Here is a 55,964-nt window from a genome sequence, read left to right as displayed (position 1 = left end):
GGCGGGAAGTTACGCTTCCAGGGGCGGAAACAAGAACCCCGCCGGGCGGCGGGGTTGTTTGCATCAATCTTCGGGATGGTCGCGCAGGAACACCAGGCTGTCCGGCTTGGAATGCTCCACGGAGTAGCGGTAGCCCTGGTAATTGAAGTCCTTCAGGCCTTCGGGGTCCCGCAGGCGCTCCTTGATCACGTAGCGGGCCATCAGGCCACGGGCCTTCTTGGCGTAGAAGCTGATGATCTTGTACTGGTCGTTCTTCAGGTCCTTGAACTCGGTGTCGATGATGCGGGCGTTCAGCGCCTTGCGCTTCACCGAGCTGAAGTATTCGTTAGAGGCCAGGTTGAGCAGGATGTCGTCGCCCTGGGCCGCCAGGGCTTCGCTGAGCCAGCCACTGATGCGCTCGCCCCAGAAGGCGTAGAGGTCCTTGCCGCGGGCATTGGCCAGCTTGGTGCCCATTTCCAGGCGGTAGGGCTGCATCAGGTCCAGCGGGCGCAGCAGGCCGTAAAGGCCGGAGAGCATGCGCAGGTGCTGCTGGGCGAAGTCGAAGTCGGCTTCGCTGAAATCTTCGGCGTTGAGTCCGGTGTAGACGTCGCCCTTGAAGGCCAACAGGGCCTGTTTGGCGTTGTCCGGGGTGAAGTCCGGGTGCCAGCTGCCATAGCGGGCGGCGTTGAGGCCGGCGAGTTTGTCGGACAGGTGCATCAGCTCGGCGATCTGCGCAGGGCTGAGCTCGCGCAGTTGCTGGATCAGCTCCTGGGCGTGGTCGAGGAACTCAGGCTGGGTATGGCGCGAGGTGACCGGCGGGGTCTGGTAGTCCAGGGTCTTGGCAGGGGAAATCACCAACAGCATCGAATCGTCTCCTTCGGGAACGCGACGATTCTAGGGATTTGCGTGTGTTGGCTCCACCTATACCGCCGATAGGCAGACGGGACGCCTCAGGCGGATCGACCGCCAGGGACGGAAAATTCGGGGGGATTCTTGGGGAGGGGACTTTCGACTTTAACGGGCACTTTCCTACGCGCCAAGGGGTTTTTGTCGTGGTGTGAAAAAAGACGCGTACAGGCAAAAAAGTTCTTTTTTCTGTCATCCCGAATGGAGTATTAACAAAGCAGACCGCCGAACCCTGCAGACAGGTGGCGGCCATCGGCCCTCACCCTGTTGGCAGCATCCCCCGAACGGCATGACCCGGAAGGGGGAAGTCGGCGGCGCTCCGCGGCGGAGCGCCAGCCTGGCATTCCGTCGCTTGGCCCTATAAGAAGGTGACCGAGTATGGATGACCACGGACGCTCCCGCCCTACCGCTCCAACCTTGTACGCGCTCGACACCAACGTCCTGATTCACGATCCCAACGCATTGTTCAATTTCCAGGAACACCACGTGGCCATTCCGATGACCGTGCTGGAGGAACTGGACAAGCTCAAGACCGGTAAACAGGGCGTTGCCGCTGAATGCAGGCAGGCCATCCGTAACATCGACAAGATCCTCAGTGGCGCCACCCCTGAGGAAGTGGAGCACGGAGTACCCATCCAGCGAGAGAAAAGCGGCCCTTGCGGCTTCCTCTCGATCCTCATGAGCAAGAGCGCAGCCCCCATCACCTGGCTGCCCGAAGACCTCAACGACAACAAGATCATCAACCAACTGGTGGAGCTGAAGAGCCGCAGGCCGGGCATGTCCGTGGTGTTGGTGACCAAGGACATCAACATGCGCCTGAAGGCGCGGGCGTGCGGGATCGACTCGGAGGACTACCACACCGACCAGTTGGTGGACGATGTGTCCCTGCTGTCCCGTGGCTATCACGACATGCCGGGCTCTTTCTGGGATCGCGTGAGCAAGGTCGAGACCCGTCAGGACCACGGACGCACCTGGCACCGGGTACAGCTCACCGACAACCTGCCGGCGGTACACGTCAACGAGTTCATCGTCGACGAGCAGGGTTTCGTTGGCTGGATCAAGGGCATCAAGGCCGATGAACTGCTGATCCTCGACCTGCACCAGGAGCCACTGCTGCATCAGGAAGCCTGGGGCCTGCGTCCGCGCGATGTGTATCAGGCGTTGGCGCTCTACGCGTTGTTGGACCCGGATATCCACCTGGTCAACCTCAGCGGCGCGGCGGGTTCCGGCAAGACCATCCTGGCGCTGGCCGCGGCTATCGAGCAGACCATGGTCAGCAAGCGTTACCGTCGCATCATCGCCACCCGCAGCGTGCAGGGCCTGGACCAGGAAATCGGCTTCCTGCCCGGCACCGAGGCGGAGAAGATGGAGCCTTGGCTGGGAGCGATCACCGACAACCTTGAAGCCTTGCACATGGATGACGAGAACACCCACGGCAGCGTGGATTACATCCTCAGCAAGGTGCCGCTGCAGTTCAAATCCCTGAACTACATCCGCGGCCGCAGCTTCCAGCAGAGCCTGATCATCATCGATGAGTGCCAGAACCTGACGCCGCACCAGATGAAAACCATCATCACCCGTGCCGGCACCGGGTCCAAGGTGATCTGCCTGGGCAACCTGGCGCAGATCGATACTCCTTACCTTTCTGCGCCCAGCTCGGGCCTGACCTACCTGACCGAACGCTTCAAGGACTTCCCCCACGGTGTGCACATCACCCTCCAGGGTGTGCCGCGTTCCGTGCTGGCCGAGTACGCCGAAGCTCACATGTGACCCTCACCTCCCGCCGGGCGGCACCTGCCGCCCGGTATGGGTTTCTGTATACAATCTGTCTCCTGTCCGAGGAGACTTGCAGTGCTTACCCATCTCGATTCCGAAGGTCGCGCCAACATGGTCGATGTCACCGACAAAGCGGTGACTTCTCGTGAGGCGACGGCTGAAGCCCGTGTGCGCATGCGCCCGGAAACCCTTGCCATGATCCAGGCCGGCGGCCATCCCAAGGGCGACGTGTTCGCCGTGGCGCGCATTGCCGGCATCCAGGCGGCAAAGAAGACTTCCGACCTCATCCCTTTGTGTCACCCGCTGATGCTCACCAGCGTCAAGGTAGAGCTGGAAGCGGAAGGGGAGGACTGCGTGCGCATCGTCGCCCGTTGCAAGCTCGCCGGGCAGACCGGTGTGGAAATGGAGGCACTGACCGCTGCCAGCGTTGCCGCCCTGACCATCTATGACATGTGCAAGGCCGTGGACCGCGGCATGACCATCGAAACCGTTCGCCTGCTGGAAAAGCTGGGCGGCAAGAGCGGCCACTACCAGGCCGGGGAGTAATGATGATTCGCGTGCAGTATTTCGCCCGTTACCGTGAAGCGCTCGGCATTGAAGGCGAGCAGCTCAACTGTGACCCGGCGTTCGCGAAGCTGGATGATCTGCGTCAGCACCTGTTGGCCCGTGGCGGCGTTTGGGAGGTGCTCGCCGAGCAGAACCTGATGTGCGCCCGTAACCAGGAACTGTGCAGCCTGGACGAGGCCCTCGCCGATGGCGACGAGGTTGCCTTCTTCCCCACGGTCACCGGAGGCTGAGATGGCCATTCGCGTGCAGGAAACCGCCTTCGATCCCGGTGTTGAGCTCAACGCACTGCACGCGGCCAATGTCGGCATTGGCGCGGTGGTCGGCTTCGTTGGCTACGTGCGCGATTTCAATGAGGGTCAGGACGTGGCGGGGATGTTCCTCGAACACTATCCGGGCATGACCGAGAAAGCCCTGGAGAAAATCGCTGTTGAGGCACGGGAGCGCTGGCCGCTGCTCAATGTGGATATCCTCCACCGCGTCGGCCGCCTGGAACCTGGCGAGCCCATCGTCTTCGTCGGCACCGCCAGCGCCCACCGGCAGGCCGCGTTCGACGCCTGCAACTTCATCATGGACTACCTCAAGACCCGCGCGCCCTTCTGGAAGAGGGAAGACACCGCCGAAGGCCCGCGCTGGGTAGAAGGGCGCTGCAGCGACAAGGCGGCGGCCGAGCGCTGGAAATGAGCCTGGTGCAAACTGCTTTTCTGTAGGTTCGAAAAAGCCCGGTCAGCCGGGCTTTTTCATGGGTGATTGACGATGTGTACATTTGAGTCCAGTATGGACTCATAAGTACAAGTTAGCGGCCTACACGATGATCCATCGCCAGCTACCCATAGCATTCCCATGCCGGCCAGCCCCGGCGGCGTCTTCTTCTGCCTCGCAAACCCATTTCGAACCTGCTCGCCAAGCCCTGTGGCGGGCATCCATCCGTACTGCGGGAGTCGCACCATGAAGAAACTCGTTCTGCTGGGCAGCCTTGCCCTGAGCCTGCTGGCCTCCAGCGTTTTCGCCGCCGACAAGCCCCTGCGCATCGGCATCGAAGCTGCTTATCCGCCTTTCGCCTTCAAGACACCAGAGGGGCAGATTTCCGGCTTTGACTACGACATCGGCAACGCCATGTGCGAGGAAATGAAGGTCAAGTGCCAATGGGTCGAACAAGAGTTCGATGGCCTGATTCCCTCTCTCAAGGTGAAGAAAGTGGACGCTGTGCTGTCGTCCATGACCATCACCGAAGAGCGGAAGAAGTCCGTGGACTTCACCGGTAAGTACTACTACAGCCCGGCGCGTCTGGCGATGAAGAAGGGCGTCGTGGTCGATTCCGAGTTCAAGAGCCTGGTGGGCAAGACCATCGGCACCCAGCGCTCCACCACCACCGACCGCTTCGCCACCGAGGTGCTGGAGCCCAAGGGCGTGAAGATCGTGCGCTACAGCACCCAGAACGAAATCTACCTGGATGTGCTTTCCGGTCGTCTGGATGGCGTGCTGGCTGACGTCTTCCCGCTCAACGAAGGCTTCCTCAAGACCGATAGCGGCAAGGGCTTCGAGTTCGTCGGCCCGGTGCTGAACGATCCGCAGTATTTCGGCGAGGGTGCCGGCATCGCGGTACGTAAGGGTGATAACGAGCTGCGGGAGAAATTCAACAGCGCCATCAAGACCCTGCGTGAGAACGGCAAGTACCAGGCGATCCAGGCCAAGTATTTCGACTTCGATATCTACGGCGATTGAAGGGCTGAACCCTGCCGAACGAGCCGCGCGATTGCGCGGCTTTTTCATTCTGGTAAGCGGCTGATGCTTTCGTCCCGACGATGCTGGGGGAACTGTTGGGCTTCGCTTCGCTCAGCGCCACCCTGCGAAATGAAAAAGGGAACCCGAAGGTTCCCTTTCTCGTTCAGCGTCCAATCCTCAATGCAGGATCTGCCCCAGGAACAGCTTGGTCCGCTCGTTCTGTGGGTTATCGAAGAAGGCGTGAGGCTCGTTCTGTTCGACGATCTCGCCCTTGTCCATGAAGATCACCCGGTCGGCCACGGTGCGAGCGAAGCCCATCTCGTGGGTCACGCAGAGCATGGTCATGCCGTCGTGGGCCAGGCCGATCATGGTGTCGAGCACTTCCTTCACCATCTCCGGGTCCAGCGCCGAGGTCGGTTCGTCGAACAGCATGATCTTCGGCTTCATGCACAGCGCGCGGGCGATGGCTACACGCTGCTGCTGCCCGCCGGAGAGTTGTCCCGGGTATTTCAGGGCCTGCTCGGGAATGCGCACACGCTCCAGGTAGTGCATGGCGATTTCCTCGGCCTGGCGCTTGGGCATCTTGCGCACCCACATCGGCGCCAGGGTGCAGTTCTGCAACACGGTGAGGTGCGGGAACAGGTTGAAGTGCTGGAACACCATGCCCACTTCGCTGCGGATCGCCTCGATGTGCTTGAGGTCGCCGGTCAGCTCGGTGCCGTCGACGATGATGCGGCCCTGCTGGTGCTCTTCGAGACGGTTGATGCAGCGGATGGTGGTGGACTTGCCGGAACCGGACGGACCGCAGAGGACGATGCGTTCGCCCTGCTGCACGTCGAGGTTGATGTCCTTCAGCACGTGGAACTGGCCGTACCACTTGTTCACGCCCTGCAGACGGATGATCGGCTCGCCGGCGGTTTTCTTGCTTGCTTCAGTCATGGAGTGACTCCTAACGCTTGTGGCCGGTGTCCAGCTTGCGCTCCAGGCTCATGGAGTAGCGGGACATGCCGAAACAGAAGATCCAGAACACCAGGGCGGCGAAGACGTAGCCTTCGGTGGCCATCCCCAGCCAGGCCGGGTCGGTGGTGGCTTGCTTGATGCTGTTGAGCAGGTCGAACAGGCCGATGATGATCACCAGGCTGGTGTCCTTGAACAGCGCAATGAAGGTGTTGACGATGCCGGGGATTACCAGCTTCAGGGCTTGCGGCAGGATCACCAGGCCCATCATCCGCCAGTAGCCCAGGCCCATGGCGGCTGCGGCTTCGTACTGGCCCTTGGGGATCGCCTGCAGGCCGCCACGCACCACCTCGGCGATGTAGGCCGACTGGAACATGATCACGCCAATCAGCGCCCGCAGCAGCTTGTCGAAGGACAGGCCTTCCGGCAGGAACAGCGGCAGCATCACCGAGGACATGAACAGCACGGTGATCAGCGGAACGCCGCGCCAGAACTCGATGAAGGTCACGCAGATGACCTTGATCGCCGGCAGGTTGGAACGCCGTCCCAGTGCCAGCAGGATGCCTAGTGGCAGCGCGCCGACGATACCCACCGCGGCGATCACCAGGGTCAGCATCAGGCCGCCCCACTGGCTGGTGGAGACGGTGCTCATGCCGAGGAAGCCGCCGTGCAGCAGCCAGTAGGCGACGAGGGGGTAGATCACCAGGAACGCCAGGCCGTACTTGGCCTTTTGCTGGAAGCGCGGAATGAACAGCGGCGCGGCGCCGATGATCGCGATCCACACCGCCAGGTCCACTCGCCAGCGCAGCGCTTCGGGATAGAAGCCATACATGAACTGGGCGAAGCGCATCTTGATGAAGACCCAGCAGGCGCCTTCGCTGGTGCAATCGGCGCGGGTGCTGCCATTCCAGTCGGCCTGGAAGAAGGCCCACTGGAGCAACGGCGGCACGATCAGCCACACCAGGTAGACGGCGAACAGGGTCAGCAGGGTGTTGAACCAGTTGGAGAACAGGTTGCCGCGCAGCCAGCCGACTACGCCCACGGTGCTGCGGGGTGGTGGCTGGTCGGGCTTGAATACGTGTGTCGTCATGACTCGGACCTCACCGCTCGATCAGCGCAATGCGCTTGTTGTACCAGTTCATCAGCAGCGAAATGCTGATGCTGATGGCCAGGTAGACACTCATGGTGATAGCGATCACCTCGATTGCCTGGCCGGTCTGGTTGAGTACCGTACCGGCGAACAGCGAGACCATATCCGGGTAGCCGATGCCGGCCGCCAGGGACGAGTTCTTGGCCAGGTTCAGGTACTGGCTGGTGAGCGGCGGAATGATCACGCGCAGGGCCTGCGGGATGATGACCAGGCGCAGGATCTTGGCGGCGGGAAGCCCCAGGGAGCGGGCCGCTTCGGTCTGTCCGTGGCTGACCGCCTGGATGCCGGAGCGCACGTTTTCTGCGATGAAGGCTGCGGTGTACACGGTCAGCGCCAGGGTCAGGGCGATCAGTTCCGGAATCACCACCCAGCCGCCGCGGAAGTTGAAGCCCTGCAGCGAAGGCAGGCTCCAGGCGAACGGCGGACCGAAGACCAGTGACACCAGGCCGGGAATCACCACCAGCAGCGCCAGTGAGGTAATCAGTACCGGGAAGCGCTGGCCGGTGGCCTCACGCCTGGCCTTGGCCCAGCGCGCCATGACGATGATCGCCAGGATGACCAGCACCACGCTGACCAGGAAAGGCCAGAAGCCGTCGGTAGCGATTGGCGCCGGCATGTACAGGCCACGATTGTTGAGGAAGAAGTGCTCGCCGATGGCCATGCTCTGGCGTGGCCCCGGCATGGGCAGCATCACCGCGAAGTACCAGAAGAAGATCTGCAGCAGCGGCGGGATGTTGCGGAAGGTCTCGATGTAGACGGTCGCCAGCTTGCGCACCAGCCAGTTCGGCGACAGCCGCGCTACGCCCAGGATGAACCCGAGGATGGTGGCGAAGAAGATACCGATACCCGAAACCAGCAGGGTATTGAGTAGACCGATGACGAAAACGCGGCCGTAGCTGTTGCTTTCGTTGTAGTCGATCAGGTGTTGGGATATCCCGAAACCGGCGCTCTGCTCGAGAAAGTCGAAGCCGGACAGAATGCCGCGTTGTTCAAGGTTGTGCTGGGTGTTCTGGAACAGATACCAGCCCAGCGCGGCGACACCGAATACGGCGATTATCTGAAATAGCCACGCGCGTGCCTTGGGATCGGTCCAGACCGAACCTTTCGGGGCACGCGGGGCGTTGGCAGTTTTTTGCATGACAGCCCTCTGGGAACCGCTGGCCGGCCGGATGGGGGACGGCGGCCAGGGTTCGCGTTTCTACGGAACTCGAACCCGGCAGCCACGTCATGTGGCCGCCGGGAGACGGTCAGCGCACCGGCGGTGCGTACTGCAGACCGCCCTTGTTCCACAGGGCGTTGAGACCACGTTCGATCTTCAGCTCGCTACCGGCACCGATATTGCGATCGAAGATTTCACCGTAGTTACCCACTTGCTTGACGATCTGCACCGCCCAGTCCTTCGGCAGTTTCAGGTCCTTGCCGAACTCGCCTTCAGTGCCCAGCAGACGGGCAATGTCGGGGTTCTTGGTGGACTTGGCCATTTCCTCGACGTTCTTCGAGTCGATGCCCAGTTCCTCGGCGTTCACCATGGCGAACAGGGACCAGCGCACGATGTCGAACCATTCCTCGTCACCCTGGCGCACGGCTGGGCCCAGAGGCTCCTTGGAGATGACTTCCGGCAGTACCACGTACTCATCCGGCGCGGCCAGCTTGATGCGTTGTGCATAGAGCTGGGACTGGTCGGAGGTCAGTACGTCGCAACGACCGGACTCAAGCGACTTGGCGCTCTCGTCGGAGGTGTCGTAGGTGATGGGGGTGTACTTCAGGTTGTTGGCGCGGAAGTAGTCGGACAGGTTCAGCTCGGTAGTGGTGCCGGCCTGGATGCAGACGGTGGCGCCATCGAGTTCCTTGGCGCTGGAAACGCCGAGCTTCTTGTTCACCAGGAAGCCCTGGCCGTCGTAGTAGGTCACGCCGGTGAAGTTCAGGCCCAGAGCCGCATCGCGGGAGCTGGTCCAGGTGCTGTTGCGGGAAAGTACGTCCACTTCGCCGGACTGCAGCGCGGTGAAACGCTCCTTGGCGGTGAGCGGGCTGTACTTGACCTTGTTGGCGTCGCCGAACACAGCGGCCGCAACGGCGCGGCAGACATCGACGTCAATGCCCTTGTAGGCGCCCTTGCTGTCGGCATAGGAGAAGCCCGGGAGGCCATCGCTGATGCCGCATTGCACGAAGCCTTTTTTCTTCACTGCGTCCAGGGTAGCGCCTGCCTGTGCGAATCCGCTGACACCGAGAACGGTTGCCGCGGTCAGCACGGCCAGGGTGGATTTCACCATCTTCATTAAAACCTCCAGTTGCTTTTATTGGTGTTGGAGTCTCGGTCCCACCGCCGTACCCTCGTGAGGCAGGTTCAACCTTTCATGCACTGGAAAAGGTCAACCGGGGTGTCGGACCTAAGGAAGGAGTCTAGTTGGCGCTGCTCCGCTCGCCACCAGACGCTTCCTCGCCCATTGGTCAAATGGGCTGGAGACGGATTGCGCCCACCCCGACGCCACGAATGTCGCCAGATGACCGCCTGCAAGGCTTCGGCCGGAGCCGCTGCCCAACCCGTTGCACGCCGGGCAAGTGTTACCTTGCCGCGGGCATGTTTCAGTCTGCAGCTAGATAGCAAAGGCCGTACCAGCAAGATGCCAGTAGGACTATTCCGATAGGTCAATAGGTAAAGTTTTAGCCTTGCGACATATATTTCAGTTATCAAACCACCCTGTCTGATGCATTCGCCCCACAACTGTGCAGATGCACCACAACGGAGCCACACATGAGCGACACATTGATCCTTGAGCCCACACATCGCGCCGATGCCTGCGTCATCTGGCTCCACGGATTGGGTGCGGATCGCTATGACTTCCTGCCGGTGGCCGAGGCCCTGCAGGAAGTCCTGGGCACCACCCGCTTCGTGATGCCCCAGGCGCCGACCCGCGCGGTGACCATCAATGGCGGCTGGGCCATGCCGTCCTGGTACGACATCCTGGCCATGCGCCCCGAACGCGCCATCAATGAGGCCCAGCTGGAAGAATCGGCGGAGCAGGTGATGGCCCTGGTACAGGCGCAGATCGACGGCGGCATCGAGCCTCGCCGCATCCTCCTCGCCGGGTTCTCCCAAGGCGGCGCTGTGGTGCTGCACACCGCCTTCCTGCGCTGGCCGGATGAGCTGGGTGGCGTGCTGGCGCTGTCCACTTACGCGCCGACCTTCACTGACGAAATGAAACTGTCGGATACAAAACGACAACTGCCGGTCCTTTGCTTGCATGGCACTTTCGACGACGTGGTGCTGCCCGCGATGGGCCGCGCTGCCCACGATCGCCTGGCGGCCGCCGGCGTTCCCGTGGAGTGGCGCGACTATCCGATGGCCCATGAAGTGTTGCCGCAGCAGATTCGTGACATCGGCATCTGGTTGGTGGAACGACTGCACAGCTGATCCCAATCCAACAGAACAAGAACCGACCATGGCCCAGACCTCCGCTCCGCCTATCGCCAACCTGCGCGATATTGAAGACATCGAACGCCTTTCGCTGGAAGAACGCGGCATGCCGGACAGCACCTACGAGCTGATCCGTCGCAGTGCCGAACGCCACCCGCACAAACGCGCCATGACCTTCCTGCTGCAGGGCGACGCCGAGGAAGCGCCCTTCGAGCTGACCTATGCGGAACTGCTGGCGCGGGTCACCCAGGCTGCTAACGCCTTCCACCATCTGGGCGTGCGGCCGGGCAAGGCGGTGTCGTTCCTGTTGCCGAACCTGCCGCACACCCACTTCACCATTTGGGGCGGTGAAGCGGCCGGTGTGGTCAACGCCATCAACCCGCTGCTGGAGCCCGAGCACATCGCCGAGCTGATCCATGCCGCCGACTCCAAGGTGCTGGTGACCCTGGCTCCGTTTCCGGGCACCGATCTCTGGGACAAGGTTGCAGGGCTGCGCGAGCGCCTGCCGGAACTGGAGGCGATTGTCACCGTCGATCTCTCCAACCTGCTGCCGGAACCTCAGCGCAGCGCAATCAAGGCTCAGCGCGGCCCGCTGCCGGACGGCGTGCTGGACTTCGACGAGTTGCTCGACCGCTTCCCGGCCGACCATTTGCAAAGCGGCCGGGTGATCGCGCCGGAAGATGTCGCCTCCTACTTCCATACCGGCGGCACCACCGGTACGCCCAAGCTGGCGCCCCACAGTCATCGCAATGAAGTGGCCATGGCGATGATCCTCGCCTACGCCATCAACCTGGGAGAGGGCGACAACACCCTCTGTGGTTTGCCGCTGTTCCACGTCAATGGCGTGATGGTCACTGGCCTCGCGCCGTTCTTCGCCGGCGCCGAGATCCTCATCGCCACGCCCCAGGGTTATCGCAACGCGCGGCTGATCCAGAACTTCTGGAAGGTCATCGAGCGCTACCGGGTGAGCTTCTTCAGCGGCGTACCGACTATCTATGCCGGTCTCTTGCAGGTGCCCAGCGAGGGGCATGACCTGTCCAGCCTGCGTTATGCGCTGTGCGGTGCGGCGCCGATGCCGGTGGAGCTGATCCGCCAGTTCGAGGCCAAGACCGGCCTCAAGCTGATCGAAGGCTACGGCCTGACCGAAGCCACCTGCGGCACCTGTGGCAACCCTGCCCATGGCGAACGCCGGCCAGGCTCCATCGGCATGCGCATGCCTTACTGCCAGGTGAAGGTGGTGGTGCTGGACGAGCAGGGCAGCTACCTGCGAGATGCCGCGACTGACGAGATCGGTAACCTCTGCGTGCGTGGCGTGACCGTGTTCAAGGGCTACCTGCAGGCGAGCAAGAACAAGGACATCTGGGTCGATGGGGACTGGTTCAACACCGGCGACCTCGGCCGCATGGACGCCGATGGCTATATCTGGCTCACCGGCCGCAGCAAGGATCTGATCATTCGCGGCGGTCACAACATCGATCCGCAGATGATCGAAGAAGCCTTGCATCGACATCCGGCGGTGGCCATGGCGGCCGCCGTCGGCAAGCCGGACGACAAGGTCGGTGAACTGCCGGTGGCCTATGTGCAGCTAAAGCCCGGCACCCGTGCCAGCGAAGCCGAGCTGTTGGCACATGCGGCGCAACATGTGCCCGAGCGTGCAGCAGTGCCCAAGGATGTCTGGATTATCGACGCCATTCCGGTCACCGCCGTGGGCAAGACCTTCAAGCCGACGCTGCGTTTCGACGCCACCCGTCGAGTGCTGGAAGAGGTGCTGGGCGAAATCGCCCCGGGCGTTCGGGTGGAGGTGGTGAACGATGATCGCCACGGGCAGATCGCCGAGATCCACGTGCCGAATCTGGATTCGCAACTCCAGGAGCGGCTGGAGGCCCGCATGGCTGGCTTTTCGGTGAAGTTCCGGCTGATGGCCTGAAGCCATCTATACTGGCTGGCAACAGGCCGCCTTCCAGGGCGGCCTGTTGCGCTCCAAGTACCTGAATCGAGCGGCTCGCGCCGGATGCGTTACGCCTCCGGGTTTTGTGTGCGTGCAGAAATATGTTGCGAAATTGTGGCGAATATCAGGAATTGTCGCGTTCCTTACCGATATGACGCCGTCTGTCGGCCCAACTTTTGGCGGGCATTGCCAGCTAAAAGGTGCGGGAATACTGTCACGTGGAGTTAACACCTAAGACAGGGATCGTTAGCGGTGCCGTCCGCTTCGACTGCCATCCGAGGCTGTTGCAGCTATGAAGCATGTTCACTGGCAAGAAGACTTACACCTGCTGAGCCGACTGCGCCTGTTCCAGAACGTCGCCGCGAAAAGTCTCGAGCAGCTACTGAAGGAATTCCGCGCCTGCGATCTGGAGGCGGGTGAAGTGGTGCTGTCTCCGTTCAATCGCAACCAGTACCTCTACCTGGTAGTGAGCGGCCGGCTGAAGGTTTACCTCGGGTCCCTGGACAACAACCCGGTGAGCAACATCGAACCGGGCGAATGCGCCGGTGAGATCAGCTTCATCGACAACGAGCATCCTTCGGCTTACGTGGTGGCTTGCGAGCCCACGACCGCGCTGCGCCTGCATCGGCAATCCCTGGTCAGTCTGTTCCAGCAATCGCCGCAGTTGATGCAGAACCTGCTGGAAGTGCTTTGCGACCGTGTGCGCCGGGGCAATCGGATCATTCTCGATACCGAGCAGAATGCCAAGATCGACACCCTCACCGGACTGTTCAATCGGCGCTGGCTGGAACAGATCTATCAGCGTGAAAGCACCCGTTGCGCTTTCAACGAGCAACCGCTGTCGATGCTCATGCTCGATGTCGACCACTTCAAGGCCTACAACGACCGCCATGGTCATCTGGCCGGCGACTACGCGCTCTGCCTGGTGTCCCACACCTTGCGTAGCCAACTGCGTCCCAAGGACAGCATGGCGCGTTACGGGGGGGAGGAGTTCGTCATCCTGTTGCCGGAAATGAGCTGCGAAGAGGCCCGCACCATCGGTGAGCGACTGCGTTCCAGCCTGGAGCAGATTCCTTCCTTCTATTCACCACTGGGGGTGCTGCCCGGCGTGACGGTCTCCATCGGCCTGGCCGAAATGCGCCAGCCGGACAGCCTGCAAGGCTTGATCGCCCGAGCCGACACGGCGCTCTATAAGGCCAAGCAGGATGGACGAAACCGCCTGAACGGTTAGTAACCCCGGCAGTTGCAGGGGCGAATTCATTCGCCAAGCAGGCCCCCCTGGGCAGCCGCGCTGCCCCAAGCGAATGAGTTCGCTGCCACAAAAGAGCATTTGCCTACATTTCCGCTTCGTTCAAACGTCTGTTTGCTAGAGTCCGTTCACTACAAAAGACAGCCGGGAAGCTGGACATGCGCAAACTCCTGATCGCTTTGCTACTGCTGGTGGCCGTTGGCCTGGGGATTTTCTTCTACCTGCCGGGGTTCCTCGACCGTGAGATGAACACGGTGGCTGCACCGCCGCCCTATCACGCCTCGGACGAGGCCGAGAGCCTGCACAAGACCCTGTTCGTCGCGGACCTGCACGACGACGCCCTGCTGTGGAACCGCAACCTGCTGGACCGTCATGACTTCGGCCACAGTGACCTGCCGCGCCTGCTCGAAGGCCATGTCGGCCTGCAGGTGTTCTCCACCGTCACCAAGACCCCGCGTGGCCTCAACTACGAGCGCAATGGTTCGGACACCGACGACATCACCCTGTTGGTCATGGCCCAGCGCTGGCCCCGTGCGACCTGGACCAGCCTGCTTGAGCGCGCCCTCTATCAAGGCAAGAAGCTCGAGGAAGCCGCCGCCGGCAGCCAGGGCAAGCTGACCCTGGTGCGCAGCCGCGACGATTTCGCCAAGTACCTCGCAGCCTGGGAGAAGGACCCGAACCAGGTTGCCGCCCTCCTCGCTACCGAGGGCCTGCACCCTCTGGAGGGCAAGCTGGAGAACGTTGACCGGATGTACGACGCGGGCTTCCGCATCATGGGGCTGACCCATTTCTTCGATAACGAAGTAGGCGGCTCCGCCCACGGCCTGGAGAAGGGCGGCCTGACGCCCTTCGGTCGTCGGGTGATTGCCCACCTGGAAGAGAAGAAGATGCTGGTGGACCTCGCCCACGCTTCACGCGCACTGATCGACGATGTGCTGAGCATGGCCGAGCGTCCGGTGCTGGTATCCCACACCGGCGTCGAAGGGACCTGCCCGGGCACCCGCAACCTGAGCGATACCCATGTCCAGCGGATTGCCGCCACCGGCGGGGTCATCGGCATCGGCTACTGGGACACCGCCGTCTGTGAAACCTCGGTCAAGGCCATCGTCAAAGCCATCCGCTACGTTGCCGACAAGGTGGGTGTGGCCCATGTGGCGCTGGGTTCTGACTTCGATGGCGCGGTCCATACGCCTTTCGACACCAGCGGCCTGGCGCAATTGACCCAGGGGCTCAAGGAAGCCGGTTTCAACGAGGCGGAGATCGCCGCCATCATGGGCGGAAACGTGCGCAGATTGCTTCTGGAGACCCTTCCTTAGTCCAAGTCAAGCCCTCGAATGCCCGCGGCTCTTCGCCCTGCGGGCATCTTGCTTTACACTGGCGGCCGTTCATTCCTTAATCAATCGACGAGACCACCGTGCTCAAAGCACTCAAGAAGATATTCAGCAAGGGCGAAGAGCCCCAATCCGGCCCCGCCCCCGTTGTACCCGCCCACGCCCATGCCGAGAAGGAAGAGCGTCCGGCCAAACCGAAGAAAGCGCCTCGCGAAGCAGGCGAAAAGGCCGAAGGCTCCAGCGAACGCCCGCCGCGTAGCGAGAAGAAACCCCGCAGCGACAAGCCCAAATCCGACAAGCCGCGCCGAGAGCGTCCGGCCAAGGCTGCCGCCCCGGCAGACAATTGGAAGCTCGAAGACTTCGCGGTGGAGCCCCTGGAAGGCAAGACCCGTTTCCACGACTTCAACCTCGATCCGCGGCTGATGCATGCCATCCATGATCTGGGCTTCCCCTACTGCACCCCGATCCAGGCCCAGGTACTGGGCTTCACCCTCAAGGGCCAGGACGCCATCGGCCGCGCCCAGACCGGCACCGGCAAGACCGCCGCCTTCCTCATTTCCATCATCACCCAGCTGCTGCAAACCCCGCCGCCGAAAGAGCGCTACATGGGCGAGCCGCGCGCACTGATCATCGCGCCGACCCGCGAGCTGGTGGTACAGATCGCCAAGGACGCCCAGGCCCTCACCAAGTACAGCGGCCTCAGTGTGATGAGCTTCGTCGGTGGCATGGACTTCGACAAACAGCTCAAACAACTGGAATCGCGCTTCTGCGACATCCTGGTTGCCACCCCCGGCCGTTTGCTGGACTTCAACCAGCGCGGCGAGGTGCACCTGGACATGGTCGAGGTGATGGTGCTGGACGAAGCCGACCGCATGCTGGACATGGGCTTTATCCCGCAGGTACGCCAGATCATCCGGCAGACCCCGTTCAAGGGGGAGCGTCAGACCCTGCTGTTCTCCGCCACCTTCACCGAAGACGTGATGAACCTGGCCAAGCAATGGACCGTCGATCCGGCCATCGTCGAGATCGAGCCGGAGAACGTTGCCAGCGAAACCGTTGAGCAGCATGTCTATGCCGTAGCCGGAAGCGACAAGTACAAGCTGCTCTACAACCTGATCGCCCAGAACGACTGGACCCGGGTAATGGTCTTCGCCAACCGCAAGGACGAAGTGCGCCGTATTGAGGAACGTCTGACCAAGGACGGCATCAGCGCCGCCCAGATGTCCGGCGACGTGCCCCAGCATAAGCGCATCAGGACCCTCGAAGGCTTCCGTGAAGGAAAGATCCGCGTGCTGGTGGCGACCGATGTCGCCGGTCGTGGGATTCACATCGATGGCATCAGCCACGTGATCAACTTCACCCTGCCGGAAGACCCGGACGACTACGTCCACCGCATCGGCCGTACCGGTCGCGCTGGCGCCAGCGGCACCTCCATCAGCTTCGCTGGTGAGGACGATGCTTTCGCCCTGCCGCCGATCGAGGAGCTGCTGGGTCGCAAGATCAATTGCGAAATGCCCCCGACCGAACTGCTCAAGTCGGTACCGCGCAAGCATCACTGAGGTTTGGCGGAATGAGAAAAGGCGAAGCGAAGGCTTCGCCTTTTTTGTTTGCACGGCGGGAAGGGGAGACCTGCGGTCTCCTTGGCGAATGAATTAATTCGCCCCTTCTACAGCGCTCCAGCCTTCTTCCACGCCAGGTAGCGGCTCACCAGTTGCGGCCCCAGCTCGCTGGGGCGGGCGTCCAGCACAGGTACGCCGTGGGCGGCCAGGCGTTCATGGAGGCTGTTTCGGGCATTGAGATAGTCCACCGTGCCGCAATAGGCGAGGGCGTCATCGAAGCCCTGCACCGGCGTGTGGCGCAAGCTGTCGAGGACCTCCTCGCGCAGGCTGACCACCAGTAGGCGGTGTTGTCGGCCAAGGCGTTTTACCGCGCTGAACAGCTCGGCATCGTCTTCATCGCGCAGGTTGCTCACCAGCACCACCAGGGCGCGCCGGCGTTGGCGCGCCAGAAGCGCTTCCGCAGCGGCGCTGTAGTCGGCCGGACGCAGGGTGCTGTCCAGGTCGTAGACGCCGTTGAGCAGCACATTCAGCTGTGCTGGGCCCTTCACCGGCGCCACGAAGCGGTCGTGCTCCGCAGCGAAGGTGCTCAGACCCACCGCATCCCCCTGGCGCAAGGCCACATAGCTGAGTAGCAGGCTGGCATTGAGCGCATGGTCGAAGTGGGACAGATCGCCGTCCTGGCTGCGCATGCGACGGCCACAGTCGAGGAGGAAGACGATCTGTTGGTCGCGCTCGTCCTGGTACTCGCGAGCGATGGGCGTGCGTTTGCGTGCGGTGGCTTTCCAGTCGATCTGGCGCAGGGTGTCGCCGTCACGGAACTCCCGCAGCTGATGGAATTCCAGGCCGAGCCCACGGCGTGGCCGCTGGCGCACGCCCAGTTGGCTGAGCCAGTCGTCCACCGCTTTCAGCTGGGCACCGTAGAGACGTGCGAAGTCCGGATAGACGCGCGCTTCGCCACGGAGGTCGAGCACCCGTTTGTGGCGCCACAGGCCCAGCGGGCTGGGTAGCTGGACTTCGCAAGCCGGGAAGTGGAAGTGGCCACGCTTGAGCGGACGTACTCGATAGCCGAACTCGGTGTGTTCGCCGGGGTGCAGGGCCACCTGCTGTGGCAAGGGTTCGAACTCCATGGTCGCCGGCACCTGGTCGAAAACTTCGACCATCAGGGGGCGGCCGTAGCCATGGTGCAGGGTCAGTCGGACTTCACTCCAGCGGCCCAGTGCCAGGTTCCCCGGCAGTGCCCGTTCCAGGTTTGGCGACGGCAGGCGGCGCAACCAGACGGCGTCGAGCGTGCCGAGCAGCGCCAGGGCACAGAGCAGGCCCCACCAGAGCGGCTGCAACTGCGCCGGCAGGCCTATTCCCAGGACTGGCAAGGCGCCGAGCAACAGGGCCAGACCGAAGAGTCCGGCTACCAGCGCGAGCAATGCGCGGGAAGGCTTCATAGACGCGGCGCCGGCACCTGATCGAGGAGTTGCTGGAGTACCTGGTCCACCGAGAGGCCTTCTATATCCAGTTCCGGCGAGAGACGCACGCGGTGACGCAGTACCGCCAGGGCGCAGCCCTTGACGTCATCCGGCAACACGAAATCGCCGCCACGCAGGAGGGCACGGGCGCGACCGCCACGGACCAGAGCGATGGACGCACGTGGTCCGGCCCCCATCGCCAGGCCCGGCCAGCTACGGGTAGCGCGGGCCAGGCGCACTGCGTAATCGAGGACCTGGTCGTCCACCGGCAGTTCGCTGGCGATTTTCTGCAGGGCCATCACATCGCGGGCCTGGAGGAGGGTGCGCAGCGGCGCCACTTCGAGCATGTCGGCGCGGGCAGAGCGGGTGACCTGGCGTACCAGGTTGAGTTCTTCGTCCGCAGCCGGGTAGTCCATGCGCAGCTTGAGCATGAATCGGTCGAGCTCGGCTTCCGGCAGGGGATAGGTGCCTTCCTGCTCGATGGGGTTCTGCGTCGCCAGCACCAGGAACGGCTGTGGCACCGGCAAGGCGCGCCCTTCAAGGGTCACCTGGCGCTCCTGCATCACTTCCAGCAGGGCGGCTTGGGTCTTGGCCGGGGCGCGGTTGATCTCGTCCGCCAGCAGCAGGTTGGTGAACACCGGGCCTTTGCGCAGCTTGAACTGCTCGCTCTGCATGTCGTACACGGCGTGGCCGGTAACGTCGCTGGGCATCAGGTCGGGGGTGAACTGGATGCGCGAGAATTCGCCGCCGAAGCAGCGGGCCAAGGCACGTACCAGCAGGGTCTTGCCGAGCCCGGGCACGCCTTCCACCAACACGTGACCGCCAGCCAGCAAGGCGGTGAGTACGTCTTCGATCACGGCGACCTGGCCAACCACGGCCTTCTGCAGTTCCAGGCGCAGGGCTTGGGCCAACTGGCTGGCCCGCTGGCGCTGGGTGGCGACCGAGGCCGCGTTGGCGCCGGCAGCTTCGGATTGCGACGGGTCGGAAATCTGTTCGCTCATAGGGCATTCCTGAGGGTTTGCAGGTGGGCGACCTGGCGGATGAAGTCGTTGGCGTTGAGCCGTTGCTTGGGCAGCGGCCGCATAGCCTGGCTGATGGCGCTGGGCGGCAGACGGGTCAGGCGGCCCAGCACCTGCCACTGCTCGGCCACGGGAAGTCGTTCGAAACCGGGGTGGCGATGCCGTGCGCGGCGCTGGATATCCCGTTGCAGGCCTTGTAGCAGGCTGGCTTGGCCACTGCGGCGGAGCAGGAAGTCGGCGCTGCCGCGCAGGTGTTCTTCGAGTTGCCGGCGTGCCCGGTTGGCTGGTGCCATCAGCGGACCCTGGCGCTGGCCGACATGCCAGAGCACGAGGACGATGAGCAGCACCAGGGCCACCAGGGCCTCGGGGAAGTTCTGCCCGAGCAGGGTGCCGAGGCTGTCGCGCTCGGCGCGGTACAGCAGGGTGACGGCGCTGTCCTGCGTGAGGTACCAGAGGAGCCAGGCGTTGTCGTATTCGATGATGTCGCGGTTCTGCCAGATCCAGCCGTCGGTGAGGACTGTGATCAGTCCGTCGCCGTGGTTCAGTTGCAGCATGTGCGTGGCCTTGGCGCTGTTGGCCCAGGCGTGGGCTCGGTTCTGGCTGTCGTAAAGGTGGAAGTCCGGATCGAAGTTGGCGTAGGCAGGGGCCTGTTCATTTTCAAGGTAGAGCTTGGTCAGCTCGGGGAAGGGGTCTTCCTCGGTCGGGGCCTGCTCGTCCTGCGTGGCCGCGGCGTCCATCGCCTGTGCTTCGGCCTCGCGCTCCTCCGGCTCACCTGGCTCGGTGCTTTTGTCTTCATCCAGGTCCTTGGTCTCGTACTGCTGGACGCCCAGGCGGTCGGCCAGCAGGTCGCCGCTCTTGCCATCCTCTTCTTCATAGAGGCGTTCGGCGATGAACAGCAGGTGGCCGCCTTTGTTCGCCCACTCCAGCAGGCGGTTGGCCTGACGAGGCGTCATGCGCGAACGACTGCCGAGCAAGAGCAGGCTGTGGCCCGCGCTGGGCAGGCCGTCGAGCACGTCGAGTCCGTCGGCACGGGTCACTTGCAGGCCCTGCTTGCGCAGGAAATGTTCGGCGGCGAGATAGGGATTGCCCAGCACTTCGGGCGCTGGGCCGTGTTCGACGGTGTCCTGGTAGGGCTGCAGGCGACCAGCGATGTAGATCGCCGCCAGCCCAAGCAGCAGGAACAGGCCGGCACCGATGAGGAAGCGCGGACGCAGGTTCACGACACGGCTCCCGTGACGAACAGACGCCGCCAACCATCGCAGAGGCCCTGGCGCTGCTCGGCGGCAGGTAGGCGGTGGCCGTAGGCGAGGTTCTGCCAGTGGCCGGTGAGGGTCTGGCTGTAGCCTTCCAGTTCGGTGTTATCCAGGCGATGCACCAGTTGCAGCACTTCACCTTCGGTGTGGGACTGCTTGAGCGGCAGGCGAAAGTCGTGCAACAGGCGGCTGAGCAGGGCCCGGTAGAGCAGGCCGAGGGCTTCGCGGGGCTGGCTGGCCCAGAGGCGTTCGACTTCTCCGGCGACATCGTCGGGCAGACTTTCCGGCGCCAGCTCCAGGCCGAACAGCACCGACGGCGCCTCGCGTCGACGGCGCTGCGGCAGACCCAGGCGGCTTGCGAAGGCGGCGAGCCAGTCGCGGTAACGCCAGAGCAGCAAGCCCAACAGACTGATCAGCAGGCCCCAGAGCAACACCTTGATCACCAGGGCCACGGTATCCAGGCTCTTGGCGTACTCGGCCAGCTTGAGCAGGTTGCGAATGAATTCAGCCCAGCCTTCCATGTCTTCAGGCTTCACATCCTGGTCGGGGTTTTCCTCGCCCAGGCGCCAGCGGGTAACGGTTTCGCGGTTCTGGAAGGGCGGGGCGTCGAGCAGGGCGGTGATGCTGTCCTTCGCCGCCTTGCCGGTCAGGGACTGGTGAGTGAGGCGTTCGGCATCGGGGCCGTCGAGGAATGCCTGGGGTGCGAGGCAAAGGGTCGGGGCATCGTCTGCCATGGCGGGTTGCGGCAATTGGGTCAACAGCAGGCCCACGCCCAGCAGCAAGGCATAGGCGGTGCCGGTCAGGCGCTGGCGTAGTCGGCGGAACTGCAGCTCGATGTCCCAGCCTTCCAGGGAGGTGCGGCGGTTCAGGTAAAGGGTAAAGCCACAGGCAACGTACACCGGCCCCCAGGCCATCAGCACCAGGACGTAGAGGCTATTGGATAGATGCTCCAGCCAGAGCCATTCGCCGGAGGCCATTTCCAAGAGCTTCTGCCAGTCCCAGTTGATTGCCACCTGCTGGGGCAGCATCAGGTAGAGCAGTGTGACCAAGCCGAACCAGAGCGCTGACTCCAGGTGCACGCCGATCACTGTCAGCCAGGTGGCGCCGCCCGCATCGCGCTGGCCCAGTACCACCAGGCGCTGGCTGCGGGCCTGCCCGGAAAGTCCTTCGAGTTGCAGTACCGGCAAGTCGAAACTGCGGGTGGTGCTGAGGCGGCGCCAGGTGAGGCTGGCGAGCAACTGGGGCTTGAGTAGGCGCGGATAGGCGCGCAGGGCTTCTTTGAGCGTGGGCGTATCGCCGAACAGGGCGCGGGAGAGGATGTACAGCGGCAGGCGTTCGTAGGCCGGCTTGAGCAGCCAGAACAGGAAGACGGACAGCCCCGGGTAGTTCCAGCAGATCAGGGTGAGCAGGCCGAACACCGGCAAGGTGATGAGGGCCCAGCTGGCCATCAGCAGGCCGGCGTGACGGCGGGCCAGCAACACGCCAAGGTCCATGGCTTCCCAGGCGCTGCGCGGGCGAATGGCGACGCTGGCATCAGTCAGGCGCATGCGCCCTCCTGCCGACCAGGCCGAAGTAGAGGCCTACGAGCAGCCAGAGGCCGGCGCCCACCAGGTATTTGACCTGGGGCTCCACCAGGGTCATGGAGGACCAGTAGGCTTCGACGAAGGCGGCGATCACCAGCAGCAGGATCACCCCGGCCACCAGTTGCACGCTGCGTCCGGCGGCCAGGCGCAGGGCTTCGCCACGGGGCAGGCGGCCGGGGGCGAGCAGGGCCCAGCCCAGCTGCAGGCCGGCGGCGCCCGCGAAGGCAATGGCGGTGAGTTCGAAGGCGCCGTGGCCGATGACGAATGACCAGAAGGTTTCACCGAAGCCGATCTGGGTCAGATGGCCGGCCACCGCGCCGATGTGCAGGCCGTTGAACAGCAGGAAGAACAGGCTGCCGACACCAAAGAGCAGGCCTCCGGCGTAAGTCTGAAAGGCGATGCCGATGTTGTTCATGATGTAGTGGCCGAACATCATCCAGTCATCCCCCGAGTCTCGCTCGCTCATGGGGCCGATGCGTCGGGCGTCAGGGTCATACATGGACTCCATCGACGACACCTGTTCCGGGTCCAGCACGCTGTAGACCAGGTCAGGCCAGTTATGCACCAGCACGCCCATGAGCAGCAGGCTGCCGTAGAACAGCAGGCTGGCGGCGGCGACGCTGCGCCACTGGCTGCGTACCAGGCGCGGGAAGCCGCCGAGAAGAAAGCCCAGCAGGCGCGCGCCGAGGTGGCTGCGATGGCGGTAGAACTGCTGATGGCCGCGCATGGCCAGCTGCTGCAAGTGCTCCACCAGATGGCTGCTGTAGCCGCGCTCCTGCGAGAGCGCCAGGTGCTGGCAGAGCTGCCGGTAGTCGGCGGAGAAGGTCGCACAGGCCTGCGCATCGGCCTTGCCGCGTTCGAGGCGATCGAGCAGTTCGGCGAAGGCTTTCCAGCTTGCCTGGTGCTGGCGTTCGAAGAGGTTCTGTTTCATGGCGAGTTCGCCCCCAACAGGCCACGGGCGATGCCGTTTATACGCGTTTGCGCCTGTTCCGGTGGCACTTCCAGCGGCTCGGCCAGGATGCCGGCGAGTTCGGCGCGACGGGCCGGCGACAGGCTGGCCTGGCGCTCGGCGAAGCTGAGCAGGGCGCGCTGGTCGGCCAGGCTCAGGGGGAAGGGCGTGCGCTCCGGCTCGGCATCCGGCAGTTCAGGACGCTGGGGCTTTTCGTCGCGGTAGACCACCAGGCTGCCGGCGGCGATGTCGCCCAGGCGCTTGAAGGTCGGGTGCAGCAGGCAACTGAGGGCGCCCAGGGTGTAGGCGAAGGGCAGCATATCGACGAAGCGCAGCAGATTGCGCACCAGCGAGGCGGACCAGCCAATGGGCGTGCCGTCGTCATGCACCACCCGCAGGCCCATCACGTGCTTGCCCGGCGAGCGGCCCTGGTTGAGCACCTCGAACAGCACCATGTACCACCAGTTGAGCAGGAACATAAGGATCAGCCCGAGACCTATGCCGAACTGCCCGAGCAGGGCCAGGGCGATGAACAACACAAGCATGATGGCACCGCGGATCGCCAGGTCGATGGCATAGGCCAGCGCGCGGGGTAACAGGCCGGCGGGACGCAGGACCAGGTCAATGCCTTCCGGTGTCTCTACCTGGTAGCGGGTGTCCAGCGGCAGGGCCTGGGGCTCGGCAGGATGGGAACTGGATCGGGTTGCGGGCATCGGCTGGGCGCCAAGGGGAAAGCCCGATGCTAGCGACCGGCCGGTATCCAGGCAACCTGGCAGGAAGGACTCAACCTGCATGCTGTGAAGGGTGTGGGATATTCGACGAGGCAGAGTGTGCGCGAGGTGCGCAAGGCACAGGCATGGGGGCAGTCCTTGTCGGGGGTCGATCATCCAGTGGCGGCGATTCTAGGCCCGCCATATTCCGGCCAGCAAGCGGGCTGATGGCGAAATTTCCCAGCCTGTTCGGCGCCATTGCCTGACCCGCCCCGGTGTTAGACTGACCCGCTCACGAACAAGGGGGACGCCGTGACATCCAGCATCTTCTGGCACGACTACGAAACCACCGGTATCAACCCGCGCTGCGACCGTCCGCTGCAGGTTGCCGGCATTCGCACGGACGAGGCGCTCAACGAGATCGGTGAGCCGATCAACCTCTACTGCAAGCCCAGCGACGACATCCTGCCTCATCCGGCAGCTTGCCTGGTCACTGGCATCCTGCCCGGTACCCTGGCGGAGAAGGGGCTGGGTGAGGCCGAGTTCATGCATCGGGTGCATGCCGAACTGGCGCTACCAGGCACCTGTGGCGCCGGCTACAACACCTTGCGCTTCGACGATGAGGTCACTCGCTACAGCCTCTACCGCAATTTCTACGACCCCTATGCCCGCGAATGGCAAGGCGGCAACAGTCGCTGGGACCTGATCGACGTGGTTCGCACCGCCTACGCGCTGCGTCCTGAAGGTATCGAGTGGCCTCAGCAGGACGGCCGTGTCAGCCTGCGCCTGGAGCTGCTCACCGCCGCCAACGGTATCGATCACGGCCAGGCTCACGATGCGCTGTCCGATGTGCGTGCGACCATCGCCCTGGCGCGCCTGCTGCGGGAGCGTCAGCCGAGGTTGTTCGACTATCTCTATCAACTGCGCAGCAAGCACAAGGTGCAGGAGCAGGTGCGCCTGTTGCAGCCCCTGGTGCATATCTCCGGGCGCTTTGCCGGCGAACGCCATTACCTGGCGGTCGTCCTGCCGCTGGCCTGGCATCCGCGCAACCGCAATGCCTTGATCGTGCTGGACCTGCAAGCTGATCCTGCGCCGCTGCTGGAGCTCGACGGGGAGGCTCTGCAAAAGCGTCTGTACACCCGACGTGACGCGTTGGCGGAAGGTGAGTTGCCCGTGCCGCTGAAGCTGCTGCATATCAACCGTTGTCCGGTGGTAGCACCGCTGGCGGTGCTGCGAGAAACCGATCGCCAGCGCCTGGGCGTCGACCTGGAACTCTGCCAGCGTCGTGCCGCGCAGCTCACCGAACTGGCCGCCATCTGGCAAGAGAAGTTGCCGGTTATTTATGCGGAGGAGGAGTTCACTTCGCTGGATGATCCTGAGCAGCAGTTGTACGGCGGATTTCTCGGCGACCGGGATCGTCGTCTCTGCGAACAAGTTCGACGTGCCGATCCGCAGCAATTGTCCCGGGAAAATTGGCCGTTCGACGACACGCGCCTGCCGGAGTTGCTGTTCCGTTACCGTGCGAGAAACTTCCCTGAAACTTTGTCGGAAACCGATCGATGGCGCTGGGAGGAGTTCTGCAGGAATCGGCTGAAGAGCCCGGAATTCGGGGCGCCAAATACCCTGGAGAGTTTTTTCGCGGCGCTGGATGAGTTCCAGGCCAAAGCCGAACCGTCGCAACAGACGGTGTTGCTGGAGTGGCGCCGATATGCCCTGGAACTGGGTCATCGCTATCGGTTGTGATAACCGGGCCAGGAACTTTCCGGGGTTTACCTGCGCCATAAAAAAACGCCAGCAGATGCTGGCGTTCTTTATTGCCGAGGGGCTTAGCCCAGGATGGTGGCCCAACCTTCAACGGCTTCGGCGCCCCACTTGGCTTTCCACTCTTTCAGAGTCTTGTGGTTGCCGCCTTTGGTTTCGATCACTTCACCCGTGTGCGGGTTCTTGTACTGCTTGACCTTGCGGGCGCGCTTGCTGCCAGTAGCACCGGCCTTTGCGGCGCGCGGAGCCTTGCTGGAGCGGGCATCCGGATCGAGCAGGGCAATGATGTCGCGCAGGGATTTCTGATATTCGCCCATCAGAGTGCGCAGTTTGCCTTCGAACTCCAGTTCTTTCTTCAGCTTGTCGTCCTGGGACAGGTTCTTCAGGCGCTCTTGGAGCTCCTTGATGGCTTCTTCCGTAGCCCGGTATTCGTTGATCAGCGACATGTCGGCGTCCCTTGTTGGAATCGTACGTTGACTTGCGATTGCGAAGTGTCAGCAATAATAGACAGCGATTATCTGTAAGTAAATAAGCGCGAAAACTTTTGTACGCATTGTTGTCGGCTTCTTCTTTGATACTAGTCCCGCTGCCGTTCTAATGCGTAATTGTGCTTCGGATACTCGCTATATCAGCGTCGGATGGTGCCCTTTAGTTGTGCGCTGTGTGTTGCTCCGCGATCAGCGGAATCCCCTTCAAAGCACGCGGTTACTGAAGTTTCTGCGCGCAGTAGCTAGAATGGCCGCCTTTGCGAAGTCTTTGGAGTGTTCCCTCATGCGCACATTTCGTCTGGTGATTGCCTGTCCGGACGGCGTCGGTATCGTAGCCAAGGTCAGTAACTTCCTGGCTACCTACAACGGCTGGATCACCGAGGCCAGCCATCATTCGGATAATCAGAGCGGCTGGTTCCTCATGCGCCATGAAATCCGTGCCGATTCCCTGCCTTTCGATCTGGATGGTTTCCGCCAGGCGTTCGCGCCGATCGCCCGTGAGTTCGCCATGGACTGGCGGGTGACCGATTCCGAAGTGAAAAAGCGTGTCGTGCTGATGGCCAGTCGTGAGTCCCATTGCCTGGCCGATCTGCTGCACCGCTGGCATAGCGGCGAGCTGGATTGCGAGATCCCCTGCGTGATCTCCAACCATGACGACCTGCGAAGCATGGTGGAGTGGCATGGCATTCCCTACGTCCACGTCCCGGTGGATCCGAAGAACAAGCAGCCGGCCTTCGACGAGGTTTCCCGCCTGGTGGAAGAGAATCGCGCCGATACCGTGGTGCTCGCCCGTTACATGCAGATCCTCCCGCCGGAGCTGTGCCAGCGTTACGCCCATCAGGTGATCAACATCCACCACAGCTTCCTGCCGTCCTTCGTTGGCGCCAAGCCCTACCACCAGGCGTCGTTGCGCGGGGTGAAGCTGATCGGCGCCACGTGCCACTACGTTACCGAGGAGCTGGATGCCGGCCCCATCATCGAGCAGGACGTGGTGCGCGTAACCCACCGCGACAGCGTCGAGGACATGGTTCGACTCGGCAAAGACGTGGAGAAGATGGTGCTGTCCCGTGGGCTACGCTATCACCTTGAAGACCGGGTGTTGGTGCACGATAACAAGACCGTCGTGTTCGACTGATCCCTTCGGCGGGCACCGCTCCGGTCAATTGGAACAGGAGCCCGCCCCATGCTCAGATCCATCAAGGTGCGCGACTACATGGCTCGCCACCTGGTGACCTTCAGGTCCGACACCGACCTCTTCCTGGCTATCGAACGCCTGCTGGAACATCACATTCCCGCCGCTCCGGTGGTGGATTCCCAGGGCCATCTCATCGGCATGATCTCGGAGGGCGATTGCCTGCGCGGCATTCTTTCCGGGGCCTATTACGAGGCCATTGGCGGCAACGTCAGCGGCTATATGTCCACCCAGGTGGAAACCATTTCTCCGGAAACCGATATCATCGATGTTTGCCAGCGCTTCCTGCGTGACAAACGCCGTTGTTTCCCTGTGGTGGAGGAGGGTGTGCTGGTCGGCCAGATCAGTCGCCGCGATGTGCTGCGAGCCGTAAAAGCCTTTGCCCAACACGATTCCGGGCAACCGCCGGAAGTCTGAGGAACGCCCATGACCGATCCACGCGACCGCGCTACATCCACGCCGCCGCCCACATTGGGCGAAGGCTGCGTACGGCGTTATGACCCGGATGAGCTGAGTGAGGACAACGGCACCGAGTTTCCCGGGGCTGCCGAGCTGTGGCGAAAAGTGCAGGAAGAGGAAGAAAAGAAGAAGGCGCCTTAGGCGCCTTCTCTGTAGTGGGATGGCAGGGCGTCGATCTAGATCCGGAAACTCCCCACCAGATGCTGCAAGCGTGCTGCCTGCTGATCCAGATCGGCACAGGCACGCAGCGTGGCCTGGAGGTTTTCCACGCCTTCCTGGTTGAGGGTGTTGATCTCGGTGATGTCCATGTTCAGCGAGTCGACCACGGCGGTCTGTTCTTCGGTGGCGGTGGCCACCGACTGGTTCATGCCGTCGATCTCGCCGATGCGCTGGGTCACGCTGCCCAGGCGCTGGCCGGCCTGGTTGGCGATCTCCACGCTCTGCTCGCTGTAGCGCTGGCTCTCGGTCATGGTGCTGACCGCCTCGCGGGCGCCGACTTGCAGCTCCTCGATCATCTGCTGGATTTCCTGGGCCGACTCCTGGGTGCGGTGGGCCAGGTTGCGCACTTCATCCGCCACGACGGCGAAACCACGGCCTGCCTCGCCGGCACGGGCGGCTTCGATGGCGGCGTTGAGCGCCAGCAGGTTGGTCTGTTCGGAGATGCCTTTGATCACTTCGAGGATCTGGCCGATGTTCACCGTCTTGCTGTTCAGCGTCTCGATGTTGCCGCAGGAAGCGCGGATCTTCCCGGACAACTCATTCATCGCCTGGATGGTGCGCTCGACCACCTGACGGCCGTCCTCGGCCAGGGTGCGGGCGGAGGAAGCCTGGTGCGAGGCGTCGGCGGCGTTGCGGGCGATTTCCTGGGCGGCAGCGCCCAGTTCGTTGATCGCCGCGGCGACGCTGTTGGTGCGGTTGGCCTGTTCGTCGGAGTTGCTCATGGACGAGTTGGAGGCGTTCAGCACCAGCTTGGCCACCTGGTTCACGTGGTTGGTGGCCGAAGACACTTCGCGGATGGAACCGTGGATACGCTCGAGGAAGCGGTTGAAGGCACTGGCCAGTTCACCGAACTCGTCCTGCGCATGAATCGCCAGGCGGCGAGTCAGGTCGCCTTCACCCTGGGCGATGTCCTGCATGGCGCGACCCATGATGTGCAGTGGCTGCATCAGTACCCGGATCAACATGCCCAGCAACAGGATGATGATCACCACGGCAATCACCGTTGCGATGATGGCCGAGGCGCGGAACTCGCTGAGCATCCCGAAGGCCTTGTCCTTGTCCACCGACACGCCGATGTACCAGTTCACCGAAGGCAGGCCCTTGACCGGGGCGAAAGTCAGGATGCGGGTGACGCCTTCCACCTCCACTTCGCTGAAGCCGGCATTGATGGCCGGTGTGTTCTGCGGATAGATCTCCCGCAGATTCTTCATCACCATGTCCTTGTTCGGGTGCACCAGGACCTTGCCGTCTGAGCTCACCAGGAAGGCATAGCCCATGCCGTCGAAGTCCAGGGCGTTGATGATCTGCACCAGGGTTTGCAGGCTCAGGTCGCCGCCGGCCACGCCGAGGGACTGCACCGGCGTGGCGATGGTCATGATCAGCTGGCCGGTGGCTGCATCGACATAGGGTTCGGTGAGGGTGGTGCCGCCGGCGCTCTTGGCGCCCTGATACCAGGGTCGGGTGCGCGGGTCGTAGCCGTCGGGCATTGCGCTGTCCGGGCGCATGGTGAATTGCCCGTCCTGGGTGCCGAAGTACGTGAAGGCGAAGGTGGAGCTCAATGCCCGTTGTTGCAACAGGGTCGGTACGGCGTCAGGCGAAGGGTTGGCGGCCAGGGATTCGGCCACGCTTTCCACCAGCAGAATCCGGCCCGAAAGCCAGTTCTGGATATTACTGGCGGTGACATCGCCCATTTCCTGCAGATAGTTTTCCAGGTCGTTACGGATCGCATTCCTTTGCAAGTAATCGTTGTACAGGGTGAACAGCGAGAAAGCCGCAATTACCACCAGCGAGGCGGCAAGCAGAATCTTGTGGCTGAACCTCAGGTTTTTGATCATGTTTGCTTGCGTCCGGTTAGGTCAGGCACCAGTCTTTATGGCACGTGAGTGCAGAAAAACTGAGTAGAAACGTCGGTTTATATATCGGCGCGAACCAATAAAAGCTTTAACCGAGGAAGGCAAAATGCCCGAGCAACGTTCCCTGATTCTTGGCGCTGACCCAGAGGGCAATGCCGTTTCCCAGGCCATGAAGTTGGCCAACCGGCACGGCCTCATCGCCGGCGCCACCGGCACCGGCAAGACAGTGACCCTGCAGCGGTTGGCCGAAGTGTTCAGCGACGCCGGCGTGGCCGTGTTCGCGGCAGACATCAAGGGCGACCTCTGCGGCCTCGGCGCCGTCGGCAATCCTCAGGGCAAGGTGGCCGAACGCATCGCCTCGATGCCCTGGTTGGGACACCAGCCCCAGGCGTATCCGGTCACACTTTGGGACGTCGCCGGGCAGTCCGGCCATCCGCTGCGCACCACGCTGAGCGAAATGGGGCCGCTGCTGCTCGGCAACCTGCTGGAGCTGACTGACAGTCAGCAGGCCGCACTCTATGCCGCCTTCCAGGTAGCCGACCGCGAAGGCCTGCTGTTGCTCGACCTCAAGGACCTCAAAGCCCTGCTCAACCACCTCAAGGATCATCCGGAGATGCTGGGCGAGGACCGCGCCCTGTTCGCCGGCGCATCCGCTCAGGCTCTTTTGCGACGCCTGGCCACCCTGGAGCAGCAGGGTGCCGAAGCGCTGTTCGGCGAGCCGGCGCTGCAGTTGGAGGACATCCTCCAGCCCGATCGCGATGGCCGCGGACGTATCCACCTGCTGGATGCCAGCCGCCTGGTCCACGAGGCGCCCAAGGTCTACGCCACTTTCCTGCTCTGGCTGCTGGCTGAACTCTTTGAGCAGTTGCCCGAGCGTGGTGATGCCGACAAGCCAGTGTTGGCGCTGTTCTTCGATGAGGCCCATTTGCTGTTCGCCGATACCCCGAAAGCCCTGCAGGAGCGCCTGGAACAGGTGGTGCGGTTGATTCGTTCCAAGGGCGTTGGCGTGTATTTCGTCACCCAGTCGCCCAGCGACTTGCCGGACGACGTACTGGCCCAGCTCGGCCTGCGTATCCAGCATGGCCTGCGCGCGTTCACCGCCAAGGAGCAGAAATCCCTGCGCGCCGTGGCTGATGGTTTCCGCCCGAATCCTGCGTTCGACACCCTGACCGTGCTCACCGAACTCGGTATCGGCGAGGCGCTGGTCGGCACCCTGGAAGAGAAGGGCACTCCGGCCATGGTCCAGCGCGTGGCCATTGCGCCGCCGCAGTCGCGCATCGGCCCGCTGAACGACAGCGAGCGCGCCGTGCTGGTACGTGGCTCGCCCCAGGCTGGGCGTTACGACAAGCCAATCGATCGCGAGTCAGCTTACGAAATGCTCACCGCCCGCGCGGCACAAAGTCCGGAGGTTGAATCCGACAAGGGCGGCAAGACGCAGGCCAGTCAGCCCGGCATGGGTGACCTGGCCGGCGAGCTGCTGGGAACCTTCGCCAGTCAGGCGATGAAGACTGCGGTGCGCCAGGCAGCCAACCAGCTCGGACGGCAATTGGTTCGCGGCCTGATGGGCTCCCTGTTGGGTGGCAGCAAGCGCCGCTGAGTTGCGACTGCCTTTGTTGGGTCGATTTCAATCGACTTGCAGGCCGAAGGTCTGCCCTGAGGTTCACTCGGGGCCGCTTCGCTTCCCCTGGCGAATGAATGGGCTATGTCTGCTCTACGCGTGGCAAGCAGCTGCCTTGCCTGTAGGAGCTGGCTTGCCAGCGAATGGCCGCGTTTCGCTGGCAAGCCAGCTCCTACAAGGCTCTTGGCCCGATGGTAAATCTCTCGCAACAGCCAAACGAAGAAGGGCGCCCGTGGACGCCCTTCTTCATGTTCGTCCTGATCAGACGATAAAGGTGATGGCCACCCAGAACAGCGCGGCGGAGAGCAGGATCGTAGTGGGCAGGGTAAGCACCCAGGCCATCAGGATATTGCGCACCGTGCCACCTTGCAGGCCACTGCGGTTGGCAACCATGGTGCCGGCGACGCCGGAGGACAGCACATGGGTGGTGGACACCGGCAGGCTGTAGATGTTGGCCATGCCGATGGCGCAGGCGGCGGTGATCTGGGCGCTCATGCCCTGGGCATAGGTCATGCCCTGCTTGCCGATCTTCTCGCCGACGGTGCGCACCACGCGTTTCCAGCCAACCATGGTGCCGATGCCCAGTGCCAAGGCCACGGCCAGAATCACCCAGAACGGGGCGTACTCGGTGGTGGCGGTCAGGTCCTTGCGCAGCTTCTCCAGGTCGGCCTTTTCGCGAGCCGGCAGCTCAGAGAGCTTGCCCACCTTCTTGGCGGTGTCGTCCAGGCAGAGCAGGTAGCGGCGGACCTCGACGCGGGTGTCGTCGTTAAGGTCGTTGTAGTTGGCCACGCCATTGAGCTTCTGGAGCAGGGCGTTGATGGTCGGCTCTGTCTGCTTCGGATCGCAGCGATAGAGCTTCGGCATCTCGCTGCCATTGCTCTTGCCCAGGGCCAGCATCTCACCAAGGGTGTCGGTGTGACGCTGGTAGAACTGGCTCAGGTGAGTCGCCGCGTCGCGGGTACGCTCGATCTGGTAGGTGGTGCTATTGAGGTCCAGCACGAACTTGGCCGGAACGATACCAATCAGTACCAGCATGATCAGGCCGATGCCTTTCTGGCCATCGTTGGAACCGTGTACGAAGCTCACGGCCATGGCGGAAAGCACCAGGACCAGGCGGTTCCAGAAGGGCGGATGCTTCTTCTCGTCCAGCTCCTTACGGGTTTCCGGCGTCTTGTGCATCTTCGATAACGGGTACATCCACTTCAGACCCAGCAGCAGCAGGGCTGCGACCAGGAAACCAGCAGCCGGGGAGAAGATCAGCGACAGGCCGATATCGATGGCTTTGCCCCAGTTCACACCTTCGCCCAGGGGCAGGTCGGTGAGCAGTGCGTTGGCCAGGCCGACGCCAAGGATCGAACCGATCAGGGTGTGCGAGCTGGAAGCCGGGATACCGAAATACCAGGTGCCCAGGTTCCAGGCGATGGCGGCGGTGAGCAGGCTGAACACCATGGCCAGGCCGTGGCCGGTATTGACGTTGATCAGCAGTTCCACCGGCAGCAGGTGGACGATGGCATACGCCACGCCGACGCCGCCCAGCAACACACCGAGGAAGTTGAAGATCCCCGAGAGGAACACCGCCCGGTAGGGCGACATGGCCTTGGTGTAGATGACAGTGGCCACCGCGTTGGCGGTGTCATGGAAACCGTTGATGAACTCGAAGGTCAGGACGAATGCCAGGGCGAGACAGAGGCTCAGCACCAGCCAGGCATCTAGCCCGCTGAAGAGATCGAACATGAAAGTTTTGTGACTGGCTCATGGAGGGGCCGCGATTATGCCAGAAAACCGGTCGTCGCCCAGACCCGGGCGTCGAGCGGTTCCTGGCATTCCCTACGCAAGTTGTCGCAAATCTATACGGAAGATTCCCCAGCTGACTGGGTGCGACAAATTGTCAGGGTTCCTCTCTGAGCTCTTTCTCGATCTTCTCGAGTTCTTTCTCGAAGCTCTTGTCAAGCAGGCTGGGTTTCTTGCGCCAAGGCTTGCGCTCAGGATCCCTTTGCGCGGCATAGGTCGTGACCTCGCCGCCGTATACATCCTTGTAACGTTGCGCCTGGCGCTCAAGTTCGGCGCGCAGTTCGTCTTTCGTCACGTGGTTTTTCCGTCTCTTTGATTAATGGTCTTCAGGTGGAACGGGCGATCTAGAGGTCTCGGCCCCCATAGCGTCGGTCGCCCGGTCGAGGCCGTCGTCGCGGCCTTCTTGTAGGACAAAGTTCGATTGTCGCAACTACGGTGGACTTTCCTACGCACTACGGAAAGGCCCTGCGACTATTCCGGGATTAGAAGTCGATTTCTCTGAAGGCCCGGAACGAACATTGGGAAGTATAACAAGCAAACGGGAAAGCTCCATTACAGAAGAATCCCTTGAGCGTGAAGGATATCTATTCGTCGGGTATCAGGGATTGCCCATAAGAGACCGGATAATCCTGCCGAGAGTTTCCATCGCCTGCTCGCTGGAGTTGCTCCAGGGGTGACCATAGTTGAGGCGGGCGCAATGGCCGAAACGCCGTGTTGCGGAAAAAATCGGCCCCGGGGCGATGCTGATGCCCTGGGCCAGGGCGAGCTGGAACAGGCGTAGAGAATCTACCTGCTCGGGGAATTCCAGCCAGAGGAAGTAGCCCCCTTCGGGCCGGCTGACGCGGGTTTCTTCGGGGAAGTGCCGGGCCACTGCGGCCAGCATGGCGTTGCGCTGGCTTTCCAGGGCGTAGCGCAACTTGCGCAGGTGACGGTCGTAGCCGCCGTGTTGCAGGTAGTCGGCGATGGCCGCCTGGGCCGGCACCGAGGCGGAGATGCTGGTCATCAGTTTCAGCCGTTCTATCTGCCCGGCGAATCGCCCACCGGACACCCAGCCAACCCGGTAGCCGGGCGCCAGGCTCTTGGAAAATGAGCTGCAGTGCATCACCAGGCCTTCGGTGTCGAACGCCTTCACCGGTTTGGGCGCCTGCTGGCCGAAGTACAGCTCGGCGTAGACATCGTCCTCGATCATCGGCACCTGGTGCTTGGCGAGCAGGGCCGCCAGCTGGCGCTTCTTCTCTTCGGAGAGACTTGCCCCCAGCGGGTTCTGGAAGTTGCTCATGAACCAGCAGGCCTTGATTGGCAGCCGCTCAAGGCTGTCCTCCAGCACTTGAAGGTCGATACCGTCGCGCGGGTGCACGGGGATTTCCACGGCTTTGAGCTTCAACCGCTCCAGCACCTGCAGGCTGGCATAGAAGGCCGGTGCCTCAATGGCCACCAGGTCGCCAGGGCGGGCCACGACCTGCAGGCAGAGATTGAGCGCTTCCAGCGCCCCATTGCAGATCACCAGTTCCTCGATGGGCAGCGGAAGGCCGCCGACCATGTAGCGCAGGGCGATCTGTCGGCGCAGGGCATGATTACCCGGCGTCATATCGGCCACTGTGGAGCGCGGGTCCATCTCGCGAACCGCGTGGGCCATGGAGCGGGCCAGGCGCTGCAGGGGGAATAGCTCTGGGCTGGGGAAGGCCGAACCGAAGGGCACCGTGTCCGGGTCCTTGATGGAACTCAGGACCGAAAACACCAGTTCGCTGACGTCCACTTCCGTGGTCGCCGCCTCCCGTGGGCCTGGCTGCGGCTCCGGCAGCGGTCGGCGCACGTGTTCGCAGACGAAGTAGCCGGAGCGCGCGCGGGCCATGATCAGCCCGCGGCTTTCCAGCAAGTAGTAGGCCTGGAATACCGTGGATGCGCTCACACCGTAGGTGCGGCTGGCGTGGCGCACCGAGGGTACTTTCTGCCCAGGGGCCAGGACTCCGGTGCGGATCAGTTCGGCGATGTCGTCAGCGAATTTCTCGTAGCGCTTCATCTTTTCCTGGTTGGGCAGCGGCCAGTTGGTGCCCAACTCTAAGCGCTCGACGCGTTCGCCGCCATGATCCCGGGCCATGCGTCAGCGCCTCGGACTGACGAAGGTGCTGCTGGCGCTGGTCACGGTGCCCGGTTCATCCAGGCTGCGCACCACGAAACGCAGTGGACGCGAGCCGGCGGGGCCGCTGTCGTCGGTCAGTGCCACCGAGACTGGCAGCGACACGATCTCGCCTGCGCCGATGTTCACCTCGTGCTCGCCCTGCAGGCGGAAGCCCGGGACCTCTTCAAGTTCCACCACATAACGCTGTTCTCGCTGAGTCTTGTTGATCAGCTTGAGGTTGTAGATGTTCTCGATCTCGCCGGCGGCGTTTTCGCGGAACATGCCACGGTCCTTGATCACATCCACCGACAGCTGCGAACGGGTCGCGCCCATCCAGGCCAGGGCGACGATCATCAGCAGCAAGGCGACGGCATAGCCGATCAGGCGCGGGCGCAGCAGCCGGGTCTTGCCACCTTCCAGCGCGCGTTCCGAGCTGTATCCCACCAGGCCACGGGCATACCCCATGTGGTCCATGATCGAGTCGCAGGCATCGATGCAGGCTGCGCAACCGATGCAGGCGATCTGCAGTCCATCGCGGATGTCGATGCCGGTGGGGCAGACTTGTACACACATCTGGCAGTCGATGCAGTCGCCCAGGCCCTTGGCCTTCGGGTCACTACCCTTCTTGCGTGGGCCGCGGGATTCGCCGCGGGTGGCGTCGTAGGAGACGATCAGCGTGTCCTTGTCGAACATCACGCTCTGGAAGCGGGCGTAAGGGCACATATGGATGCACACCTGCTCGCGCATCCAGCCTGCATTTATATAGGTGGCGGCGGTGAAGAAGATCACCCAGAACAGTGCGGTGCCGCCGATCTCCCAGGTGACCAGGTTGGCCACCAGCTCGCGCACCGGGGTGAAGTAGCCGACGAAGGTGATGGCCGTGGCCAGGCTGATCACCAGCCAGAGGCCGTGCTTGACCGTGCGCCGCAGGATCTTGTTGAGGCTCCAGGGCGCGGCGGACAACTTGATGCGCTGGTTGCGGTCACCCTCGGTGACCTGCTCGCACCACATGAAGATCCAGGTCCAGACGCTCTGCGGGCAGGTGTAGCCGCACCAGACGCGACCGGCGAACACCGTGATGAAGAACAGGCCGAAGGCGCAGATGATCAATAGCCCCGACAGCAGAATGAAGTCCTGGGGCCAGAAGGTGGCGCCGAAGATGAAGAACTTGCTTTGCTCCAGGCTCCAGAGCACCGCTTGGCGGCCATCCCAGTCGAGCCAGAGCGTGCCGAAGAACAGCAGGCACAGGAGCCCCGCGCCAAGGCGGCGCAGGTCGCGGTAGAAACCGGTGAAGCGGCGGGTGTGGACAGGTCCGTTGGAGGCGGAAAGGGGTTTGCTTGCAGCGGGCGGCAGGGAGGGAGCTACCTCAATGACCTGCGCCGGGATTCTCTCGCTCATGATCAGTGCCCATCAGGCTGTTACGGCGAGACGGACTATAGGAAGGCACTGATGGGTAAAACAGATTCAGATCAGCCGGTAAAAACCATATCAGATGATTCGGAACAGGGCGCCAGGCCGCAAGGTGCATGGATTGGGCGCCTGACGGCAGAATCCGTGGCAGCTGTGCGGCATCCGGTCGCGGGGCGTCGAGCGGGTTGGCCGCCCAGTGTGGCTCAGAGCTGACGGGGCCTGTTCAGGGCAGCATCGTTCCAATGGTTGGGACTGGCATGAAACAGCTGGGGTACGCGGGCGGGCAGTACTGCGTGGCAGCCAGCGTCGGTGGCAGAGGACGCATGATCATGGCGGTGTAGGCAGCGCCGAAGGCGCAGAGGACAAGGGCGAGGTACAGCTTTTTTCTTGTTTTCATGGTCATTCCTCTACACAGGAGGGACATGTTGTTTGGGGCAAGACTAGGAACCGCTGCGACAGGCCGCCTCGTCCGAATGGACTAGATGTCGGATTGGCCGACTAAGTGCCATGAACAGCGCAGCAATGGCGCGTGCTTCCTGCAGCTCTCCCGAGGCCACCAGGGCCGGCAGCTTCGATACGGGTACGCGCACGACCTCCAGGGGTTCCGGTTCATCACCCTCGGCTGTACAGGGCTGGAGGTCTTCGGCCAATACCACGCGGCAGCTATGGCACAGGTGGCCGGGAGCCAGGGTCAGCAAGCCCAGTTCCTGCACGCGGTTGGCACGCAGGCCGACCTCCTCCATGAGTTCGCGTGTGGCGGCCTGCTCCGGGCTTTCGTCGCCTTCGACACCGCCCTTGGGCAGACCCAGGACCCGTTGCTCGACCCCTACCGCGTATTCGCGCACCAGCAGGACATGGTCGGGATCGGGTTGTGCCACCACGATCACCGACTGGTAGTCGGAGCCACGCAGGCGCTCATAGACCCGCTGCTGGCCGTTGCTGAATTCAAGGTGCAGAGCTTCGATCTGGAACCAGTCGCTCTTGGCCAGGAGTTCGGTCTTCAGGATGGTGGGCAAGCTGCGCATGGCGGGCTCCCGTGTCGTGTCCAGGCAGAGCGTCGCGCGCATTAGGTGTTGGGGCATCGTCTGGATGGACTAGCACCGAGAGGGTCGGCGAGGCCGTCCCTCAGGGTGGGCAACGTGTTCTGTCCACCCGTTGGCGCAACGGAGAAGTCCCCATCACCCGACTCGCGGTAGGGGCCCGGCTTCGAATCGGTGGAAATCCCAGGACGGATTTCCACCCGGCGACCCGGTGTCGACGGGCTCAACCCAGTGTCGCCACACTTCGCAAAATCAACCGCACCAGCATGGTCTGCCGCGTGACCCCGGTCTTGGAGAAGGTCGAGCGCAGGTGCGCCCGCGCCGTGTTGCGGCTGATGCCGAGGGCGTCGGAGGCTTCATCCAGGGTCAGGCCGTTGGCCAGAAGCATGGCCAGTTGCGCCTCCGCCGGGGTCAGGTCGAACAGCGCCTTGACGATCTCCTGGGGCGCGCTGGACTCCTGCTCCGGGTCGCTGATGAAGATCACCACCGAGGGACACTGCTTGCCCTCGTTCCAGGCCGACAGCGGTACTGAACGCACGATGATGCCCAAGTCCGTCTTGCCCGACGGCCGCTGGACCCGCAGCGCCTCCACCACTGAAGGCAGGTTGTTCTTCTGGGACTGCAGGGCCTGCTTCACCAGCCGGCGGAACTCCTGCGTGTCGCGCGGGTTGCCCACCTGCAGGCCGTCATTTATCAGCTTGAGGCCGTCCTTGTCATGCAGGAGGCGCTCGGCAACGCGGTTGGTCTGCAGCACCTTGCCGTCTTCGTCGAGGATGATGGTGCCGACCGCCAACTGGTCCACGGCGCCGGCGTAGAGATTGCGCTCGGTCTCGATGCGGTTGAGCTGCATATGAATCTTGATCGAGCGTTCCAGGTGCGGAATGAACCGCGCCACCAGGGCCTTGTCGTCGTCGGTGAAGTCAGGCTCCTCCGGGCCGCGACTGATGCGGATGCGGCACTGGGCGCCGTCGCAGGTGCGGATGTCGGCACCGAGGATGTGAAACACCCCGACGGGTTCCAGGAAGCTCTTGTAGAACTCCGACTCCACCCACTCCTGCCGCGAGAGGAACTCGCCACTGGTGACCACCTGGCGGTTGGGCAGGTCGACGAAAGGATCGAGGGCGAAGAAGTGCTTGTTATAGGAGGCCGTCACTTCCGAGGAGCTGCCGGTGGTGTTCACCATCAGGCCTTCGGCATGTTCGCTTGGAGGGCGCAGGATGAAGGTGACGTACTTGCTGTGCAGATACAGGTTCAGTTGATTGAGGAAGGTCGCCCACGGGACGTCTTCCAAGGGCCCCTGATAGAGGTTGCCGAGCATCTCACTGAATTCGTCGAGCAAGAGAGTGTGTGCCATATCTGAACCGCTTCTTATTTTTGTAGGGAGCTTCTTACCGGCTTATGGGATGGTTCATCAAGCTGGATCGTCCCCCGTTGATCGGGAGACGATCGGCCCAGTCCGGACTCAGGCGGTTTCGGTTTCATCCAGTACGACGAAGGAGCGTGGCTCCTTGATGCTGGCGGGCAGCTCGGCGACATCGGTGTAGAACTGGTCGTACCACTTGCGCAGCTGGTAGACCGGGCCATCGCCGTCGCACAGCAGCGGGTTGTCCACGCGGGTCTTGCTGTGCCAGATGGCCACGTCCTCGTAGAAGGCGTCCTGTGCCTGTTTCACGTATGCCTTGGCCATCTCGCGGTTCTGCTCTTCGGTCAGGCCCGGAACCTTCTTCACCAGCACGCCGTAGCGCAGCGTGAAGCTGTTCAGGTCGATGGGCACGTGGCAGTTGAGCAGGATGGAGTGGATCAGCACGCCGTCCATTGCGCCGGTCATCTCGGTGATCTGGTAGGCCGGGCCGTAGTAGGTGGCGACCGTGGTCAGCTCACTGTCGCCGGACAACCGGGCACTGCTGCCGCGCATCACCTGCACCGCTTTGTGGCCTTCGAAGGTGTTGCTGAAGTGGTTGAGGTCGGTGCCATGGACGGAATCGAAGTGCGCCATATCGGACACGTTGTCGATCAATTCACGGCAGTTGGTGTCGATCTTCAGTTCGGCCACTTCCCAGTCGGCCCATTCGTCGCTGAAGCATTCATCGATTCGGGGAATGGCCTGTTCGGCAATCGGCGGGTTGCCCTCCGGGTCGTTCCAGACGAATAGAAGCTGGTTCTGCTCCAGGACCGGCCACGACTTGATCTTCGCGCGGGGGGGAATGCGCTTGGCGTAGGGAATGTCGTCGCACACGCCGTCGGCGCGCCAGCGCCACTCATGGAAAGGGCAGCGAATGGCATCGCCTTCGACGCAGCCCTGGCTCAGGTCGGCGCCCATGTGCGGGCAGTAACCATCGAGGATGCGGATCTGCCCATCCTCCCCGGCGAAGGCCACCAGGCGGGTGCCGAAAACATCCAGGCGGTGGGCCTTGCCGTCGCGGTACTGCCCGGCCAGCCCCAGGCAATGCCAGCCACGGGCGAAACGCGGTTCCAGTTGCTTGGTTTCGATTCGGTGCAGGGTACTCATCTTCTTGTTCTCCCATCAGGGTTCTCGTGGGCTGCATCCGGCTTCTGAGAGTCGCTGCAGCACATGCACTGACCGGATTCTGCGGTGCCAGCAATTCCCGGCATCGTCTGATCGGACGATGGCCCCGGACTGTCCCCCGGTTTTACTGCGCGGCAGAACAACAATCAGGAGCGCCCGAAGGTGATCCACATACTCGATGAGATTCCGCTCGTCGCCGGGCGCATCGCCCAGGTGCTGGAGGCGCTGGACAGGCTCTACCTGCCGGCCTGCGCCGGCCGGGGCCTGACCCTGGAACAGCGCTGGGTGTCGCCGCCGGTCGTGGTGCCGGGGCAGCCCCACACCCTCTGGCTGCTCTGGCGCGTGGCCGATGTCCCGGCTTACTACGCCATGCGCAGCGCCGCAGGCGCCGAGGTACGTGCCTTCTGGGACCTGGTGGAAGAGGGTGGCAGTTGCCGTCGCCGCCATGTGCTCGGATCGGCGGGCCAACCCCTGGAGGCTCCCGATGTCGCGTGAATCGCTGCAGCTGAACCTGTTCGGCGGCGTTGACCCCGTGGCGCTCGAAGACCGATTGCGTGAGCGCCTCCAGGCCTTGCCCGGTCTGCTGCATTTCGGTTTTGGCCGCAACCTGCCCGGCAGTTGGGGGGCCGCCGATTGCACCCTCGACTTGCTGTTTGCCGATGCGGCGCCCGCGAACCTGGATGACCGGCTCGGCCAGCTACCCGGCATCGCCAGCATCGAGCGCGTGGCCTACCGGCGAATTGGCGGTGGCTTGCGCGAGCCGGGGCTGGCGGGCGGCATCTGGCGCACCTTGCTACTGCGGGTTCGCCCGCAGGCCACGGTCGAGCAGCGCGCGGCCCTGGAGCAGGACCTGCTGCGGATGCCGGACTACATCGGTGGCATCCGCAACTGGCAGCTGGCCCGGGTCTCGACGCCGGGGCACTGGACCCATGTCTGGCAGCAGGAATTCGCCTGTGTCGACGACCTGCTGGGCGAGTACCTCATTCACCCCTATCACTGGGCCTGGGTGGACCGCTGGTTCGACCCCGACTGCCCGGACTGGACGGTGGACGCCATCGCCCATGCCTTCTGCCCCTTGCAGACCAGCCTGCTCGGCCGGGCCGCCTCAAACCCAGACAACTGACCGGGAGACTCGCATGCGCGCAGTGGTCATCGAACGCCTCGGCGGAGCCGAGGTTATGCAACTGAAAGAAGTCGACCGCCCCCAACCCGGCCCCGGCGAAGTCCTGGTCCGGGTGGTCTGTGCCGGGGTCAATCCGGCGGACTGGAAATGCCGCGAGGGCTACCTCGGCGCCTTCCTCACCTACCGCTTCCCCTTCGTGCTCGGCTTCGATCTGGCCGGCACGGTCGAAGCCCTGGGCGAGGGCGTCAACGACCTGCCCCTCGGCATCCGCGTGTTCGCCCAGAGCGATGTCGGCGCCGGCAAGTGGGGCTCCTACGCCGAGTACGCCTGCGTGTCCCGTGCCGCGCTGGTGCCCATGCCGGACAACCTCGATTTCGCCGCCGCAGCGGCCGTTCCCACCCCGGCCCTGGCAGCCTGGACCGGCCTGTTCGACGAAGGTGGCCTGGTCCCCGGGCAGACTGTACTGATCCACGGCGGCGGCAGCGCGGTGGGCGGTTTTGCCATCCAGTTCGCCCGCTGCGCCGGAGCGCGCATCGCTACCACCTGCGGCGCGGACAGTGCCAGCCAGGCGCGAGCCCAGGGTGCCGAATGCACCATCGACTACCGCGCCGGAGATATCCACAAGACCCTGCGCCAATGGGCGCCGGATGGCGTTGATCTGGTGCTCGATTGCATCGGCGGGGGCAGCCTGCCCAATGGCCTCGACCTGTTGCGGCCGGGCGGCATCCTGGTCGCCATTCTCACCCTGGCGCCGGGGGATGCCGGCCCCGACCACGCCACGGCGGCTCAGCGTGGGCTGCGCACGGCAATGGCCTACAGCCGCATGCCCAGCGGCGAACTGCTGGGGCGCATCGCCAGCCTGCTGGCTGCCGGGCGGGTGCGTCCGCCGGCCATCGACCTGTTGCCCCTGGCCGAGGTGGCCGGTGCCCACGAACGTCTCCAGCAGGGGCGGGCGCGGCGCAAGCAGGTGCTGCAGGTCGTCGGCTGACCCTGCCCTCGTCCGCACGGACGATGGCCGGCCGGGCCGAAGCGGCTCTACTGGCGAGCACTACAACAATAGGAAGGGGAATCAGCCATGCGAATCGAACGGGGCCAGGTGGCGGTGATCACCGGAGCGGCCGGTGGCATTGGCCGCGGTCTGGCGGAGGAAGCGGGCGCGCGTGGCCTGCGCCTGGTGTTGAGCGACGTGAGCGGTGAACGCCTGACGGCCCTGGCCGAAACGCTGCAAGGGCAGGGCGTGGAGGTCGCCAGCCTGGTGGTCGACGTTGGTGACTCGCAGCAGGTGGATGCCCTGCGCGATCTCGCCGTGCAGCGCTTTGGCGGCGTCGATCTGCTGTTCAACAACGCCGGCGTGATGCAGACCGGCTTCAGTTGGCAAATCGACAGCGCCCAGTGGCAGCGTCTGCTGGCCATCAACCTGGGCGGCGTGATCAACGGTGTCCGCAGTTTCGTGCCGCTGTTGCTCGGCCAGCAGCGCCCGGCCCGGGTGGTCAACACCGCGTCCCTCGCCGGGCTGATCTGCAGCCCCATGCTCGGCCCCTACACCGTCAGCAAGCAGGCGGTGGTGGCGCTCTCCGAGACCCTGCACTACGAACTGGCCATGCTCCAGTCACAGGTGGCGGTGGCCGTGCTCTGCCCGGGGCCGGTGGCCAGCGACATCATGGCCTCCAACGAGGCTGGCGGCGCCGCCACGCAACAGCTCGACGACCTGCTCGACAGTAGCATCCGCCAGGGCATGGACCCGCGCGAACTGGCCCGCGAAGTGTTTGCCGGCCTGGAGGCCGGGCGCTTCTGGCTGCTGCCCCACAAGAACTTCAAACCGGCGCTGGAACGGCGCCTGTCCAGCATCCTCGACGAGACCAACCCGGTCTTCCAGATGGCCGACGCCTAAGGATATCCAGCATGTCCCTCGACCCCCAGATCGCCGCCGTGCTCCAGCAATTCAGCGGCATGCCACAGCCGGACTACAGCCAACTCGACCCGGTTCAGTACCGCCAGTTCTCCGACAACCTGATGCCGCCCATGCCCGGCGAACGCCTGTTCGAGGTGCGCAACCTGCGCCTGGCCGGCGCCGAGGGCGAGCTGGATGCGCGCCTCTATCGCCCGGAAGACCGTGATGACCTGCCCCTGCTGGTGTTCTTCCACGGCGGCGGCTTCGTCATCGGCAATCTCGATACCCACGACAACCTCTGCCGCAGCCTGGCCCGCCTGACCGGTGCCGTGGTGGTCTCGGTGGGCTACCGGCTGGCCCCGGAGCATCGCTTCCCGGCCGCCCCGCATGATTGCTATCGCGCCACCTGTGACCTGGTGGAGAGGGCCCGTGAACTGGGCTTCGACGCCAGCCGCCTGGCCCTTGCCGGTGACAGCGCCGGGGCCAACCTGGCCATCGCCGTGAGCCGCCTGGCGCAGATCCGCAAGGGCCCGCGCATCGCCTCGCAGTGCCTGTTCTACCCGGCCACCGACGCCCGTTGCGAGAGCGCCTCCCAGCACGAGTTCGCCGAAGGCTACTTCCTCACCCGCGAGCAGATGCAATGGTTCTGGCGGCAGTACCTGCCACGCGCGGAGCAGGGCGACGATGCCCTGGCCTCGCCGCTGCGTGCCGAGGAGCTGGCGGGTCTGCCGCCGACCACCGTGTTCAGTGCCGAGTACGACCCGCTGCGCGATGAGGGCGAGGCCTTCGCCCGACGCCTCGAACAGGCGGGCGTGAAGACCCGGCTGGAGCGTTGCGCGGGCATGATCCACGGCTTCATCAGCATGGCTGCGTTCGTCTCCGGCGCCCAGGCCGTGCTGGAGTCCGCCGCCGCCGACCTGCGCCACGCGCTGAACTGAAGGGGCACGCCATGGACAGCCCGCAACGACTGATCGAGGCCATGGCCAACGGCACCATGCTGGTGGTCACCGACGACGAGGGGGATGGCGAAGGCTCGCTGGTGATCGCTGCCGGTCGCGCCGATGCCGCCGCCGTCAACTTCATGGCCCGCGAGGCACGCGGGCTGATTTGCCTGGCCCTGACCGAAGAGCGCTGCCAGGCCCTCGGCCTGGAACTCATGGTGCCCAACTCGCGGGCCCGTCACGGCATGGGCTTCACCCTCTCCATCGAAGCCCGCAGCGGGGTTTCCACCGGCATCTCCGCGGCCGACCGTGCCCACACCATCGCGGTGGCTGTCGACCCGACCAGCACCGCGACCGACCTGGTACAGCCCGGCCACATCTTTCCCCTGCGTGCGCAACCCGGCGGGGTGATGCAGCGCGCCGGCCATGTGGAGGCCGCCTGCGATCTGGCACGCCTGGCCGGACTGATGCCCGCCGCGGTATTGGTCGGCATACTCGACGAAGACGGCGAACCCGCACGCGGCCAGGCCCTGCGCGACTTTGCGCAACGGCACGGTCTGCCGCTGGGTAGCGTCGCTGACCTGATCCACTACCGCATCCTCCACGAGGGCACCATTCGCCGATCGGGCGAGTACCCGATCCAGACCCGTCACGGCGAGTTCCGCGTCGTCACCTACCTGGACGACTACCAGGGGCAACTGCACCTGGCCCTGGTACGTGGCGATGTCCGCCGCGACCGGCCGACACTGGTGCGGGTGCAGGCTGCGGAAACCCTGCGCGACCTGTTGGACAGCCATCCCGACCAGTGGAACCTCGAACGTTCCCTGGCGAAGGTGGCGCAGGAAGGCGCCGGCGTCGTGGTGCTGCTGGCCCAGCAGGAAACGCCGGCCGCCTTGATCGAACAGCTCCAGCAGGGCGCGCACAAGCCTCGCCCGCCAAGCTTTCCGCAGCGCACGCTGGGGATCGGCGCGCAGATCCTGCGGGACGTTGGCGTTCGCAAGATGCGCCTGCTGAGCTTCCCGGTGAACTACAAGGCGGTGTCCGGCTTCGAGCTGGAAGTCGCCGAATTCGTCCCCTTCGATCGGGAGCAGGCATGAACCCGAACCTCGACAGCCTGCTGCAGCCGGCTCGCCTGGCCGGCCTTCAGTTGCGTAATCGACTGATCAAGACGGCCACTTTCGAAGGCATGTGCCCCGGCGGGGTTCCCGGCGACGACCTGGTCGAGCATCACGCGACCATGGCTCGCGGCGGCGTCGGTCTGACCACCGTTGCCTACTGCGGCGTTTCGCCCGACGGCCTGACCTTTCCCGACCAGATGTGGATGCACGCCGGCATCTTCCCGCAGCTGCAGCGCCTGACGTCGGCGGTGCATGCCGAGGGGGGCGCCCTATCCGCCCAGCTCGCCCACTGCGGCTACTTCAGCCGCAATCGTCCGCTCAATATTCCACGGCCGCGTGGTCCCAGCGCCTGCATCAACCAGTACGGCCTGTTCTCCGGCATTCCATTCGGCGGTGCCATGAGCATCGCCGACATCGGCCGCACGGTCGCTGAGTACGCTGCGGCAGCCAGCCTGGTCCGCGACGCGGGCTTCGATGCCATCGAAATCCACATGGGTCATGGCTACCTGCTCAGCCAGTTCATCTCGCCGGCCCTGAACAAGCGCCGCGATTCCTACGGCGGCGTGCTGGAGAACCGCATGCGCCTGCCACTGCAGGTGCTGGCGGCGGTGCGGGGTGCGGTGGGACGCGATTTCCCGATTCTGGCCAAGCTCAATCTCAGCGATGGCTTTGCCGGTGGCCTGCAGATCGAAGAAGCCTGCCAGGCCGCGCGCCTGCTGGAAGAGGCGGGGCTGGACGCCATCGTCATGAGCGGTGGGCTGGTCAGCCGCACGCCGATGTTCCTCTTCCGGGGCGCGAGCCCGTTGGCGCAGATGGTGCCGCTGGAGAGGAACCCGCTGCAGCGCACCGCCATGAAGTGGTTTGGCGGCGCCAGCTTCCCCGACCTGCCCTTCGAGGAGCTGTACTTCCTCGAATTGGCCCGGCAGATGCGGCGCGCCGTGAGCATGCCGCTGGTGTACCTCGGCGGCGTGGCCAGCGGCGAAGGCATGGTGCGGGCGGTGGAGGAAGGCTTCGACTTTCTCGCCCTCGGGCGCGCCTTGCTCAATGACCCGCACCTGCCGCAGCACCTGCAGCATCAAGGCTCGACCTGGCGCAGTGCCTGTACCCACTGCAACCAGTGCGTGGCCAGCATGGGACTCCCAGGTGGGATTCGTTGTGTGCTTAACCAGCCGGCGGTCTTCCGGTAGGGGCGAATTCATTCGCCAACCGGTCCGCAGGGCCGGCCCGGTTTTCCCCGGGGACGCTTCGCATCCCTCGGCGAATGAATTCGCCCCCACATCCAGCAGCCTTTATCTCCGAGCTCATCCCACAACAAGAAGGAACACTCATGACTCGTGAAGCATTCCCCGAAGGCGTCGCCCTGGTAGTGGGCGGCAGCGGTGGCATGGGCCAGGCAATCTGCGAGCGCCTGGCCGAGGCCGGAAGCGATGTCGTGCTCACCTATCACCGCAACGCCGAACGCGCCGAAGCTGTGGTGGCCGCGGTGCGTGAACGCGGGCGCAATGCACAAGCGCTGCAACTGACCCTCGGCGACGAGGCCTCCGTCACCGCCAGCCTGCAGCAGCTCACGGAAGGACGGCGTATCCATACCCTGGTGGTGGCATCGGGGTCGGACATTGCCCAGCCGAGGATCAGCGAACTGAACCTGGCGCAATGGAAGCGGGTGATCGATGCCGACCTCAACGGCTTCCTCAACCTCGTACTCGGCGTGTTGCCGCACATGCGCGCCCATGGCGGCGGCTCCATCGTGCACATCAGCTCGGCCGGGCTGTTCCGCTGGCCGGAGGGCGACGTGCTGTCAGTGGCGCCCAAGGCGGCCGTCGAGTCGTTGCTCCAGGGCATCGCCAAGGAGGAGGGGCGTTTCGGTATCCGCGCCAACAGCGTGGCCATCGGCGTGATCGATGCCGGCATCTTCCATCGCCTCTGGGCTGACGGCACCTTCGATGAGCAGTGGCGTGATGCCGTGCAGGCCAAGCTCTGCCTCAAACGCTGGGGCCAGGCTGAGGAAGTGGCCGAAGCTGTGGCCTTCCTCGCCTCCAGCCGTGCGGGGTACACCACTGGGCAGGTGCTGGCGGTGGATGGGGGATATGGGGTTTAGCCAGGGGGCGCAGTTCGAGGGGTGCAGCAGCGGCTGCACTTCTCAGGAAACCGGGCGCAATCGTTGCGACAAAAAAGCCCCCAACCGGGGGCTTCTCCTTCAATCACTCACACCTCAAGGCTTGATGCCATGCAGCATCAGCTTCGCCTGGGCTTGCACCAGTGGCGAGGCGGTGTAGTTGCCGTCGATCGGGGTGATCACTGCCTTGCCCAGCGATAGCTGATAGGCGTCGCCCTGCTTCTGTTCGGCCGTCGGCGCTGACGGCGCGACGAGGTTCATCCGCACCACACCGTCGGCACCCTGCTGCGGGGCGAAGACTACGCTGCCCCAATCGCCGATGGGCGCAAAGGCCACGCCCGTTACCTGGCCAGCTTCCAGCGCCGGGTAGTTGATGTTCAGCCCGGTGATGCCCGGCAGGCCGATCACGTTGGTTTCGCAGTAAGCCTTGGCCTTGCCGCGGCTCTTCTGGCACAGGCGCTTGGCTTCGGCGCCGATGGCGGCCGCACGGTTGATCACGCGGACGGCGAAGCGCGCCGTGTCGTCCATCGCATTGAGGGTCTTGAGGTAGCCGGCCTGCTGGTCCTGGGCGATCAACTGGAGGTCGATGGCGGTGGATACGGCCACCGCCGGCACGCCCTTGAACATGGCGCGAACAGCGGCGTTGACGGTGCCCGACATCTGCGTCAGCGGGCCGACGTTGTCACCGAAGTTGGTGCCGGAGACCACCAGGTCCGGGCGGCTGTCCTTCAGCAGCAGGTCGAGACCGACGTTCACCGCATCCACCGGAGTTCCGATGGCCGATGTCTTGCCGGCCGGCGGTGTGTAACCCGCAGGGGCACCGACGCAGTACTTGTCCTGGGCCAGTTGGGTGATGGCGACGGCCTGGCCGGGCACTACCACGCTGGCGGCGCCGATGCCGCTGCTGTCATTTTGCGGGCCTACCAGTGTCACCTGATGACCGGCAGCGATCAGTGCCTGGTAGACGGCATCGATGCCCGGTGCGCGGCAGCCGTCATCGTTGGTCAGGAGGATGTTAAGGGCGTTGGCCTGCAGCGACAGGCCGAGGGCGGTCAGGCTGATGCCGACGCTCAACAGCTTTTTCATTGTTGTTCCTCGTGAGGTGGGGTTGGTCAGGAAGCTGACCTTATGGTCAATTTGTTTCAGGTTTTCGAGGTGGCTGTTGCAACTGCTACCAGGAGGCGGGGCCATTGCGGCTTCCGCCTCGCGGCATGCTCGGGATCAGCGGCCCTGCTTGCGCAGGCTCGCGACGGTGAAGTTGCTGGAGTCGAAGTCGCTGGCGTTGAGCTTCGGGGCGTCCTGGTCGTTGATCAGGCGGTCGGCCAGGTAGGACCCGGCGATCAGATCGTGGTAGACGGCGACGCGGGCGTGGAAGCCTTGCAGCTCGTAGGCGTAGATCGAGGCCTGCATGTTGGTTCGCCAGAGCTGGCCCTTGCCGTCGTAGTTGTCAGCCAGGGCGGCGGCCCAGGTGTCTTCGTCCAGGTACATCACGCGCTTGCCGTAGACGTGGCGCTTGCCGGGCTTGAGGGTGGCTTCCAGCACCCAGACGCGGTGCTTCTCGTAGCGCATGTACTCGGGGTTGATGTGGCCGCTGGTGGCCAGCAACTGGTCGAGCTTCACCGACGGGTCGTCGAGCCGGTAGTTGTTGTAGGGGATGTACAGCTCCTTCTTGCCTACCAGCTTCCAGTCGTAGCGGTCGGGTGCGCCGTTGAACAGGCGGTCCTCGTCCATCACGCGGAAACCGCCGGCGCCGTACGGCGTGTCATAGGCCACGGTGGGGGCACGGCGCACGCGGCGGTTGCCGGGCAGGTATTGCCAGCTCTGGCGCGGCTGGGCCAGCGGGTCAGTGAACTCGTTGCCGAGGAAGATCTCGCCACGCTTCCGGGTGGGCTCCATGGTGGTGATCATGAAGTGCGCCTGGATGCCGTTGAAGGCCTCCGCGTTGCCGCTAGGGTCGGTCCAGGGCGAGAGGATCTTGTAGTTCACCAGTTCGAACTGGCGATTTCCGTTGGCCAGGGTCAGGGCCATCTTGTAGGTGGCGTCCTCTTTCCAGGCCACGGTGTGGAGGTTGTGGTTCCACATCAGCTCGTAGCCGTTCTTCGGGATGGGGAAGGGGGCGCCGCCGTAGGCATTGGCCACGCCGTTGCCATCGTTGACCAGCTCGGCGTTGAGCGCGTTCTGCTTGATGGCATCTTCCACCCACTGGCCATACCGGAAGTCCCGGTGGCTGGGGTAGATCGGCATGGTGAAACTCTGTGGATAGCGCTGGAACAGCGCCTTCTGGCCGTCGGACAACTGGTCGGCGTACTGCGCCATGTTCTCGGCAGTGATGACGAACAGCGGCTTCTCGCCGGCGTAGGGATCGGGGTGTTTGTTGCCGCTGCCGGCGAACTGGACCTGCGGCGGTGCGCCGCGCCACTTGCCGCTCCAGGCGGGAATGCTGCCGTCGGCGTTGCCGGCTTTCTCGGCGCCGGTGGGGGTGAGTTCCTGGCCCAGGCGCGCGGCTTCTTCGGGGCTGACGTTGGCCAGGGCGGGAGCGCTGGCGATGCTGGCGGCAAGCAGGGCGCCCATCAGGGGCGAGGGGTATCTCGAGAACATGTTCAAGGTTTCCGTGAGGGGTCCAGGGAAAGCCCTGGCCCCGCCGCCTTGCGCGGACGGGTGCCAGGGCGGCGCTTGGGCTATTTGCCCAGCTTGCGGAGGTTGCCGGCGGTGAAGTAGCTGGCGTCGAAGGCGGCGTCGTTCAGCCGGGCCGGGGCCAGGCCGTTGACCAGACGGTCGGCCAGGTAGGAGCCGGCGATCAGGTCCTGGTAAATCGCGACGCGGGCGTGGAAGGCCTGGATCTCATAGGCGTAGACCGAGGTCTGGGTATTGGTGCGCCAGAGTTGCCCCTTGCCGTCGTAGTTGTCGCCCAGGGCGGCGGCCCAGCTGTCCTCGTCGAGGTAGAACACGCGCTTGCCGTAGACGTGGCGCTTGCCGGGCTTGAGGGTGGCTTCCAGCACCCAGACGCGGTGCAGTTCGAAGCGCACTTTGTCGGGGTTGATGTGGCCGGTACCGGAGGTCAGCTCGCTGGCGGGCATGTCCGGGTCGTCCAGGGCGTAGTTGTTGTAGGGGATGTACAGCTCCTTCTTGCCCACCAGTTTCCAGTCGTAGCGGTCGGGGGCGCCGTTGAACAGGCGGTCCTCGTCCATCACGCGGAAGCCGCCAGCGCCATACGGTGTGTCGTAGCCGACGGTGGGCGCACGGCGCACGCGGCGGTTGCCGGGCAGGTACTGCCAGGCCTGGCGAGGCTTGGCCAGCGGGTCGGTGAAGTCGCAGCTGAGGATGATCTCGCCCTTCTTCCGCGCCGGCTCCTGGGTGCTGATCATGGCGCAGGCCTGGGTACCGTCGAAATTGTCGACCGAGCCCTTGGGGTCATCCCAGAGGGAGAGGATCTGGTAGCCGACCTTCTCTTCCACCCGACTGTTGTTGGCCAGCACCAGGGCCATCTGGTAGGTGGCCTCTTCCTTCCAGGCGCGAGCCGGCAGGTTCTGGTTCCACATCAACTCGTAGCCGTTTTTCGGAATGGGGAAGGGAGAACCGCCGAAGGCGTTGGCCACGCCGTTGCCATCACTCACCAGCTCGGCGTTGAGGGCGTTGTACTTGATGTTGGCTTCCACCACGGGCGAGAAGCGGAAGTCGCGATGGCTGGGGTAGACCACTATCCGGTAGGTATTCGGGTAGCGCTTGAACAGGGCCAATTGGCCGTCGGAAAGCTTGTCCTTGTATTGCTCGACGTTGGCTGCGGTGATGGTGAACAGCGGCTTCTCGTCGGCATAGGGATCGGGGCGCTTGCTGCCGGTTCCGTCGTACTTCACATGGGGCGGGGCGCCCAGCCATTTGCCGCTCCATGCCGGAATGCTGCCATCGGCGTTGCCGGCCATCTCGGCACCCATGGGCGTCAGGTCCTGGCCCAGGCGGGCGGCTTCTTCGGGGCTGACCTTGGCCAGCACCGAAGTGCTGGCCAGGCTGGCGGCGAAGAGGGCGATGAGGAGCGGTTTGTTGTTCTGCGCTTGCATCTCGTCTCTCCTGCTGCGGTGGATCAGAAGCTGTATTTGGCGCTGAGACCGAAGTTGTCGCGGTCGGCCAGAGGGGTGTCGCCGGCATCACCCAGGAAGGCGTTGTAGCGGGCCTCGATGGTGAAGTTGTTGAGGTAGCGCCAGGTGGTGCCGATGCCGAGGCGGTCGTCGCCTTCACCCATGCCGAAGCTGCCGGCCAGGGAAGAGTTGCCGCCGAGGGACTGGCTGTAGATCAGCGGGATGGTCAGGTCCCAGCCTTCGAAGAGGTTCAGGTAGTCCAGCGACAGGTTGAGGGTGTAGCCCCAGGCGCTCTTGTCGTTGTAGAGCTTGTCGGTGTTGTTGGTGGTCATGGGGAAGAAGCCACCCACGCCATCTGGAACGAACACGTTGAAGCTGGGTGCGCGGTCGTTGTCGAGCACCTCGTTGTAGCCAACCTCGCCGGTCAGGGTGGTGTTGTCGGCGATCGGCAGGTTGCCGAACGCGTGGATGAAGGACACCTGCGCCTGCATGGTCTTGGCGCGCACCGCATGCGGGGTCAGGCCGGTATCCACCAGTACGGGCTGGCCGTCGCGATAGCTCACTTCGCCGCTGACGTTGGTTTCGCCGAGTACGGTGGAGAAGCTCGCGCCATAGAGGTCGATGTCGTCGAAGTAGCGGACCTGGTAGTTGCCGGCGTTCCAGTTGGTGAGGAAGTCGAGCGTTGGCGCCTTGTCGTGGAAGCGCACGTAGTAGAGGCCGAACTCGGTGTTGTTCAGCGACTCGGCCACATAGGTCATGGCCAGGCCGTACTGGCCGCTGTCGCCGGGTTTGTCGTCCTTCAGGCGGCGGGTCATGCCGAAGGCATCGGTGAAGCCGCCTTCGTCCATCTGGTCGGTGACCGAGAAGAAGCTACCGACGCCGTCGATCTCGGTTTTCTCCCATTCGTACTGGTAGTACGCCTGCAGGCCGAGGTTGTCGGTGACGCTGATCTGGCCGAACACCTGGCCCACCGGCAGGAAGATTTCCTTCACCTCGACGCCGGGGGTGTTCACCTTGGTGCCATCGGCCGGGCTCATGGCCGAGGAGATGCCGTTGGCGATGAACAGGCTCTCGCCCCAGCTCACGACCTGGTCACCCACCCGCAGGTTGAGGTCGTGTCCGCCCATGTCCCAGGCGCCATACACATAGGAGTCGAGCAGGCGGATGTCCTTGCCGTGCTGGTCGATGGTGTCCTGCGGGAAGTGATTGGCCTGGGAGCAACCGCCACCGGCGAAGCAGTTGGAGGTGCCGGTGCCGTTGTCATTGCTGCGGTTGTAGACGTCGTCGTAGAAGCCGCTGGCGCGCATGAACAGACCGAAGTCCTGGCGCCAGTTGAAGTTGGCTTCGGTGAGGAAGCTGGCGCGGTTGGTGATCAGGCTGCCCTTGTCGAAGGCGTTGTTGCCGTCGTCGATGTTGGCGATGGCCGGATTCGGGGAGCCGTTGGACAGCGCGTGGTCCCGCGATTCGGTGCGCCAGGCCAGTGCGTAGGTGAGGGTGGTGTCCCAGGAAATCTTCAGATCATCGTTGGGCTGGAATGCCAGCGCGTGGCTCAGCCCTGCGTGGCTGAGCGCCAGACCCACGCAAGCAGTACGGATCGCAAGGTGAAGCGGCTGAAGGGAGTGGCCTTTTTTTGTTCTTATCATGTTGTCGCTCTCGGCTTGGCTGGGCACAGCTCGGTCTGCCAGGCCCAAGGTTGAGTTGAGTGTGGCGGCCTGACTATGTGGTCACGGATGCAGGGCAACATCGTCCGAAAAGACTAAGCGGCTTGTGCGATTCGCAGTCCCGTGGCCGCTAGTCCCAACGGACGATGTTGGCGCCAGGTGGGCTGCCGAGAATCCGGCTGGATTGCGCAAACAGAACAACAAGGGAGTTACCCGATGAGCGCGAACAGCCCGCAGTGGGATGACAGTTGCGACGTATTGGTGGTGGGTTCGGGAGCCGGCGCCATGACCGCCGCGCTGCGTGCCCATGACCTTGGTTCGAAGGTGCTGGTGGTGGAGAAGAGCGACCGCTACGGCGGCACGTCCGCCATTTCCGGCGGCGGTATCTGGATTCCCTGCAACCACCGCATCGCGGCCCTGGGTGGGCAGGACTCGGCCGAGGAAGCCATTGCCTACATCCACGCGGTGACCCACGGCGAAATCGACGACGGTCGCATCGAGGCCTACGTGGAGCAGGGCCACGTGGTGGTGCGCTACCTCGAAGAGCGCTCCCGCGTGCGCTTCGAGGCCCAGCCGCGTTATGCCGACTACTACCCGGAAGTGCCCGGCGGCAAGCCCGGCTTCCGCTCCATGGACCCGCTGCCCTTCGACGCCCGAGAGCTGGGTGACGAATTTGCCCGCATGCGCGAGCCGTCTCCCGGCACCCTGATGATGGGCCGCATGGGCATGACCATGAAGGAAGCCCAGGTGTTGCTTTGCCGCGGTCCGGGCTGGTTCGGCCTGACCCTGAAGATCTTCTGGCGCTACTGGCGCGACCTGCCGGGCCGCCTGCGTTCCAGGCGCGACCGTTTTCTCACCCTGGGCAATGCCCTGGTCGCCGCGTTGCGCTGTTCCCTGCTCGACCGCCAGGTGCCGGTGTGGCTGGACTGCCGGCTGGAACGCCTGATCGAGGAAGAGGGGCGGGTAGTCGGTGCCGAGTTGGTTCGCGCCGGCCGTCTCCTGCGGGTTCGCGCCCAGCACGGGGTGGTACTGGGCGCCGGTGGCTTTGAGCGCAACCAGGTCATGCGCAGCCAGTACCACGCACAACCCTCACGCAGCGACTGGAGTGCCACGCCGCCCTACAACACGGGCGATGCCATCCGCGCCGGCCAGGCGCTGGGTGCCGCCACCGCGCTGATGGACCACAGCTGGTGGGCGCCGACTACCCATGTCGAGGGTGAGGAGAAGCAGCGTGCACTGTTCGTCGAGCGCACCCTGCCTGGCTGCGTCATGGTGAATTCGGCGGGGCAGCGCTTCGTCAACGAAGCGGCGCCCTACACCGACATCGTCTACGCCATGTACGAGAACAACCGCGAGGGGGCTACGAGCGTGCCTTGCTGGCTGGTCTTCGATGCCGAGTTCCGCCGCAAGTACCCCTGTGGTGCACTGCTGCCCGGCTACGCCATGCCCGACAGCCGTTTGCCCAAGCACCTGCACAGCTACTTCCACAAGGCCGACAGCCTGCACGAATTGGCGGAAAAGACCGGTATCGAGGCCATGGGCCTGCTGCGCACCATCGACCGCTTCAACCCGATGGCCGAGGCGGGCAAGGACCTTGATTTCCACAAGGGCGATTCACTCTTCGACCGCTACTACGGCGACCCGACGGTGACCCCCAACCCCTGCCTGGCGCCACTGTTGAAGGCACCGTTCTACGCGGTGAAGGTGGATGCCGGTGATATCGGCACCAAGGGTGGCCTGCTCACCGACGTGCATGCCCGCGTGCTGCGCGAGGACCGCACGCCCATTGACGGGCTCTACGCCATTGGCAACAGCGCCGCCTCGATGATGGGCCGGACCTATCCCGGTGCCGGCTCGACCATTGGTCCGGCGATGGTCTTCGGCTTCCTGGCGGCCAACCACATTCACAGCGCCGAGCAGGATCTGCCGCAAACGGCCCCCATCGCGCGCCAGGCCTGAGCCCGTCCTGGAAATCGCCGGTAACGGCTTCAACCTCTGAACCACCAGCTTTGGCTGACTGCAGCAAGGAACCCTCATATGAACGTGAACAACACTCCCGTTGCCGTGGTGACCGGCGCCAGTCGTGGTGTCGGCAAGGGCATCGCCATCGCCTTGGGCGCGGCGGGCATGACCGTCTACCTGAGTGGCCGTTCGGCCACCCAGAGCAACAGCCAATTGCGCGGCCAGACCCTGCCGGGCAGCCTGGCGGATACCGCCGAGGCTGTCACCCGCGCCGGCGGCAAGGGCATCGCGGTGCCCTGCGATCACCGTGACGATGCGCAGGTGCGCGAGCTCTTCGCCCGCGTCGAGCGCGAGCAGGGGCGTCTCGACCTGCTGGTGAACAACGCCGCCTTCCTCCACGAGAACCTGATCGATCCCGGTCCCTTCTGGGAGAAGCCCCTGGAGATGGTGGACATACTCGACGTCGGCCTGCGCTCGGCCTATGTCGCGAGCTACCACGCGGCGCCGCTGCTGGTGCGCAACGGCCGGGGGCTGATCGCCTTCGTGTCTTCCTACGGTGCCGGTTGCTACATGCACGGGCCCGCCTATGGGGCGCAGAAGGCGGGCTGCGACAAGTTCGCCGCGGACATGGCAGTGGATCTGGAAGGCACGGGCGTCGCCGCGCTGTCGCTCTGGCTGGGGCCGCAGCGTACCGAGCGTACCGCCATCGCCGGCGCCGAACGCGCCGAGCAGTACGAGGCCTTCATGGCCATGGCGGAAACCCCGGAGTTCAATGGCCGGGTCATCCACGCGCTGCTGAACGATCCGAACCTCCAGGCACTGAGCGGGCAGACCCTGGTCACTGCGGAGCTGGCCTTGGGCTATGGCATCAGCGAGGCCGAAGGCCGTCAGCCGCCGTCCTACCGCGAGATGCTCGGCTCGCCACGCACGCAGCACCCCGCGCGAGTCATTTGATCGGTCGATGGCACAAGGAAAGAGGCCCGCAATACAGACTGTGTGAAAACCTAGCCGTCTGAGTCGAAGCTGAAGACAATGCCCGTATCGATCGATACGGGCATTGTCGTTTATG

General features: G+C 63.9%; 49 protein-coding genes and 1 pseudogene. 25 read left to right on the top strand and 25 right to left on the bottom strand.

Going from position 1 to position 55,964, the window contains the following annotated elements; translation table 11 throughout:
• Window positions 1–63: 63 nt before the first annotated feature.
• Window positions 64–843 (bottom strand): peroxide stress protein YaaA, encoded by a 780-nt coding sequence (gene yaaA, locus FFS60_RS20510; RefSeq protein ID WP_137822997.1) that lies wholly within the window; start codon window positions 841–843, stop codon window positions 64–66.
• 420 nt (window positions 844–1,263) lie between these two features.
• Here yaaA and FFS60_RS20505 point away from each other — a divergent pair, with 420 nt between their 5' ends.
• The 5 genes from FFS60_RS20505 to FFS60_RS20485 all read left to right on the top strand — a co-directional run bounded on the left by FFS60_RS20505 (window position 1,264) and on the right by FFS60_RS20485 (window position 4,950).
• The gene (locus FFS60_RS20505) at window positions 1,264–2,655 is read left to right on the top strand and encodes a PhoH family protein (protein WP_028628603.1); all 1,392 of its coding nucleotides are present in this window, start codon (window positions 1,264–1,266) and stop codon (window positions 2,653–2,655) included.
• A gap of 81 nt (window positions 2,656–2,736) precedes the next feature.
• Window positions 2,737–3,207 carry a cyclic pyranopterin monophosphate synthase MoaC gene (gene moaC, locus FFS60_RS20500; RefSeq protein ID WP_028628602.1) on the top strand — a complete coding sequence of 157 codons (471 nt, stop codon included), beginning with the start codon at window positions 2,737–2,739 and terminating at the stop codon, window positions 3,205–3,207.
• Between the two features lie 2 nt (window positions 3,208–3,209).
• On the top strand, window positions 3,210–3,458 hold the full coding sequence (locus FFS60_RS20495; RefSeq protein ID WP_028628601.1) for a MoaD/ThiS family protein: 249 nt from the start codon (window positions 3,210–3,212) through the stop codon (window positions 3,456–3,458).
• 1 nt (window position 3,459) lies between these two features.
• Window positions 3,460–3,909, top strand: coding sequence for a molybdopterin synthase catalytic subunit MoaE (moaE, locus tag FFS60_RS20490; RefSeq protein WP_028628600.1), 450 nt, complete (start codon window positions 3,460–3,462; stop codon window positions 3,907–3,909).
• A gap of 264 nt (window positions 3,910–4,173) precedes the next feature.
• The gene (locus FFS60_RS20485; protein ID WP_028628599.1) at window positions 4,174–4,950 is read left to right on the top strand and encodes an ABC transporter substrate-binding protein; all 777 of its coding nucleotides are present in this window, start codon (window positions 4,174–4,176) and stop codon (window positions 4,948–4,950) included.
• A 177-nt stretch (window positions 4,951–5,127) separates the two neighbouring features.
• On the opposite strand, the gene FFS60_RS20480 is transcribed toward FFS60_RS20485, so the two are convergent.
• From FFS60_RS20480 to FFS60_RS20465, 4 genes are all read right to left on the bottom strand, one after another.
• Complete coding sequence (locus tag FFS60_RS20480; RefSeq protein ID WP_028628598.1) at window positions 5,128–5,889, bottom strand: amino acid ABC transporter ATP-binding protein; 762 nt, start codon at window positions 5,887–5,889, stop codon at window positions 5,128–5,130.
• Window positions 5,890–5,899: 10 nt separating this feature from the next.
• Window positions 5,900–6,997, bottom strand: coding sequence for an amino acid ABC transporter permease (locus FFS60_RS20475; protein WP_028628597.1), 1,098 nt, complete (start codon window positions 6,995–6,997; stop codon window positions 5,900–5,902).
• A gap of 10 nt (window positions 6,998–7,007) precedes the next feature.
• Window positions 7,008–8,195 (bottom strand): amino acid ABC transporter permease, encoded by a 1,188-nt coding sequence (locus FFS60_RS20470; RefSeq protein ID WP_137822996.1) that lies wholly within the window; start codon window positions 8,193–8,195, stop codon window positions 7,008–7,010.
• Between the two features lie 109 nt (window positions 8,196–8,304).
• Window positions 8,305–9,333 (bottom strand): amino acid ABC transporter substrate-binding protein, encoded by a 1,029-nt coding sequence (locus tag FFS60_RS20465; protein WP_137822995.1) that lies wholly within the window; start codon window positions 9,331–9,333, stop codon window positions 8,305–8,307.
• A gap of 476 nt (window positions 9,334–9,809) precedes the next feature.
• On the opposite strand from FFS60_RS20465, the gene FFS60_RS20460 reads away from it, so the two are divergent.
• From FFS60_RS20460 to rhlB, 5 genes are all read left to right on the top strand, one after another.
• Window positions 9,810–10,469: an alpha/beta hydrolase gene (locus FFS60_RS20460; RefSeq protein WP_137822994.1), complete on the top strand. Its 660-nt coding sequence runs from the start codon at window positions 9,810–9,812 to the stop codon at window positions 10,467–10,469.
• A 28-nt stretch (window positions 10,470–10,497) separates the two neighbouring features.
• Entirely contained in the window at window positions 10,498–12,399 is a 1,902-nt protein-coding gene (locus tag FFS60_RS20455; protein WP_137822993.1) for an acyl-CoA synthetase, read from the top strand.
• A 313-nt stretch (window positions 12,400–12,712) separates the two neighbouring features.
• A complete protein-coding gene (locus FFS60_RS20450; RefSeq protein ID WP_137822992.1) occupies window positions 12,713–13,651 on the top strand; it encodes a GGDEF domain-containing protein in 939 nt (312 codons plus the stop codon).
• Between the two features lie 176 nt (window positions 13,652–13,827).
• The gene (locus tag FFS60_RS20445; protein ID WP_137822991.1) at window positions 13,828–14,985 is read left to right on the top strand and encodes a dipeptidase; all 1,158 of its coding nucleotides are present in this window, start codon (window positions 13,828–13,830) and stop codon (window positions 14,983–14,985) included.
• Between the two features lie 98 nt (window positions 14,986–15,083).
• Complete coding sequence (rhlB, locus tag FFS60_RS20440) at window positions 15,084–16,559, top strand: ATP-dependent RNA helicase RhlB (RefSeq protein WP_028628590.1); 1,476 nt, start codon at window positions 15,084–15,086, stop codon at window positions 16,557–16,559.
• A 107-nt stretch (window positions 16,560–16,666) separates the two neighbouring features.
• On the opposite strand, the gene FFS60_RS20435 is transcribed toward rhlB, so the two are convergent.
• The 6 genes from FFS60_RS20435 to FFS60_RS20410 are packed head-to-tail and all read right to left on the bottom strand — an operon-like array spanning window position 16,667 to window position 23,536.
• Entirely contained in the window at window positions 16,667–17,998 is a 1,332-nt protein-coding gene (locus tag FFS60_RS20435) for a DUF58 domain-containing protein (protein ID WP_137822990.1), read from the bottom strand.
• Entirely contained in the window at window positions 17,995–19,020 is a 1,026-nt protein-coding gene (locus tag FFS60_RS20430) for a MoxR family ATPase (protein WP_137822989.1), read from the bottom strand. The genes FFS60_RS20435 and FFS60_RS20430 overlap by 4 nt, the downstream gene beginning before the upstream one ends.
• Window positions 19,017–20,258, bottom strand: coding sequence for a DUF4350 domain-containing protein (locus FFS60_RS20425; RefSeq protein WP_137822988.1), 1,242 nt, complete (start codon window positions 20,256–20,258; stop codon window positions 19,017–19,019). The genes FFS60_RS20430 and FFS60_RS20425 overlap by 4 nt, the downstream gene beginning before the upstream one ends.
• The gene (locus tag FFS60_RS20420) at window positions 20,255–21,838 is read right to left on the bottom strand and encodes a DUF4129 domain-containing protein (RefSeq protein ID WP_137822987.1); all 1,584 of its coding nucleotides are present in this window, start codon (window positions 21,836–21,838) and stop codon (window positions 20,255–20,257) included. The genes FFS60_RS20425 and FFS60_RS20420 overlap by 4 nt, the downstream gene beginning before the upstream one ends.
• Window positions 21,825–22,805 (bottom strand): stage II sporulation protein M, encoded by a 981-nt coding sequence (locus FFS60_RS20415; RefSeq protein ID WP_137822986.1) that lies wholly within the window; start codon window positions 22,803–22,805, stop codon window positions 21,825–21,827. The genes FFS60_RS20420 and FFS60_RS20415 overlap by 14 nt, the downstream gene beginning before the upstream one ends.
• Window positions 22,802–23,536, bottom strand: a complete 735-nt coding sequence (locus FFS60_RS20410) for an RDD family protein (protein ID WP_137822985.1) — start codon at window positions 23,534–23,536, stop codon at window positions 22,802–22,804. The genes FFS60_RS20415 and FFS60_RS20410 overlap by 4 nt, the downstream gene beginning before the upstream one ends.
• A 309-nt stretch (window positions 23,537–23,845) precedes the next feature.
• Here FFS60_RS20410 and sbcB point away from each other — a divergent pair, with 309 nt between their 5' ends.
• Window positions 23,846–25,276 carry an exodeoxyribonuclease I gene (gene sbcB, locus FFS60_RS20405; protein WP_137822984.1) on the top strand — a complete coding sequence of 477 codons (1,431 nt, stop codon included), beginning with the start codon at window positions 23,846–23,848 and terminating at the stop codon, window positions 25,274–25,276.
• A gap of 83 nt (window positions 25,277–25,359) precedes the next feature.
• Here sbcB and mvaT read toward each other — a convergent pair whose 3' ends face one another.
• A complete protein-coding gene (gene mvaT, locus FFS60_RS20400) occupies window positions 25,360–25,740 on the bottom strand; it encodes a histone-like nucleoid-structuring protein MvaT (RefSeq protein WP_028628582.1) in 381 nt (126 codons plus the stop codon).
• A 325-nt stretch (window positions 25,741–26,065) separates the two neighbouring features.
• On the opposite strand from mvaT, the gene purU reads away from it, so the two are divergent.
• From purU to FFS60_RS28745, 3 genes are read left to right on the top strand one after another with little or no spacing between them, the layout of a single operon-like run.
• The gene (gene purU, locus FFS60_RS20395; RefSeq protein ID WP_137822983.1) at window positions 26,066–26,917 is read left to right on the top strand and encodes a formyltetrahydrofolate deformylase; all 852 of its coding nucleotides are present in this window, start codon (window positions 26,066–26,068) and stop codon (window positions 26,915–26,917) included.
• 48 nt (window positions 26,918–26,965) lie between these two features.
• Window positions 26,966–27,391, top strand: coding sequence for a CBS domain-containing protein (locus tag FFS60_RS20390; RefSeq protein WP_028628580.1), 426 nt, complete (start codon window positions 26,966–26,968; stop codon window positions 27,389–27,391).
• Window positions 27,392–27,400: 9 nt separating this feature from the next.
• Window positions 27,401–27,574 (top strand): hypothetical protein, encoded by a 174-nt coding sequence (locus tag FFS60_RS28745; protein WP_169338771.1) that lies wholly within the window; start codon window positions 27,401–27,403, stop codon window positions 27,572–27,574.
• A 35-nt stretch (window positions 27,575–27,609) separates the two neighbouring features.
• On the opposite strand, the gene FFS60_RS29465 is transcribed toward FFS60_RS28745, so the two are convergent.
• Both FFS60_RS29465 and FFS60_RS29460 read right to left on the bottom strand, forming a co-directional pair.
• Window positions 27,610–28,374, bottom strand: a complete 765-nt coding sequence (locus FFS60_RS29465) for a methyl-accepting chemotaxis protein (protein WP_371926461.1) — start codon at window positions 28,372–28,374, stop codon at window positions 27,610–27,612.
• A gap of 93 nt (window positions 28,375–28,467) precedes the next feature.
• Window positions 28,468–29,487 (bottom strand): annotated as a pseudogene (locus FFS60_RS29460) (cache domain-containing protein); the annotation flags it as partial.
• Between the two features lie 124 nt (window positions 29,488–29,611).
• Between FFS60_RS29460 and FFS60_RS20380 the strand changes: the two are divergent.
• On the top strand, window positions 29,612–31,102 hold the full coding sequence (locus FFS60_RS20380) for a helicase HerA-like domain-containing protein (protein WP_137822981.1): 1,491 nt from the start codon (window positions 29,612–29,614) through the stop codon (window positions 31,100–31,102).
• Between the two features lie 282 nt (window positions 31,103–31,384).
• Here FFS60_RS20380 and FFS60_RS20375 read toward each other — a convergent pair whose 3' ends face one another.
• The 7 genes from FFS60_RS20375 to FFS60_RS20345 form a co-directional block, all read right to left on the bottom strand.
• Window positions 31,385–32,857, bottom strand: coding sequence for an inorganic phosphate transporter (locus FFS60_RS20375; protein ID WP_028628577.1), 1,473 nt, complete (start codon window positions 32,855–32,857; stop codon window positions 31,385–31,387).
• Between the two features lie 154 nt (window positions 32,858–33,011).
• The gene (locus tag FFS60_RS20370) at window positions 33,012–33,209 is read right to left on the bottom strand and encodes a hypothetical protein (protein ID WP_028628576.1); all 198 of its coding nucleotides are present in this window, start codon (window positions 33,207–33,209) and stop codon (window positions 33,012–33,014) included.
• A gap of 303 nt (window positions 33,210–33,512) precedes the next feature.
• A complete protein-coding gene (gene mapR, locus FFS60_RS20365) occupies window positions 33,513–34,934 on the bottom strand; it encodes a GntR family transcriptional regulator MpaR (RefSeq protein WP_028628575.1) in 1,422 nt (473 codons plus the stop codon).
• 81 nt (window positions 34,935–35,015) lie between these two features.
• Window positions 35,016–36,431, bottom strand: a complete 1,416-nt coding sequence (gene ccoG / locus FFS60_RS20360; protein ID WP_137822980.1) for a cytochrome c oxidase accessory protein CcoG — start codon at window positions 36,429–36,431, stop codon at window positions 35,016–35,018.
• A gap of 452 nt (window positions 36,432–36,883) precedes the next feature.
• Window positions 36,884–37,468 carry an ADP compounds hydrolase NudE gene (nudE, locus tag FFS60_RS20355; RefSeq protein WP_137822979.1) on the bottom strand — a complete coding sequence of 195 codons (585 nt, stop codon included), beginning with the start codon at window positions 37,466–37,468 and terminating at the stop codon, window positions 36,884–36,886.
• Window positions 37,469–37,706: 238 nt separating this feature from the next.
• A complete protein-coding gene (locus tag FFS60_RS20350) occupies window positions 37,707–38,837 on the bottom strand; it encodes a helix-turn-helix transcriptional regulator (protein ID WP_036997370.1) in 1,131 nt (376 codons plus the stop codon).
• A gap of 108 nt (window positions 38,838–38,945) precedes the next feature.
• Window positions 38,946–39,992: a Rieske 2Fe-2S domain-containing protein gene (locus FFS60_RS20345; protein ID WP_028628572.1), complete on the bottom strand. Its 1,047-nt coding sequence runs from the start codon at window positions 39,990–39,992 to the stop codon at window positions 38,946–38,948.
• Window positions 39,993–40,172: 180 nt separating this feature from the next.
• Between FFS60_RS20345 and FFS60_RS20340 the strand changes: the two genes are divergently transcribed.
• From FFS60_RS20340 to FFS60_RS20305, 8 genes are all read left to right on the top strand, one after another.
• Window positions 40,173–40,505 carry a hypothetical protein gene (locus FFS60_RS20340; protein WP_137822978.1) on the top strand — a complete coding sequence of 111 codons (333 nt, stop codon included), beginning with the start codon at window positions 40,173–40,175 and terminating at the stop codon, window positions 40,503–40,505.
• A complete protein-coding gene (locus tag FFS60_RS20335) occupies window positions 40,495–41,133 on the top strand; it encodes a Dabb family protein (RefSeq protein ID WP_137822977.1) in 639 nt (212 codons plus the stop codon). Before FFS60_RS20340 ends, FFS60_RS20335 begins: the two co-directional genes overlap by 11 nt.
• 13 nt (window positions 41,134–41,146) lie before the next feature.
• Window positions 41,147–42,121, top strand: coding sequence for an NADP-dependent oxidoreductase (locus tag FFS60_RS20330; protein WP_028628569.1), 975 nt, complete (start codon window positions 41,147–41,149; stop codon window positions 42,119–42,121).
• A gap of 87 nt (window positions 42,122–42,208) precedes the next feature.
• The gene (locus FFS60_RS20325; RefSeq protein WP_028628568.1) at window positions 42,209–43,024 is read left to right on the top strand and encodes an SDR family NAD(P)-dependent oxidoreductase; all 816 of its coding nucleotides are present in this window, start codon (window positions 42,209–42,211) and stop codon (window positions 43,022–43,024) included.
• 11 nt (window positions 43,025–43,035) lie between these two features.
• On the top strand, window positions 43,036–43,962 hold the full coding sequence (locus FFS60_RS20320) for an alpha/beta hydrolase (RefSeq protein WP_028628567.1): 927 nt from the start codon (window positions 43,036–43,038) through the stop codon (window positions 43,960–43,962).
• 11 nt (window positions 43,963–43,973) lie between these two features.
• On the top strand, window positions 43,974–45,062 hold the full coding sequence (gene ribB / locus FFS60_RS20315) for a 3,4-dihydroxy-2-butanone-4-phosphate synthase (protein ID WP_137822976.1): 1,089 nt from the start codon (window positions 43,974–43,976) through the stop codon (window positions 45,060–45,062).
• Window positions 45,059–46,270: an NADH:flavin oxidoreductase gene (locus tag FFS60_RS20310; protein WP_137822975.1), complete on the top strand. Its 1,212-nt coding sequence runs from the start codon at window positions 45,059–45,061 to the stop codon at window positions 46,268–46,270. The genes ribB and FFS60_RS20310 overlap by 4 nt, the downstream gene beginning before the upstream one ends.
• Before the next feature lie 140 nt (window positions 46,271–46,410).
• A complete protein-coding gene (locus tag FFS60_RS20305) occupies window positions 46,411–47,181 on the top strand; it encodes an SDR family NAD(P)-dependent oxidoreductase (RefSeq protein ID WP_137822974.1) in 771 nt (256 codons plus the stop codon).
• Between the two features lie 114 nt (window positions 47,182–47,295).
• Here FFS60_RS20305 and FFS60_RS20300 read toward each other — a convergent pair whose 3' ends face one another.
• The 4 genes from FFS60_RS20300 to FFS60_RS20285 all read right to left on the bottom strand — a co-directional run bounded on the left by FFS60_RS20300 (window position 47,296) and on the right by FFS60_RS20285 (window position 52,915).
• Entirely contained in the window at window positions 47,296–48,285 is a 990-nt protein-coding gene (locus FFS60_RS20300) for a 5'/3'-nucleotidase SurE (RefSeq protein WP_137822973.1), read from the bottom strand.
• A gap of 135 nt (window positions 48,286–48,420) precedes the next feature.
• Window positions 48,421–49,797: a DUF1329 domain-containing protein gene (locus FFS60_RS20295; RefSeq protein ID WP_137822972.1), complete on the bottom strand. Its 1,377-nt coding sequence runs from the start codon at window positions 49,795–49,797 to the stop codon at window positions 48,421–48,423.
• 80 nt (window positions 49,798–49,877) lie between these two features.
• Complete coding sequence (locus tag FFS60_RS20290; protein WP_137822971.1) at window positions 49,878–51,254, bottom strand: DUF1329 domain-containing protein; 1,377 nt, start codon at window positions 51,252–51,254, stop codon at window positions 49,878–49,880.
• Between the two features lie 23 nt (window positions 51,255–51,277).
• Complete coding sequence (locus tag FFS60_RS20285) at window positions 51,278–52,915, bottom strand: DUF1302 domain-containing protein (RefSeq protein WP_028630387.1); 1,638 nt, start codon at window positions 52,913–52,915, stop codon at window positions 51,278–51,280.
• Between the two features lie 234 nt (window positions 52,916–53,149).
• Here FFS60_RS20285 and FFS60_RS20280 point away from each other — a divergent pair, with 234 nt between their 5' ends.
• Window positions 53,150–54,892 carry an FAD-binding protein gene (locus FFS60_RS20280; RefSeq protein WP_137822970.1) on the top strand — a complete coding sequence of 581 codons (1,743 nt, stop codon included), beginning with the start codon at window positions 53,150–53,152 and terminating at the stop codon, window positions 54,890–54,892.
• Between the two features lie 78 nt (window positions 54,893–54,970).
• The gene (locus tag FFS60_RS20275) at window positions 54,971–55,849 is read left to right on the top strand and encodes an SDR family NAD(P)-dependent oxidoreductase (protein ID WP_028630385.1); all 879 of its coding nucleotides are present in this window, start codon (window positions 54,971–54,973) and stop codon (window positions 55,847–55,849) included.
• The last annotated feature ends 115 nt before the right edge of the window (window positions 55,850–55,964 follow it).

This window comes from Pseudomonas sp. D(2018), from assembly GCF_005502555.1.
Taxonomy (GTDB): Bacteria; Pseudomonadota; Gammaproteobacteria; order Pseudomonadales; family Pseudomonadaceae; genus Metapseudomonas; species Metapseudomonas resinovorans.
This window is presented reverse-complemented; position numbering and strand designations above follow the sequence as displayed.

Bases quoted from the DNA above. Each gene is read 5' to 3' on its own strand.
- yaaA (WP_137822997.1), bottom strand. From the start codon at position 843: ATGCTGTTGGTGATTTCCCCTGCCAAGACCCTGGACTACCAGACCCCG.
- FFS60_RS20505 (WP_028628603.1), top strand. From the start codon at position 1,264: ATGGATGACCACGGACGCTCCCGCCCTACCGCTCCAACCTTGTACGCG.
- FFS60_RS20495 (WP_028628601.1), top strand. From the start codon at position 3,210: ATGATTCGCGTGCAGTATTTCGCCCGTTACCGTGAAGCGCTCGGCATT.
- moaE (WP_028628600.1), top strand. From the start codon at position 3,460: ATGGCCATTCGCGTGCAGGAAACCGCCTTCGATCCCGGTGTTGAGCTC.
- FFS60_RS20485 (WP_028628599.1), top strand. From the start codon at position 4,174: ATGAAGAAACTCGTTCTGCTGGGCAGCCTTGCCCTGAGCCTGCTGGCC.
- FFS60_RS20480 (WP_028628598.1), bottom strand. From the start codon at position 5,889: ATGACTGAAGCAAGCAAGAAAACCGCCGGCGAGCCGATCATCCGTCTG.
- FFS60_RS20475 (WP_028628597.1), bottom strand. From the start codon at position 6,997: ATGACGACACACGTATTCAAGCCCGACCAGCCACCACCCCGCAGCACC.
- FFS60_RS20470 (WP_137822996.1), bottom strand. From the start codon at position 8,195: ATGCAAAAAACTGCCAACGCCCCGCGTGCCCCGAAAGGTTCGGTCTGG.
- FFS60_RS20465 (WP_137822995.1), bottom strand. From the start codon at position 9,333: ATGAAGATGGTGAAATCCACCCTGGCCGTGCTGACCGCGGCAACCGTT.
- FFS60_RS20460 (WP_137822994.1), top strand. From the start codon at position 9,810: ATGAGCGACACATTGATCCTTGAGCCCACACATCGCGCCGATGCCTGC.
- FFS60_RS20455 (WP_137822993.1), top strand. From the start codon at position 10,498: ATGGCCCAGACCTCCGCTCCGCCTATCGCCAACCTGCGCGATATTGAA.
- FFS60_RS20450 (WP_137822992.1), top strand. From the start codon at position 12,713: ATGAAGCATGTTCACTGGCAAGAAGACTTACACCTGCTGAGCCGACTG.
- FFS60_RS20445 (WP_137822991.1), top strand. From the start codon at position 13,828: ATGCGCAAACTCCTGATCGCTTTGCTACTGCTGGTGGCCGTTGGCCTG.
- FFS60_RS20435 (WP_137822990.1), bottom strand. From the start codon at position 17,998: ATGAAGCCTTCCCGCGCATTGCTCGCGCTGGTAGCCGGACTCTTCGGT.
- FFS60_RS20430 (WP_137822989.1), bottom strand. From the start codon at position 19,020: ATGAGCGAACAGATTTCCGACCCGTCGCAATCCGAAGCTGCCGGCGCC.
- FFS60_RS20420 (WP_137822987.1), bottom strand. From the start codon at position 21,838: ATGCGCCTGACTGATGCCAGCGTCGCCATTCGCCCGCGCAGCGCCTGG.
- FFS60_RS20415 (WP_137822986.1), bottom strand. From the start codon at position 22,805: ATGAAACAGAACCTCTTCGAACGCCAGCACCAGGCAAGCTGGAAAGCC.
- FFS60_RS20410 (WP_137822985.1), bottom strand. From the start codon at position 23,536: ATGCCCGCAACCCGATCCAGTTCCCATCCTGCCGAGCCCCAGGCCCTG.
- mvaT (WP_028628582.1), bottom strand. From the start codon at position 25,740: ATGTCGCTGATCAACGAATACCGGGCTACGGAAGAAGCCATCAAGGAG.
- purU (WP_137822983.1), top strand. From the start codon at position 26,066: ATGCGCACATTTCGTCTGGTGATTGCCTGTCCGGACGGCGTCGGTATC.
- FFS60_RS20390 (WP_028628580.1), top strand. From the start codon at position 26,966: ATGCTCAGATCCATCAAGGTGCGCGACTACATGGCTCGCCACCTGGTG.
- FFS60_RS28745 (WP_169338771.1), top strand. From the start codon at position 27,401: ATGACCGATCCACGCGACCGCGCTACATCCACGCCGCCGCCCACATTG.
- FFS60_RS29465 (WP_371926461.1), bottom strand. From the start codon at position 28,374: ATGAGCAACTCCGACGAACAGGCCAACCGCACCAACAGCGTCGCCGCG.
- FFS60_RS20380 (WP_137822981.1), top strand. From the start codon at position 29,612: ATGCCCGAGCAACGTTCCCTGATTCTTGGCGCTGACCCAGAGGGCAAT.
- FFS60_RS20375 (WP_028628577.1), bottom strand. From the start codon at position 32,857: ATGTTCGATCTCTTCAGCGGGCTAGATGCCTGGCTGGTGCTGAGCCTC.
- mapR (WP_028628575.1), bottom strand. From the start codon at position 34,934: ATGAAGCGCTACGAGAAATTCGCTGACGACATCGCCGAACTGATCCGC.
- ccoG (WP_137822980.1), bottom strand. From the start codon at position 36,431: ATGAGCGAGAGAATCCCGGCGCAGGTCATTGAGGTAGCTCCCTCCCTG.
- nudE (WP_137822979.1), bottom strand. From the start codon at position 37,468: ATGCGCAGCTTGCCCACCATCCTGAAGACCGAACTCCTGGCCAAGAGC.
- FFS60_RS20350 (WP_036997370.1), bottom strand. From the start codon at position 38,837: ATGGCACACACTCTCTTGCTCGACGAATTCAGTGAGATGCTCGGCAAC.
- FFS60_RS20345 (WP_028628572.1), bottom strand. From the start codon at position 39,992: ATGAGTACCCTGCACCGAATCGAAACCAAGCAACTGGAACCGCGTTTC.
- FFS60_RS20335 (WP_137822977.1), top strand. From the start codon at position 40,495: ATGTCGCGTGAATCGCTGCAGCTGAACCTGTTCGGCGGCGTTGACCCC.
- FFS60_RS20330 (WP_028628569.1), top strand. From the start codon at position 41,147: ATGCGCGCAGTGGTCATCGAACGCCTCGGCGGAGCCGAGGTTATGCAA.
- FFS60_RS20325 (WP_028628568.1), top strand. From the start codon at position 42,209: ATGCGAATCGAACGGGGCCAGGTGGCGGTGATCACCGGAGCGGCCGGT.
- FFS60_RS20320 (WP_028628567.1), top strand. From the start codon at position 43,036: ATGTCCCTCGACCCCCAGATCGCCGCCGTGCTCCAGCAATTCAGCGGC.
- ribB (WP_137822976.1), top strand. From the start codon at position 43,974: ATGGACAGCCCGCAACGACTGATCGAGGCCATGGCCAACGGCACCATG.
- FFS60_RS20310 (WP_137822975.1), top strand. From the start codon at position 45,059: ATGAACCCGAACCTCGACAGCCTGCTGCAGCCGGCTCGCCTGGCCGGC.
- FFS60_RS20305 (WP_137822974.1), top strand. From the start codon at position 46,411: ATGACTCGTGAAGCATTCCCCGAAGGCGTCGCCCTGGTAGTGGGCGGC.
- FFS60_RS20300 (WP_137822973.1), bottom strand. From the start codon at position 48,285: ATGAAAAAGCTGTTGAGCGTCGGCATCAGCCTGACCGCCCTCGGCCTG.
- FFS60_RS20295 (WP_137822972.1), bottom strand. From the start codon at position 49,797: ATGTTCTCGAGATACCCCTCGCCCCTGATGGGCGCCCTGCTTGCCGCC.
- FFS60_RS20290 (WP_137822971.1), bottom strand. From the start codon at position 51,254: ATGCAAGCGCAGAACAACAAACCGCTCCTCATCGCCCTCTTCGCCGCC.
- FFS60_RS20285 (WP_028630387.1), bottom strand. From the start codon at position 52,915: ATGATAAGAACAAAAAAAGGCCACTCCCTTCAGCCGCTTCACCTTGCG.
- FFS60_RS20280 (WP_137822970.1), top strand. From the start codon at position 53,150: ATGAGCGCGAACAGCCCGCAGTGGGATGACAGTTGCGACGTATTGGTG.
- FFS60_RS20275 (WP_028630385.1), top strand. From the start codon at position 54,971: ATGAACGTGAACAACACTCCCGTTGCCGTGGTGACCGGCGCCAGTCGT.